Origin of the sequence: Anaerotignum lactatifermentans, assembly GCF_016902535.1 — a bacterium.
Classification (GTDB): Bacteria; Bacillota; Clostridia; order Lachnospirales; family Anaerotignaceae; genus Anaerotignum; species Anaerotignum lactatifermentans_A.
The window spans coordinates 1-57,671 of the sequence record NZ_JACSNY010000001.1 but is presented as its reverse complement, the minus strand read 5'-3'; the positions used below and the strand labels follow the sequence as shown (position 1 = coordinate 57,671).

Genomic DNA, 57,671 nt, shown 5'->3' with positions numbered 1-57,671 from the left:
ATAATACTTGTAATTAGCACTCGACCAAATTGAGTGCTAACAAGAAGAGAATTGTATTAAGGAGGCAGATAAACATGAAACTTGCACCATTAGGAGATAAAGTCGTATTGAAACAGCTGGAAGCGGAAGAGACCACAAAATCCGGTCTGATCCTGACTTCTTCCTCTAAAGAAAAACCCCAGGAAGCCATTGTTGTGGCAGTAGGCCCCGGCGGACTGGTTGGCGACCATAATGTAGAAATGGTATTGAAGGAAGGCGACCGTGTCATTTTCCCCAGATACGGCGCAATGGAAATTAAATTTGAGGGTGAAGAGTATCTGGTAATGCGTCAGAATGATATTCTGGCCATTGTGAAAGATTGATTCTATCATAACTAGGAGGATTGAGAGATATGGCAAAAGAAATTAAATACAGCACCGATGCAAGAAGCGCTATGGCGGCAGGTGTGGATAAACTGGCAAATACCGTAAAAGTAACCCTGGGCCCCAAAGGCCGCAACGTGGTTCTGGACAGAAAATTTACTTCTCCCCTGATTACAAATGACGGTGTAACCATCGCTAAGGATATCGAACTGGAAGACCCTTATGAAAATATGGGCGTACAACTGGTTAAAGAAGTTGCTACCCAGACCAATGATGTAGCCGGTGACGGTACTACAACAGCAACTGTTCTGGCACAGGCCATGATTCAGGAGGGTCTGAAAAATATCGCCGCAGGCGCAAACGCTATTATCCTGAGAAAAGGCATGCAGAAAGCGACAGACGCCGCTGTGGCTGAGATCCAGAAAATGAGCCAGGAAATTACGACAAAGAAACATATCGCTAACGTAGCGTCCATTTCCGCCGGCGATGAAGAAGTAGGCAACATGATTGCTGATGCCATGGAAAAGGTGACAAACGATGGCGTTATTACTGTGGAAGAATCCAAGACCATGAAAACAGAACTGGATCTGGTAGAAGGTATGCAGTTCGATAAAGGCTATCTGTCCGCTTATATGTGTACAGATATGGATAAAATGGTAGCGGTACTGGAAGAACCCTATATTCTGCTGACAGACAAGAAGGTTTCCAGTATTCAGGATATGGTGCCTCTGCTGGAACAGATCATGCAGGTAGGCGGCAAACTGCTGATGATTGCAGAAGATGTGGAAGGTGAAGCTCTGGCGACACTGGTACTGAATAAACTGAGAGGCACATTTACCTGCGTTGCGGTAAAAGCACCTGGTTATGGCGAAAGAAGAAAAGCACAGCTGGCTGATATTGCCGCTTTGACAGGCGCACAGGTGATTTCCGATGAGCTGGGCATTGAAATGAAAGACGCAACTCTGGATATGCTGGGCCGCGCGAAGACCGTAAGAGTAGAAAAAGAACTGACCATCATCGCGGACGGCGCAGGCAGAAAAGAAGATATTGACAGCAGAATCCGCCAGATCCGTATGGCCATCGACGAAACAGAATCCGATTTCGACAGAGAAAAACTGCAGGAAAGACTGGCGAAACTCTGCGGCGGCGTAGCGGTTATTAAAGTAGGCGCTGCAACAGAAACAGAAATGAAAGAAAAGAAAATGCGTATGGAAGACGCTTTGGCGGCTACCAGAGCGGCTGTGGAAGAGGGCATCGTTGCCGGCGGCGGCACAGCACTGCTTCATGCGGTAGAAAAAGTAAAAGCAGCCTGCGCAGACCTGACAGGCGATGAAAAGACTGGTGCGGATATCGTTATTAAGGCACTGGAAGCACCTATGCGCCAGATTGTGGAAAACGCTGGTCTGGAAGGCTCCGTGATCGTAAACAAGGTAAAAGAAATGGCAGAAGGCATCGGTTTCAACGCATTGACAGAAGAATACGTGGAAATGGTAGAAGCAGGCATTCTGGACCCCGCAAAGGTAACAAGAAGTGCTTTGCAGAACGCGACTTCCGTGGCTTCTACATTCCTGACCACAGAGGCAGTGGTTGCGGAACTGCCCGCGAAGGCACCTGCTATGCCTGAGGCTGGCATGGGCGGCGGCATGGGCGGTTACATGTAAGCCGAAAGAAAAAAACAAAATAAAAAGGGCACGAAGCCGTTCCGGAAAACGGAAGGCCTCGTGCCTTTCTTTATGAAACTTTTTTCAGCGAAGGATGGCGGTTTCCATCTGGGACGCGCCGGCGTATTTTGTCAGAAGTTCTTTTGCCTGTTCCAGAAGTGTTTCCAGTTCTTCTCCGCCATTGAAGCAGTAGAACACCAGGAGGATTTCTCTGGTATCCTGTGTAATCATGGCTCGGGTATTGTCGCTGGTGGGATTGCCAAAGGGGCCTTCCTCGTCAAAAAGAGCGGGAAGATATTCGATATTCAGCACATCCTTGCCAATGCCCTGATAAGCGGTGCCTTCCGGCGCACGTTCCCAGGTGATGGGGCCGGTTACATGGGCCAGATCGTAGGTCCCCATGGAATAGCCGGAATGGATGGACAGGTAATTATTGATATCGACCACATTGTTGATGTAGTACAGCCCGCGTTCCTTAGCGATGCGGCGGCACATGGCTTCCGCGGAGCAGCGGTAGCGGTTGGGATCTTTGCCCAGGGCTTTATAGGCCTTTCTTGTATTCTGGATGTAGTCCCGCTTGTTGGCCTGAGACAGCTCTACTTCTGATAGACGGGCGATTTCGTCGTTGAGCAGTGCCAGAAAATCGGCAGGGTCCTCCGTGACAGTGACATCGCACTGCAGAAGGCCCAGTACAGCGTCGGGACAGCGGTTTTTTAATTCCGTTCCTATGGTAATGGGTATCATGATATTGGTCTCCTTTCCCAAGATCTGCGTAGTCTATATAAAAACATGACAGTTTTTTCCTTCTTTGTCAAGAGGCGGGGCGGAGTTTTTTCTTTCGGGAAATCACGTTCCTTTGTTGAAATTTTTTGTAAAAAAAGGTATCATACTAGAGAGAAAGGAGAGAGCAAACATGGACGAAATCACAATGCTTGTTTCTTGTGTAGAATATTACAGCTATTTAAAAAACATTCCCGGACATAAGGTATTTACTTCCTTTGAAAGGACTGGTCTGCTGGATACACTGCTGGAAAGCAGAGCGATGTTTCCGGAAATGGATCTGGGCTTTTACATTGGTATGATCGATGGGCTGACAGCTTTGGAAAGCGATTCCAAGGAGAAGGCCTATGCGGCATATGAGGAACGGACGGCGATGTTGCTGGAGGTTCTGCATAAAATCGCCAAAAAGCATCACATGGACGCGAGAGAAGCCTGCCAGATGTATTATGGAAGCAGTATCGCCGAAAAAGTAGCGGAAGATATGACGGGATATTATAAAAAAGAGCCTGTTGAGATTTTTGAGGCGGTAGAAAAGGAATAAAAAAAGGGAGCAAATGCTCCCTTTTTTTGATCGGCGTGACAGGATTTGAACCTGCGACTTCTACGTCCCGAACGTAGCGCTCTACCAAGCTGAGCCACACGCCGATGCAACAGTAATATTTTGCGCTATTTTTGTGAAAATGTCAAGATAAAATTTATGAAATTCAAAAAAACTTTCGGAAGAATGCCTGTTTTTGATATTTGCGAAAGTTGCGGGAACTGAATTATGGATTTTTTTGCTGGGATGTGATATACTGGAAGGCAAGCAATATGGACGGAGGTGGGCGGATGACGACTTTTGAAATGCTCTATGATGAGTATTACGACAGGGTATACGCTTTTTTATACCGGCTGTGCGCGGACCGCTCGCTGACGGAGGATCTGCTGCAGGAAACATTTCTGCAGGCCTATGTATCCTTCCATCGTTTTCGGGGGGAGTGCGAGGTCTTTACCTGGCTGGCGTCCATCGCCAAGCACGTATATTTCAAATACCTGAAACGCAACCGGCTGCATCTGGATTCTGTGAATCTGGACGTGGTAGTCAGCACCTATTGTATGGAAACAGTAGACCCGGAGGAGATCTACCATCGGGAATATGTGAAAAAAGTGGTGCGGGACATGGTGCGAAAGATCCCGAAAAAATACAGGGATGTGGTGCTTTTGCGGATGTACGCGGAGCTGCCCTTTTCTCAGATCGCCCTGGCGCTGAAGATCAGTGAAAACTCTGCCAAGGTGATTTTTTTCAGAGCTAAGAAAAAAATGATGGAGGTGTTGCGAAATGAGTTTGAACTGTGAGATGACCATGGATCTGATCGCGCTGTATCATGACGGTCTGGCCAGCGCCTCCACAAAAAAGGCTGTGGCGGAGCATCTGAAACACTGCCCCCAGTGCCGGGAGAGCTATGCCCAGTACCGGCGGATCTATCGTATGCCTAAAAGCGGAAGCATGCACAGACCCATCCAGGAGGGGGCCACGGAGCAGGAATACCGCAGGCTGGCGGCCAGAATGCGGCAGAAACGTCTGCTGGCTGCGGCAGGTTTTTTCGCTTACGTATGCGGTTCTCTTTGTTTGACGGCGATTATGCTGTTAAAAAGCAGAAGGGAAACGGAGACATCTTTCTTCGATTTTCAAAAAAATAAATTTTATTTGTAACTTTTTTGCAAAATAAGGGACTAAATAACGTAAGCACAAAAGATTGCATATTGCAGGAGGAAAGAAAAAGATGAGTTTTTCTATATTGGGAACGGGAATGTATGTCCCTCCCAGAATCGTAACCAATGAGGATATGTCCAAAATTGTAGATACAAACGACGAATGGATCATGCAGCGGGTTGGTGTAAAGGAACGCCACATCAGCGAGCATGAGACAGCGGCGGAAATGGGATGCAAGGCAGCGCTGGCGGCGCTGGAAAACAGCGGAGTGAAAAAAGAGGAGATTGACCTGATCCTGGCGGCCAGTGTCAGCGGCGAATCTATTTCTCCTTCCGTATCCTGTATGATCCAGAATCTGCTGGGCGTACACTGCATGACTATGGACATCAACGCGGCTTGTTCCGCATTTGTATTTATGCTGGAAACGGCGGCTGGCTTTTTTGCCAGAGGCAGAGCCAAAAAGATACTGGTCATCGGCGCGGAGCGTCTGAGCCGTATCGTGGACTGGGAAGACCGGGGTACCTGCGTTATTTTTGGTGACGGCGCCGGCGCGGTAGTCCTGGGCGAAGGGGACAACTATCTGGATTCCGTCTTTGATGTAAAGGGCGGAGACAATGTCATTGACATTCCTCAGTTCCAGGGGAAATCTCCCTTCTTCCACAGAGAGGCCAAAAAACCCTATATCCATATGAAAGGGCAGGAGACATTTAAGTTTGCCGTTACAGCTATCTGCCGGGATACAAAGGAGCTTCTGGAAAGAAACGGGCTGACCTTTGATGATATTTCCTATATCGTGCCTCATCAGGCAAATAAAAGGATCATCGACTTCGCCAGTGTGATGCTGAAGATCCCGAAAGAAAAATTTTATGTAAATATCGACCGCTATGGCAACACCTCTTCTGCCAGCATCCCCATCGCACTGGATGAGATGAATCACAAGGGACTGCTGAAAAGAGGAGATCTGCTTCTGCTGCCCGCTTTCGGCGGCGGTCTGGCCAGCGCGGCCTGCATTGTAAGATGGTAATGATGCCACAGGCTTCATATACATCCTCTGCGGCAGGCGGGGGAGAAGGGGGCGGCATATGTGCCCCGCAAAAAGGACACAATTCATAAATGACAAACAGAAAAGGAGAATGTATCATGGTATTTGAAAAAATTGCGGCTTTATTGGCAGAAAAACTGGAATGTGAAGTATCCGAAATCAAACCCGAAACAAAATTCGGCGATCTGGGGATCGACTCTCTGGACGTAATGGAACTGCTCATGAGCCTGGAAGACGAACTGGGCACAGAAATCGAAATGGGCGAAAACAAAGTAGAAACTGTTGCTGATCTGGTAGCAATGATCGAAAGCAAACAGAACTAATTGGAGGGAAAGAAATGATAGTTTCACCGATTTGCTCTATGCTTGGCATAGAATACCCTATTTTTCAGGGAGGTATGGCTTGGATCGCAGACGGAAAGCTGGCTGCGGCTGTTTCCAACGGCGGCGGACTTGGTATCATTTCCGCAATGAACGCCGGCGGGGATTATCTGCGTGAGCAGATCCGCATTGCGAGAGAACTGACAGATAAGCCTTTTGGCGTGAATATTATGCTGATGAGCCCCCATGTGGAGGAAGTGGCGAAAATCGTGGCGGAAGAAAAGGTAGCTGTGGTTACCACCGGCGCGGGTATGCCCACCAAGTACATGGGTATGTGGAAGGAAGCCAATATTACAGTAATTCCTGTGGTGGCTTCTGTTGCCAGCGCAAAAATGATGGAACGCGCTGGTGCATCTGCGGTCATCGCGGAAGGCGGCGAATCCGGCGGGCATATCGGGGAAATGACAACTATGCCTCTGGTACCGCAGGTATGCGACGCGGTAAAGATCCCCGTACTGGCAGCCGGCGGTATTGGTGACGGCCGTGGTATGGCGGCGGCATTCATGCTGGGCGCTATCGGTGTACAGATGGGAACACGTTTCCTGCTGGCAGAAGAATGCGGCGTACACCAGAATTATAAAGACATGATCCTGAAGGCAACGGATATTTCCACCGTTACCACAGGCAGACGTTTTGGCGGCAATACCTGTCGTTGTCTGAAAAATCCTTTCAGCCGTGAATTCCTGAAAGTGGAATACGCACCCGAGACCACAGCAGAAGATGTTGCGGAACTGGGCGTAGGCGCCCTGCGCAAAGCAGCTGTGGAAGGCGATACAAAGACAGGCTGTTTCCTGGCTGGTCAGATCGCCGGTATGGTGAAAAAAGAACAGCCCGCGGCTGAGATCATCAAGGAGATCGCCGAGGAAGCGGAAGCGCTGCTGAAAGGAGCTGCAAAATGGGTAAAATAGCCTTTGTTTTTTCAGGGCAGGGCGCACAGAAGGCCGGAATGGGCAAAGATTTCTATGACACAAAGGAAAGTGTGAAGGAATTGTTTGACCGGGCGGAGGAAATCCGCCCCGGCACTCTGCGCCAGAGCTTTGAAGGCACAGATGAAGAATTGAAGCAGACAGAGAACACACAGCCCTGTCTGTATCTGGCGGATCTGGCGGCGGCGATGGCGCTGCGGGAAGAAGGAATCCAGCCGGATGCTGTGGCAGGATTTTCTCTGGGCGAGGTGCCCGCGCTGGCTTTCGCGGGAGCATATTCCCCGTTGGATGGGTTCCGTCTGGCGTGTGCCAGAGGGGAAGCCATGGGCAAAGCCGCAAAAGAGCATCCCGCTTCCATGGTAGCTGTGATGAAAATGGAAAACAAAGACGTAGAGGAGATTGCCAAGAACTACGCGCATGTTTTCCCTGTAAATTACAACGGCCCCGGCCAGCTGGTGGTTGCGGGGACAAAAGATGAACTGGATCAGTTTGGAAAAGACATTAAGGCGGCAGGCGGAAGATGTCTGCCCGTAGCCGTGGGCGGCGGTTTCCATTCTCCCTTTATGGACGGTGCTTCTGTGGAATTTGCGCAGGCGCTCAATGAGGTTTCTTTGGAAAAACCCGCGATTACGGTATATTCCAATTATACGACAAAAGCCTACACAGAAGATGTGAAGGAATTGATGGAAAAACAGATCAATCATTCCCTGCGGTGGCAGGAGAGTATTGAGAATATGGCGGCGGACGGTTTTGATACGTTTATTGAGGTAGGCGTTGGCACTACCCTGAAAAAACTCATCAGCCGTATCCTTCCGGACAGCAGAACATATGCTGTTTCCAATATGGAGGAGGCACGCCGTGTGGCAGAGGAGGTACGCTGAATGTTAAAAGGAAAAACAGCTGTCGTAACAGGCGGTTCTCGTGGGATCGGCGCTGCCATTTGTAAAAAATTCGCGGAAAACGGCGCTGATGTGGCACTGCTTTTCGCGGGCAACACCCAGAAAGCGGAAGAGACGAAAGCGGCTCTTCTGGCAATGGGCGTGAAGGCGGAGGCTTACCAGTGCAACGTAGCGGACGCGGAACAGGTGGCGGAGGTTTGCAAGCAGATTCTGGCAGACTTCGGCAGCGTGGATATTCTGGTAAACAACGCCGGCATAACCAAGGACAAACTTGTGCCTATGATGAAGGTCCCTGATTTTGACAGCGTAGTGGACACCAATCTGAAAGGCGCTTTCTATATGATTAAACAGTTCTATCCGGTGTTCATGAAGAAAAGAAGCGGCAAGATCATCAATATCAGCTCCGTTTCCGGTCTGATGGGCAATCCCGGTCAGACAAATTATTCCGCATCCAAAGCGGGTCTGGTAGGGCTGACAAAATCCGTTGCCAAGGAACTGGCGGCAAGAAACGTATGCTGTAATGCCATTGCTCCCGGTTTTGTGGCGACAGATATGACAGAAAATCTGTCTGAAGGCAATAAATTAAAGGATTTTATTCCAATGAAAAGATTCGGCACGCCGGAAGATATCGCCAAGCTGGCGCTGTTTTTGGCGAGTGACCAGTCCGATTACATTACGGGTGAAGTAATCCGTATTGACGGCGGTCTGGCCATGTAGGAGGTACAGTATGAAAAGAGTAGTAGTAACAGGACTCGGCGCAGTCACCCCCATCGGCAACAATGTTGCGGATTTCTGGGATGGTCTGGCAAAGGGCAAAAATGGTATCGGTACCATTACCCGTTTTGATGTTTCTGAGTCAAAATACAAACTGGCGGCAGAGGTAAAGGACTTCGATCCTTTGTGCTGCATGGATAAGCTTTCCGCTAAGAAGCTGGACCGTTTCTCCCAGTATGCTTTGGCCTGCGCGGCAGAAGCTATGGAAGACAGTGGTCTGGAAGGCAATATCGACAGCACGGAGCTGGGGGTATATTTCGGCAGCGGCATCGGCGGTTTTGAAACCTTCGGTGATTCCTATAAAATGCTGCTGGAAAAAGGTCCCAGAAGAGTCTCTCCTTTGTTTATCCCGAAAATGATCAGCAATATCGCGGCAGGCAATATTGCCATTAAATATCATGCACAGGGCCCCTGCGTATCTATGACAACAGCATGTGCCACAGGCACCACCAGTATTGGTGAGGCATTCCGTGCCATCCGTCATGGGTATACCACCGCGGCCATCTGCGGCGGCAGTGAGGCGGCCATTACCCATATGGCGGTAGCCGGTTTCGGCGCATGTATGGCGCTGAGCCCTTCCGAAGACCCCAACACAGCGTCTCTGCCTTTCGATAAGCGCAGAAGCGGTTTTGTTATGGGTGAAGGCGCGGCGGCGCTGATTCTGGAGGAATATGAGCACGCAAAGGCAAGAGGCGCAAAGATTTACGCGGAGGTATGCGGCTATGGTTCTACCTGTGACGCACATCACGTAACAGCGCCCGACGAAAATGCTGTTGCCAGCGCAAAGGCCATTCGTGACGCCATGGAAGAACTGCAGGATGTTCCTGTGGAAAAAATTTATATCAATGCCCATGGCACAGGTACAGCGCTGAACGACAAAACAGAAACAAAGGCCATCCGTGATGCTTTGGGCGAAGAAAAGGCCCATAAGGTGCATATCAGCTCCACAAAGTCCATGACAGGACATATGCTGGGTGCGGCCGGCGCGGCGGAAGCCATCGCGGCGATCCTTGCCATGAACAACAGTCTGGTTCCTCCCACCATCAATCTGATGGAGAAGGATGAGGAATGTGACCTGAACTATACCCCCAATGTAGCAGAAGCCGCAGAACTGGAAGCGGTACTGTCTACCTCTCTGGGCTTTGGCGGACACAATGCCTGCATTGCGTTTAAAAAATTTAGAGGATGATGAGCATGGATGTAAATAAAATCGCGGAATTGGCAAATATTATGAAAACCAATGGTTTGACTCTTCTGGACTGGACCGAAGGGGAAAACCGTCTTGTGCTGGAGGCGGCGGCCCACAAAGCTGCTCCACCTCAGCCTGTGCCTGCGGAAGTGCCTGTATTCGCCGCTGTGGCACCTGCGCCTGCGGCTGTGGAAGAACCCGCGGCAGTGGAAGAGCCGGAACAAGCGCTGGATCTGTATGAGCAGAAAACACCGCTGGTAGGCACGGTATATCTGGCACCCCAGACTGGGGCGGCGCCTTATGTTTCCGTAGGGGATCATATCGGCGCAGGCGAGACCATCTGTATTGTGGAATCCATGAAGATGTTCAACCAGATCGCGGCGGACTGCAGCGGTGTGGTAGAGGAGATTTGTGTTTCCAACGGTCAGATCGTGGAATATGGTCAGACATTGTTCCGCATTCGGGAAGACTAAAAGAAAGGCGGAAGAAACCATGAATCAGGAAGAACTGAAAAAAATACTCCCTCATCGGGACAATATGCTTCTGATTGATGAAGCGGAACTGCGGGATGGCGTTGCCTACGGCAAAAAGACCATCCGTCCCGATGAGTTCTTTTTGCAGGGACATTTCCCCGGGAATCCCGTTGTTCCCGGTGTAATCCTCTGCGAGATTTTGGGACAGTCCACCTGCGTTCTGCTGGCAGAAACAGCGGAGCAGGCTACGCCTTATTTTACAGGATTGGACAAAGTGCGTTTTAAAAACAGCGTACATCCCGGCGATGTTCTGGAAACAGAATGCAGCATTATCAAACACAAAGGTCCCTTCTACTGGGCAAGCGGAAAGGGCTATGTAGACGGAAAACTATGCGTCAGCGCAGAATTCTCTTTTGCGCTGATAAAGGAGTAAGCCAATATGTTTTCTAAAATTTTGATTGCAAACAGAGGGGAAGTAGCTGTACGGATCATTCGTGCCTGCCGTGAGATGGGCATTGAGACCGTAGCCGTATATTCCGAAGCGGACGAGAACTCTCTGCCGGTGGCACTGGCGGATGAAAGAATCTGCATTGGGTCCAACGCGGCCACAGACAGCTATCTGAACCAGAGAAATATCATCAGCGCGGCACTGGCCACCAATGCGGAGGCCATCCATCCCGGCTATGGATTTTTGTCTGAAAATCCGGATTTTGCCGCATTGTGCGAGGAAAAGGGCCTGATCTTCATTGGTCCCGACAGCAAAGTGCTGCGGGCTATGGGGGATAAGGACAATTCCCGCCAGCTGATGAAATCCATCGGCGTACCGGTAGTCCCCGGTACAGAGATCCTTCATGATGTGGAGGAGGCCAAGAAGCAGGCGGCAGAGATCGGCTATCCCATTCTGGTGAAGGCCACAGCCGGCGGCGGCGGCAAGGGCATCCGTGTGGTATCTCATGCGGATGAACTGGAAAACGCCTTTATGGCGGCGTCGGAGGAGGCAAAGAACGCCTTCGGCAACGGCGATGTATTTCTGGAAAAATATCTGACCTCCGTTCGTCATGTGGAAATGCAGATACTGGCCGATAATTTCGGCAATATTGTCTGTCTGGGCGAAAGAGACTGCTCCTTGCAGCTGAATAAGCAGAAGGTGCTGGAAGAGACGCCTTGTCCTGTAATGACGGAAGAGGTTCGCAGAAAAATGATGGACGCGGCGGTGAAAGCGGCAAAAGCGGCCCATTATGTCAATGCGGGCACTGTGGAATTTCTGCTGGCGCCCGACGGTAATTTCTATTTTATCGAAATGAATACCCGTTTGCAGGTGGAACATCCTATTACGGAGGAAATCAGTGATGTGGATATCGTAAAATGGCAGATTCGGATTGCCTGCCAGATTCCTCTGGACTTCAAACAGGAGGATATCCATTTGCATGGTCATTCCATTGAATGCCGCATCAACGCCAGAAGCACGGGGCAGGTGGATTTCCTGCATATTCCCGGTGGTTCCAGAGTACACTTTGATACGGCACTGGTACAGGATTGCCTGATCGTGCCTTATTATGATTCCATGATCGGCAAGCTGATTGTATATGCTTCCAATCGCGGCGATGCCATCCGCAAAATGGAAACGGCTCTTTGCGAAATGGTCATCCATGGGATCAATACGAATATTGAGGATCAGCTTCATTTGATCCGCAACAGACAGTTCCAGAGCGGGGAATACGATACCATGGCTCTGCCTGAAATTTTAGCGGAAGGAGATGCGGAGATTGAGTAATATCGTTGGAATGTTCCGAAAATCGAAGAATGTTTTGGAAAGTGGCGGCATTACCCCCGTTGTGGAAGAAAAGATCCGCTGCCCCATCTGTAAATCTATCGACACCAAGCGTTCTGTGGCAAAGAACAAAATGGTATGTCCCGCCTGCGGACACCATTATCGGATCAATGCCAGAACGAGAATCAAAGCGATTTGTGATAAAGACAGTTTTCGTGAAGTAGTAACAGGACTGGATTCCGCAGATCCTTTGCACTTTCCCGGCTATGGCCAGAAGGTGCAGAAGGCAAAACTGGCTTCCGGCCAGCAGGAAGGCGTAGTATGCGGTACCGCTACCATCCGTCACCAGCCTTGTGCTATTTTCGTTATGGACCCGCAGTTTATGATGGGCAGTATGGGTTCCGTAGTAGGGGAAAAGATTACACGTCTTTTTGAATACGCGGCGGAACGGGAACTGCCGGTCATTGGCTTTACGGCTTCCGGCGGCGCCAGAATGCAGGAGGGCATCCTTTCCCTGATGCAGATGGCGAAGACCAGCGGCGCTGTACAGTACCACAGTGACAGAGGCGGTCTGTATGTAACTGTATTGACAGATCCCACCACCGGCGGCGTTACAGCCAGCTTCGCCATGCTGGGAGATATTATCCTCTCTGAGCCCAACGCGGTCATCGGCTTTGCGGGCCGTCGTGTTATTGAGCAGACTACAAAGAAAAAATTGCCTGACGATTTCCAGAAGGCGGAATTTCTGCTGGACTGCGGTTTTGTAGACGCCATTGTGCCCAGAACAGAGCTGCGTGCGGAATTAGAGAAGATCCTGAAACTTCACCAGAGAAAGGGGGATGCGAAATGACGGCTTATGAAAGATTACAGGCGGCAAGAGATCAGAACCGTCCCACATCCCGTGCCTATATTGAGCAGTTGTTTACAGAGAAGCTGGAACTTCACGGTGACAGAAAATTCGCCGATGATGAGGCCATCATTGGCGGCATTGGCTATCTGGGAGAGACGCCGGTAACGTTTATCGGCATCGAGCGGGGCAGAGATCTGCAGGAAAGAATCCGCTGCAATTTTGGCTGTCCTATGCCGGAGGGCTATCGGAAGGCCCTTCGTCTGATGAAACAGGCGGAAAAATTCTCCCGTCCGGTCATCTGTTTTGTGGATACCTCCGGCGCTTTCTGCGGCGAAGAGGCGGAAGAACGTGGTCAGGGGCAGGCGATTGCCGATAATCTGCTGGAAATGATGCGGCTGAAAACACCCATCATTACCATTGTCATCGGAGAAGGCGGCAGCGGCGGCGCGTTGGCTCTGTCGGTTGCCAATAAGCTGTATATGCTGGAAAATTCCGTATTTTCCGTAATTTCTCCCGAGGGCTGTGCCAGCATCCTCTGGGAAGACGCCAAGGAGGCGCCTGCGGCGGCAGAGTGTCTGCATATTACCGCCGAGGATATGAAACACTTCGGTGTGGCGGAAGAGATCCTGAAAGAGGATTTCGACAACTTTGAACAGATGTGCGCCGAGATGAAGGAGACCCTTCTGGCGGATCTGAAAGACCTGACGGCATATTCCGGAGAGGAGCTTTCCAAAATCCGTTATGAAAGATTCCGTAAGCTGGGCGTATATCAGGAAGGCTAATATGATCTGGCTTTGCTTCCCGCAAAAGAAGCAGAGCCTTTTTTGAAAAAATACTTTACAATCGGGGAAAAGAATGGTATACTGTTTCAGGTAACAAAGAAGAAGTTCCGCTTCTCACCTTATGGCAAAGGCTGATAAGGTTAATACAGTGTAATAAAACAGAGGTTGCTCTGTTTTTCTGTGTGTGCGGCGGATTTCTTCCGGCGCATTTTTTGATGCGGCAGTTTGGTGAAACAGGAAACTATTTTTTAAATTTAGGAGGTGCTTGGCTATTACTGACTTAATGATTAACGAACAGATTCGGGACAAGGAAATCCGACTGATTGACGAGAATGGCGAACAGCTTGGAATTATGTCTTCCAGAGACGCCCAGAAGATCGCAGACGAAAAGAAACTGGATCTGGTAAAGATCGCTCCGACAGCGAAACCGCCCGTATGTCGAATCATGGATTACGGTAAGTACAAATTCGATCAGGCGAAAAAGGAAAAAGAAGCGAGAAAGAAACAGAAAACTGTGGACGTTAAGGAACTGCGTTTGTCCCCCAGTATCGATACACATGATGTTCAGGTAAAGGTCAAGAAGGCCAATGAATTTTTGAAAAATGGGGATAAGGTCAAGGTAAGCATCCGTTTTAGAGGTCGTGAAATCGGTCATTCCAAAGCTGGTATGGTGATCCTGGAGAACTTCGCAAAGGAAACCGCGGAATTTGGTGTGGTCGACAAAGAACCGAAAATGGAAGGCAAGAGCCTGGTGATGTTCCTGGCACCGAAGGGCTGAGAAACAGCCTGCGGAAGAAACAATAATTAAGATTTTTAGGAGGATTACAACAATGCCTAAGTTGAAAACAAAAAAAGCAGCAGCAAAAAGATTTAAAATGACTGCAACTGGTCAGCTGAAAAGACAGAAATCTAACACACAGCACATTCTTGGCAAAAAGTCCAGAAAGAGAAAAAGAAATTTGAGACACGCTACAACAGTAGACAAGACTGTACTGAACAGCGTAAAGAAGAGACTGTTACCCTACGCATAATTTCGAGTATATTTTTTAGGAGGACTTTAAGATGGCAAGAGTAAAAGGCGCATTGAACGCTAGAAAAAAACATAAAAAGGTTCTGAAACTGGCTAGAGGCTACCGTGGTGCTAGAAGCAAACAGTACAGAGTAGCAAAACAGTCCGTTATGAAGGCAATGGCATTCGCATTTGCCGGCAGAAAACAGACAAAGAGAGATTACAGAAGTCTGTGGATCACAAGAATCAACGCAGCAGCAAGAATGAACGACATTTCTTACAGCAAACTGATGCACGGCCTGAAACTGGCTGATGTTAACATCAACAGAAAGATGCTGGCAGAACTGGCAGTTTCCGATCCCGCTGCTTTCACAACACTGGTGAACACAGCAAAAGCAAAATTGAGCTGATAACAACACAGCAAAAGAATAAAGACCTTCTTTTACGGAAGGTCTTTTTCTGCGCGGAAAAACAGGGGGGAGTTTTCCAATGGAAGGAATATTGATAAAAGCCTTTGGCTTTTTATTTATGATTTTATTAGGCTATGTCCTGAAACGGATTGGTTTGTTTTCCGCTAAAGATGGAGATGTGATCGCGAAGCTGGTACTGAAGGTGACTCTGCCAATGGCCATCATCAGCAATTTCGCGTCCTTGCAGTTTCAGCCCAGTCATTTGATTCCCATTGCCATGGGTTTTGCCACAAACTTTGTTGTGATCGGTTTGGTGTTGATCCTGACCAGAAAAATGGCACCTGCCAGACGGGGGTTTTTCCTGATTAACGGGGCGGGGTACAATCTGGGGCTTTGTGTATTGCCGTATCTGCAAAGCTTTTTCCCGCCGGAAAGTGTGGGGATTATCTGCATGTTCGATGTCAGCAACGCCATGATGTGCTTTGGCATCACCTTTACAATCGCTATGATCGTGGCAGGCGGGGAACATAAACCAACGAAAAAAGAAATCGCGCATATTTTGTTTTCTTCGGTGCCTTTTGTGACTTATCTGGTCATGATTGTAATGGCGGTACTGAATCTGCATTTCTTTACACCGGTCTATACAGTTGCGGGAATGATCGGCCAGGCAAATCCTTTCTTAGCCATGTTTCTGATTGGCCTGCTTTTTGAGGTGAAATTTGAACGCAGCCAGGTCAGAGATATGGTAGAGGTGATCTGCATCCGGTTTTCCACAGCCATTTTGTTTGCGCTGTTTTTCTACTTCTGTCTGCCGGTGCCCCTGGAATACCGCCGTATTCTGGCGCTGGTCGTCTTTGGCCCCATTCTCAGCGTTGGCCCCGTTTATACGGAACGCTGCGGGTACAGCCGTTCTGTGGCGGCAGTTCTGAATTCCATTATGCTGCCGGTGAGCCTTTTTGTGATTACTGTTTTGCTGGTGGTCATGGGAATATCCTGAATGTTTGACAAGAGGCAAAAGTGCCAAAATGCCTTTCCTGGGAAAACAAAAGTTTTTATAACTAAGTGCATAAATTTAAGTACAATATCATGTGGAATGTGCTGAAATTTAATAGAAAAAAAGCCGCTGATGTCTGAGAAAAGCCCGGAATCAGCGGTTTTTTTCGCCAAAGTAAGCTTTTATGCCTTTTTGCCGGTTCTTGCGTTCCGCTATTTTTCGCTGTAAAATGATACCAGAGAAGCGAGGTGCATTTTATGGTAGGAGAAAAAATAAAGGCGATCCGTATGGAAAAAGGGATCACAGCAAAAGAATTGGCAGAAAAGGCGGATGTTACGCCTGGATATATTTCGCAGATCGAGCGCAATCTCATCAGTCCTTCTTTGGCTGTACTGATGCGGATCGCGGAAGCGGCAGAGGTGCCGCTGGTTTCTTTGTTTTCCGAGGATGAAAAAACGGAAGTGGTGGTTACGACCAAGGAAAAACGGACAAAGATCCGATTCCCGGATACCAATATTGAGTATCAGTTTTTGACGCCTTACAGCAGAAGCAAGGAAGTCTGTACCCAGATGGAAATTATTTATTATAAGATTTCGCCGAAAAGCTGGGGGAGTCCCTGTATCCAGAGTCATGAAGCGGCGGAATCCACCTATGTGCTGAAGGGATCTTTGGAGTATCATATCCGGGATGAGGTATATGCCGTCAACGAAGGAGACTGCATTTATGTACCGCCCAATACGCCCCATCAGCTTTATAATCCCGGTGAGGAGGATGTGGAGGCCATCGGTGTGATCGCGCCAGCCTTTTATTAAAAGAGAAGATATATCTTTGTAAGAAAACAAATATTGCCGGAATTCTCATAAAACAAAGAGGATTCCGGCAGTTTCGTTTGGGTGGAGTTGTTTCCTCAAAGAGGAGCTGTTTGTACCAAAATGGATGATGGTGTTTGTGGAAAACAGTAAAAAACAGGCGGAAGATTTTTAGAGATCTTCTGCCTGTTTTTTTCAATAAAAATTACAGCGCTTCATATTTTTTGATATAGCAGATGCCGACGGCGGTGGGACCGCAGTGGGTACCAATGGTAATGCCCACAGGCCAGATATCTTCCATGACATGGAAGCCTTTGTTCCGAAGCTCCTCGGCGATTTCCTCGGCGGCCGCCTGCCGTTCCTTTTCGGCACGGATGACGCAGATTTCGTAATCGTCTTTTACTTCACCGATTTCTTTTTCCGTCATATCCAAAATGGCGCGCAGAGCTTTTTTGTGGCCCCGGACTTTGCTTTCCGGGAACAGCTCGCCTTCTTTTACGACAATAATGGGCTTGATATTCAGAATGGCGCCGGCCAAAGCGGTGGCTTTGCCGATTCTGCCGCCATGCTGAAGGAAGTCCAGGGAGTCAATGGTAAAATTGATTTTGCTGGTCAGTTTCTGCTGTTCCAATGTAGACACCAGCCGATCCAGATCATAGCCTGTATCCCGCATCCGGCAGGCTTCATAGACCAGAAGCCCCTGGGAACCGGTGGCGCCGATACTGTCTACCACTTCAATGCGGCTGTCGGGATAGGTTTCCTCCAGAATCTGCTTGGCATTATTGGCGCTCTGGAAGGAACCGCTGAATTTTGCCGTCAGGCAGATGCAGAGAATATCCTTGCCTTCTTTTAAATACGGTTCGAATACATCGATGTAGTCCTGAATGGGAGGCAGGGACGTCTGGGGATATGTCTTGCTTTCCTTTACTTTGTCATAAAATTCTTCCGGTGTCAGGTCCAGGAGCTCTTTGTGGTACTCCACACCGTCAAAAGAAGCGGAGTAAGGCACAATACCCAGATCCAGCGTAGACGCCAGACCAACGGGAATGTCGCAGGAACTGTCGGAAATGATCTGATATGGTCTCATAAGGATGACCTCCTTGTTTCATTCTAATGATATCCTGTATATTTTAGAAGAAAAGGCCGGGCTTGTCAACTTGTATCACAAGGAAAAGATGGTTTGTATGCCGGAAGATGTTTGATTTTCTTTGCTGGGAATGGTATACTTTAATGATGCGGCAGAAAGGAGGAGAGGCAATGGGAAAAACACTGGTTATCGCGGAGAAACCGTCCGTAGCACGGGATATTGCGAAAACACTGGGTGCGGGCAAGTCCGGTGACGGATGTCTGCTGGGCGAAAAATATGTAGTTTCCTGGGCGGTAGGCCATTTGGTCACTCTGGCGGAGCCGGAGGCCTATGATCCGGCCTATAAAAAGTGGAGTTTCCAGACCTTGCCGATTCTGCCGGAAGAAATGAAGCTGACGGCCATCGGCAAAACAAGGAGCCAGCTGAAAATCCTTCATCATTGGATGCACAGCAAAGAGATTGATGATATTATCTGTGCCACAGACAGTGGGCGGGAAGGGGAACTGATCTTCCGCTATATTTATGAGATTACGAAATGCACCAAGCCGTTCCGCAGGCTTTGGATCTCCAGCATGACGGAAACGGCCATCCGGGAAGGCTTTGCCCAGTTGAAAGACGGGCGGGAGTATGATTTGCTGTATGCCTCCGCCAGATGCCGCTCCGAAGCGGATTGGCTGGTAGGGATGAACGCCTCCCGTGCTTATACCCTGCGGTATGACGCTCTTTTGAGTATTGGCCGGGTACAGACGCCTACATTGGCACTGATCGTAGAGAAGCAGAAGGAAATCGATGCTTTTCAGGCAAAGGATTATTTTGAGGTACAGGCGGATTTTGGAACATATCGCGGTTTATACATTGACAAAGAGGAAAACACGAAGCTGGAACAGCGGGAGAACGCGCAGACCATTGCCGACAGAGTCAAAGGCAAAGCGGGCATTGTTTTGAGGCTGGAAAAAGAGGAAAAGAAACAGCCGCCGCCGCTGCTGTATGATCTGACGGAGTTACAGCGGGAGTGCAACCGGAAATTTGGATTTTCGGCGAAAAAGACATTGGACATCGCCCAGGCTTTATATGAAAAGCGTAAGCTCATCACATACCCCAGAACGGACAGCCGCTATCTCAGCGAGGATATGAAGCCAAAGGTGCTCCATACGCTGAAACGGCTGGCGGAGCAGGAGGAATTTGCGCCTTACGCCAAAACGCTGGCGGAGGAAGGTGTGACCTTTACCAAAAGGATCATAGACAACAGCAAGGTGACGGATCATCATGCCATCATCCCCACAGACGGGAAAATTCGTACGGATCATTTGTCGGAGGAAGAAGGAAAGGTATTTCGTCTGGTGGCGGGGCGGTTTATGGCTGTATTTTATCCGCCCTATCGCTATGAGACCACAAAGGTCTATACCCAGGCAGGAGAGGACAGATTCCTTTCCAAAGGGATCGTAGTGCTTCAGGAGGGCTGGCAGGCGGTAGAAAAAGCCTTTGCGCCGGAGACGGCGAAGAAAAAGAAAAAAGGCGATGCCGCCGAGGATCAGAAGCTGCCAGCGCTGACGGAAGGCCAGGAGGTTATGACAGAGAAAGCGGAGGTTCTGCAGAAGAAAACGAAGGCGCCGCCGCCCTATACGGAAAGCACGCTGCTGTCGGCTATGGAAAACGCGGGCCGGTTTGTGGAGGACGAAGCTCTGCGGGAGCAGATGAAGGACAGCGGACTGGGCACACCCGCTACCAGAGCGGCCATTATCGAGCGGCTGCTGACAGTGGGCTATATCGTGCGGAAGGGAAAGACGCTGGTGCCTACGGAAAAGGGGATCAACCTTATTGCCGTGGTGCCGGAACAGATGCGTTCCCCTCAGACCACAGGCAAATGGGAGAAGGGTCTTTCCTCTATCGCCAAAGGAAAAATGACCGAGGAACGGTTTATGGAAAGTATCCGGCGTTATGTCCGCTTTCTGGTGGAGGACGCCAGAGAACATAAAAAAGATGTGGAATTCGCGCCGGAGCCCAACCGGGGCGGAAAAGGCAGAAGGCAGGGTCTTGGAAAGTGCCCCGTCTGTCAAAAAGGAAATATACTGGAAAACAGCAGGGCATTTTTCTGTTCTCAATGGAAACGGGGCTGCGGCTATTCTTTGTGGAAGGATAGCCTGAAGCCTTATGGACTGATGTTGGATGAGAAAATGGTAAAAAAACTGCTGAAAGAGCAGAAGATAGAAGGATTGGATGTAGTCCTGCCACAGACGGGAGAGCGAGCTAAGGCGGAACTGGCTTTGGCCGCGGACGGCAGTGGACGGGCAGAACTGCGGAATGTAACAAGAGTGGAAAAGGAGTAAGAAAACATGGAATCAATTTATGGAATGCTGGGGATTTCTCCGGAGGTAGAGGCTTTTGGGGAAAAGATACTGGCTGGATTACAGGACAGATTTACGGCCATTGACGCTGTGGCGGAGTACAATCAGGCAAAGGTCATCGGCGCTATGCAGAAAAACCGTGTCAGTGCGGAATGTTTTGCCGGTTCTACGGGCTATGGCTATAACGATCAGGGCCGAGAGGTATTGGAAAAGGTTTACGCTGACTGCTTCCATACAGAAGCGGCGCTGGTGCGTCCGCAGATCACTTGCGGCACTCATGCGCTGGCTATCGCTCTGTCCGCAAATCTGCTGCCGGGGGACGAGCTTCTTTCTCCCGCCGGAAAGCCTTATGATACATTGGAAGAGGTTATTGGTATTCGGAAATCTCCCTGCTCTCTGGCGGAATACGGCGTTTCTTACAGACAGGTGGATCTTCTGCCTGATGGTGGCTTCGATTTTGAGAATATTAGAAAAGCCATCAATGAAAAAACAAAGCTGGTGACCATCCAGCGTTCCAAGGGCTATCAGATGCGTCCCACCTTTTCTGTATCCCGCATCGGGGAGCTAATCGCTTTTGTAAAGAGCATCAAACCCGATGTGATCTGTATGGTAGATAACTGCTACGGGGAGTTCGTGGAGAAAATAGAGCCTTCCGACGTGGGGGCAGATATGATCGTTGGTTCTCTGATTAAAAATCCCGGCGGCGGTTTGGCCCCTGTGGGCGGCTATATCTGCGGCAGACAGGAGTGCATTGACCGCTGCGCTTATCGTCTGAGCGCCCCCGGTCTGGGGCAGGAAGTTGGGGCCAGCCTGGATGTGATGCGTTCTTTGTATCAGGGCTTTTTCCTTTCTCCTACAGTCTCCGCAGGCGCGCTGAAAGGGGCGATATTCGCGGCGAATGTGTATGAGAAACTGGGGTTTGCTGTAATCCCCAACAGTACTGAAAGCCGGCATGACATCATTCAGGCGGTGGAACTGGGAACACCAGAGCGTCTCATTGCCTTTTGTGAGGGGATTCAGGCGGCAGCGCCTGTAGACAGCTATGTCAGACCGGAGCCTTATGCGATGCCCGGCTATAATTGTGACGTTATTATGGCGGCAGGGGCCTTTGTACAGGGTTCCTCCATTGAGCTGAGTGCCGATGGTCCTCTGCGTCCGCCGTATTCTGTTTATTTCCAGGGCGGACTGACATGGTACCACGCAAAACTGGGAATCCTTATGTCTTTGCAGAGCATGTATGAAAAGGGTCTGGTAGAACTGAAAGAAATGTAACAGCAGATGAGAAAGCTATGGGGGAAGGCGCGTTTTCTGACGATGCCTTCCTTTTTTTGTGCCTTGGTCCAAGATGGAGAAGGCATGTGCGCTTTGGATTGAAATGAAAAACCTCCTATGCGATTATGTTCCGGCGTCCGCCGGGACACAGGAAAAGCATAGGAGGTTTTTATAAAAATAGTTTAGCACATAGTGAAAATAGAACAATTATATGTCAAGGAAAGCCCTTGGCTTCCCTGGCAGTATTTTACAAGGGGAAGAATCAATATGCTCTGCCCCAGTATACCATATGTTTCGCAGGCTTGCCGCAGCATACGCAGACGTCGCTGATCTCTTCCTGTTCGAAGGGGATACATCTGCTGGTAGCGGCTGTTTTTTCCTTGATGGCATCTTCGCAGGCCTGATCGCCGCACCACATAGCCTTGATAAAGCCGGGTGTTTCGTTGATGGTTTTTTCGAATTCTTCCATATTGTGGGCCACATATGTTTTGGAATCCCGGCGTTCTGTTGCTTTTTGCAGCAGGTTTGCCTGAATTTCTTCCAGCAGAGCGGGGATTTTTTCTTCCAGCTCATCCAGAGAAACGACGATCTTTTCGCCGGTGTCACGTCTTGCCAGTACCGCCTGGTTCTTTTCCATATCCTTGGGGCCGATTTCCAGACGCAGAGGCACGCCTTTCATTTCATATTCACTGAATTTCCAGCCGGCGGATTTATCGGAATCATCCAGCTTGATGCGGCAGATAGAGGACAGGCGTGCTTTCAGTTCGTTGGCCTTGTCCAGTACGCCTTCCTTATGCTGGGCGATAGGGATAATCACTACCTGTGTGGGCGCGATCTTCGGAGGCAGAACCAGACCGCTGTTGTCGCCGTGTACCATGATGATGGCACCGATGAGTCTGGTGGTCATGCCCCAGCTGGTCTGATGCACATACTGGAGTTTGTTGTCTTTGTCTGTATACTGGATTTCAAAGGCTTTGGCAAAACCGTCGCCGAAGTTATGGCTGGTGCCGGACTGCAGTGCTTTGCCGTCATGCATCAGGCTTTCAATAGTGAAGGTATGAGCAGCGCCGGCGAAGCGTTCTTTCTCTGTTTTTTCGCCTTTGATGACAGGGATAGCCAGTACATCATGGCAGAAATCAGCGTATACATTCAGCATACGCAGTGTTTCTTCCTGTGCTTCTTCTGCTGTGGCGTGGGCCGTATGGCCTTCCTGCCATAAAAATTCCATGGTGCGCAGGAAAGGACGTGTGGTTTTTTCCCAACGAACAACGGAGCACCACTGATTGTACAGCTTGGGCAGGTCACGGTAGGACTGGATGATGTTTGCATAGTGTTCGCAGAACAGTGTTTCGGAAGTGGGACGTACACAGATGCGTTCCTCCAGCTTCTTGTCGCCGCCGTGGGTAACCCATGCTACTTCCGGCGCGAAGCCTTCTACATGGTCTTTTTCCTTCTGCAGCAGGCTTTCGGGAATGAACATGGGCATATATACGTTTTCATGTCCTGTGGCTTTGAATCTTTCGTCCAGCTGTTTCTGGATCAGTTCCCAGATGGCATAGCCGTAGGGACGGATAATCATGCAGCCCTTCAGGGAAGAGTATTCCGTCAGGTCTGCTTTTTTGACAACGTCCGTATACCACTGGGGGAAATCCTGTTCCATATCGGTAATGGATTCCACAAATTTCTTTTCTTTTGCCATTGGTGTTTCCTCCTTATATAAAAATCTGTTTTTTTCGGATACCGGAGGGACAATTTTCCATAAAAAAAGCCTTCGTCCCATACAAAGGGACCAAGGTATCATTGGCGGTGCCACCCTCCTTGACAGCGAATCACGCTGTCCGCTCGAATCCGTTAACGCCGGAGTACGCCGCATTTTCCCTGCGGGGCTTTCGGGGCAGGTTCCAAAAGGTTTGCCAAGGCTCGCATCAACCGCCTGTTTTCTGGAGACAAAAGGCTTTTGTACTATTCCCGGTCATCGCCGATATCAGCTATTATCATAAACCGAAAGGTCTGCCGGTGTCAAGGGGAATCTAAGAGGAAAAAGCAGTTTTTTCCTAAAAGAGAGGGCATGGCAAGGTGTATATATGGCTGTATGCAGAGGCTGTCCGGTTATGGTTGAAAGGCGTAGGCCGGCGTGATAAAATAGAACAGTAGAAAGCAGAATAAAAACCGGAAAGGACGGAAAGAAATATGAAAAAATTACTGGTTGTAATAGATATGCAGAATGACTTTATCGACGGCGCATTGGGCACAAAAGAAGCGGAGGCCATCGTGGATCGTGTGGTGGAAAAAATCGGGGAATATCCCAAAGATCATATCTATGCTACAAGAGATACCCATGGCGACGATTATCTCCAGACCCAGGAAGGAGAGATCCTGCCGGTGGTACACTGCGTGGAGAGCACGCACGGCTGGCAGATCAATGAGAAAGTAGCAGAAGCACTGGGCGGCGCTGTGATTGTCAACAAAGGTACCTTTGGTTCTCAGGCGCTGGCGGATATGCTGTATCTGGAAGCGGTGGGCCATGAGGAAGTGGAAATTGAGCTTGTTGGCCTGTGTACAGATATCTGTGTTGTATCCAACGCCATCCTCATTAAGACAAGACTGCCGGAGGCGAAAGTCTTTGTGGATGCTTCCTGCTGCGCGGGCGTTACGCCGGAAAGTCACGACGCGGCTTTGAAAACCATGCAGATGTGCCAGTGTATTGTAAAATGAGGTGAGAAAAGATGAAGGATCAACGGCTGGAAAAGCTGGCGGAAGTACTGGTCAGCTACTCAACAGAGGTAAAACCGGGGGATAAGGTAGCCATTTCCGCCGAGGACGCGGCGCTGCCCTTTGTCAAGGCGGTTGCCAGAGCAGCGGTAAAAAAGGGCGCTCTGGTAGAATATTACGTGGATTTGCCGGATGTGGACGCGGAGTTATTGAAAAACGGCACGGCGGAGCAGTATGCCAGACCCAATATCCGTTTTGGCGCCTGCGCTTCTTCCGATGTCTGGATCAGTGCGTGGGGCAGTGAAAATACAAAAACCATGCAGTCTGTGCCGCCGGAAAGATTAAAAGAACGCAGACTGGCTAATAAAGAAAACAGAAAAATCTATTCCAGCAGAATGGGCAGCGGAGAACTTCGCTGGTGCGGTACACAGTTCCCTACCAATGGGGACGCCCAAAACGCCGGTATGAGTCTGGAGGAATATGAGGATTTCGTATACGCGGCAGGATTTTTGAATGAGGACGATCCCGTGGCAAAATGGAAGGAAATGGCCGCATGGCAGGAAAGATGGGTCAGCTGGCTGGACGGGAAAAAGGAACTGCATATCCTTTCGGAGGATACGGATATCCGGGTGAAGGTGGAAGGCAGAAAATGGATCAACTGCTGCGGACAGGAAAACTTCCCTGATGGGGAAATCTTTACTTCTCCCGTAGAGGATGGCGTAGATGGCTATATTACCTTCTCCTATCCTTCTATTTTGAACGGCCATGAGTTTGAGAAAGTCCGTCTGACGGTGGAAAAGGGAAGAATTGTGGAAGCGCGCTGCGCGGACGCAAAGAAAAACGAGACGCTACTTTCTTATGTAGATACGGACGAAGGCTCCCGGTATTTCGGCGAGGTGGCTATTGGCACCAACTATGGCATCCAGCGTCATACGAAAAATATTCTCTTTGATGAAAAGATCGGCGGTTCCATGCATATGGCCATTGGAGAAGCCTTCCCGGAGGCGGGCGGGAAAAATACCTCGGCCATCCACTGGGATATGATCAATGATATGACAAAAGCAGGAAAGATTTATGCCGATGGGATTTTATTTTATGTAAACGGAAAATTCCTGGAAGAAGTGCTCTAAAGGGCAGGATCTTTTAAAAATCTTAAAAAATAAAGAGAAGCCTCTGTTTTGTGAAAAGAACAGGATGCGGCTTCTCTTTTTTTGCGGAAAATGGCGGAAAATCAATATGATATGTGGTTTTGGCGGAATTTATACATCTTTTTTCTCAAAAAATATTGACACCATACTTAATATTTCGTATACTTATTGTAACAGATTTGTAATAAATTCAAAATGTGTGGAGGAGACTTTTTATGTTCATTTCTAAAGCCATCCGCCAGGTTTGCGTGACAGCCGTATGTGCTGTTATGGGAGTATCCACCGTTTTTGCGGCGGATCTTGGTCAGGCAACAGGCACAGATGTAAATGTACGTGCACAGGCCAGCACAGGCGCAGATGTATTAGGCAAGATCGATAAAGGCACTGCTTATTCCGTAGTGGGAAAAAGCGGCGACTGGTTTCAAATTTCATATAACAATCAAAATGGTTATGTTTCCGATGATTATTTCAAGCTGACACAGGCCACTGGTACAGTGACCGCTTCCAGCGTGAATGTTCGTGCAGAAGCAACAACAAATTCCGATGTAATCGGAAGCGTTGATACAGGCGATACGTTACAGGTTGTAGGCCGCAACGACGGTTGGTATCAGGTGGAATATAACGGCGGAGAGGGATATATCAGCAAGGATTATGTCTCTGGCAGCCTGCTTTCCTATCTGACCGTAATCGGAAACGCATCTGGAGAAAGCAGCACACAGACTGCGGGTGACCAGTACGCAATGGTAACGGCATCCAGTGGATTGAAGCTGCGCAAAGAAGCATCTTTGAATTCTATCGTATTGACAGTTCTGCCTTACGGCACAGTATTAGATGTTGACAGAGTTGGGGAAGAATGGGTTCGTGTCATTACAGACGGCGGCCAGAAAGGTTATGTCAGCGCGGAGTATGTTTCCATCCGCAGCGGTGAAAAACCTTCCCGTTCCACATCTTCTTCCGCCAAGGGGCAGGAAATTGTAAATTACGCGAAACAGTTTATCGGTACTCCTTACGTTTGGGGTGGTACAAATCTGAACAGCGGCGTTGACTGTTCCGGCTTTGTATACGCAGTATTGAAGAATTTCGGTATCTCTGTTAACAGAAGCTCCGCATCTATGGTAAATAACGGTGTAGCTGTTGCCAAGTCGGATCTACAGGCAGGGGATCTGGTATTCTTTAACAGCGGCGGGAACAGCGGTATCAGCCATGTGGGCATTTACATGGGCGATGGAAATTATATCCATTCTACCGATGGCGCGGCTTATGGCGTTACAATTACATCCCTGAGCAGCAGTTATAGTGCAAGTACATATGTCACAGCAAGACGAGTGGTACGTTAATCAAAAGAAATGAGAAAAACGGTTTGCGAAAACCGTACAAAAACGGAGCCGGCATCTTTCGAAGAAAGGGTGCCGGCTTTGTTTGTGATCTGGTTACAGAACATTTTGCCTCCAAAGTGATATAGTAACATCAAGAGAAGAAAATGAGCAGAAAAAAAGGAGGCATTCCATATGAAGCATAACGTATATCAGATCACAAAGGATAATTTCCGTAAAGAAGTATTAGATGAGAAGAAACCCGTTTTGCTGGATTTTTGGGCAGGATGGTGCGGCCCCTGCCGGATGCTTTCTCCTGTGGTGGAGGAAGTGGCGGAAGAAAGCAGCGATGTCAAAGTATGCAAGATCAATATTGACGAAGAGCCGGAACTGGCAAGGGAATTCGGCGTTATGAGTATTCCGACGCTGGTATACATGAAAGAGGGCAGAATTGTAGACCACGCCATTGGCCTGCGGCCGAAGAGCGCCATCGTGGAAATGATGAAAAAATAAAAAAGCAGGTGCCTCATAAGAAATGATTGTTTTTCTTATGGCGGCGCCATAAAGCAAAAGAAACCCCCGGAAAGCAGGTTCCTCTTAAGAAAACATAGGTTTTTTAGGAGGAACCTGAGACGGCTGTCTTCATAAGAAGATCATTTCGTTGAAAATAGAATCACCTGGATTCTTTGCAGTGCAAGGATTTTAACGATTTTTGTTTTCTTATGAAGATGCCCTAATCCCCGGGGGTTTTTCAATATGCGGTATCAGATTATCTGCCGATGGAACGTTTGTATTCTTCTACATCTTCGTCTGTGAGAGGACGCAGTTCTTCCGGATCCATCCAGCGCACCCAGATGCGGCCCTGGAGTTTGTCGATCTCCAGAGGAGAGTCAAACTGGTCTTTATCCAAGCCGATGACGGTGTCATTGTCGCCGTTAAACATAATCTCAAAGGGTTTGAAGACACCATCTTCAAATACCAGCATTTGTGTGCTGTAAAAATTCAGATAGCCAGCTTCACTGAGCAGGTATTTTTCCAGTTCTTCCAGAGTAGGGATTGTAACAACGACCCATTCGCCGGTGGTGTCGGAAAAATCATACAGCTGGTAGCCGTGGAAGTCGATTTCCTCTGTACCAACGGTGCCTTTGTCATCATCTGCCAGACCTTTCAGGGTGACAGGGGCGCCGTTTTTGCCGTCTCTGAGAATCTCTGTGCCTTTCAGGAAGCATTTTACAAATTCCTGGATTTCTGTGTCCCGGAATTTATCTCTGACTGCCCAAAAATCACCATTATCATATGAAAGACCGCCGACTTCTTCTAAAAAGTCTCTGATTGTACGAACCATTTTCATTACCTCCGTTAAAAAATTATCATCTTTGCTATTACTATTTAATAGTATATTTTCCATTCTGTCAATAGCTTATCCGTCAGATTGGAGCTGGAAGTAATGACTGGGGACATCTCCGGCGAAAACAAGATCAGCCAGCATGATTTTGCGTTCCATGGGAAAAGTTTCCGAATGAAGAGGATTGACGACCCGGATCTGTGCGGAAATCTTCAGCCAGATCTGAAAATGCATTTGATTGATGCCGGATTCTTCCAAGGCGGTTTCGTAGTCTACCTGTGCCATGCCTGCCGGCTGAAGGGTAAAGGTAAGGCAGGGGCCGGAATTGGCGAAAAACTCCGTACCGGTCAGCGCGCCAAGGGGAACGGGAATCCGTTCCTGCTCCAGTTGGCCGAAGGCGATGGTCAGACGCTGGCTGAGATCGGCGCAGAAGGAATTGATCCGGATGGCATCGGCGGCGATAGCGCCGTTTGTGTCCTCCATTAGAAAGTTTCCCGCGCTTAGACCGCTTTCCGCCAATGTCTCCTGTAAAGACTGGTCCATGATGGAGACAACGGCATTTTGGGCCTGTAAGGCGGAAATCTCTGTGGAGATTCGGGACAGGCCTTTGTCCAAAAAGGAAAAACCGCTGATGGTCAGAAAAAAAATACCGAAAAACAGCAGGAAAGAAGGCAGAACAGATTTTTTTCCGCGTTTTTTCATGTCAGGGCACCTCCTCTTTCATCATATGCGCCTTTTGCCCAAATTACATAAAAAATCAGGTGAGAAATGGGAAAAACTCGCCATTTTATGTAAAATTTAATAAAAAATTAGGAAAAGCATTCAACTTTGCAGGGTTTAATACTTTATCTATCCGGGGAAATCTGTTATAATCAAACCCATAAAGGAGGGTTTACCAATGAATGATTCTCAACGGAGAGGGCGTTCCGCCAGATCATCTTCTGGCAGTCATCGAAGCGGGAATTCCCAGAGAAGCAGATCTGCTTCCCACAGAAACTACGATGCGACACCTCATCCAAACGCTCGAAAGCGAAGAAGAAAACCGAAACGCAGATGGCCGCGTTTCCTGATGGTATTGGCAGTCTTGTTCGTATTTGCCGTAGGTGGCGTCGGTTTGGGGGCAGTGGTAGGGATACTTCAGAGTACAGAGATGCTGAATGTATCTGATGTACTGCCGGAAGCCTATACCTCCATCATTTATGATGACGCGGGCAACGAGGTGGACAAGCTGCATAAAGGGGAAAACCGGGAATATGTTTCTCTGGATGAGATTCCCATTGAAATGCAGCATGCGGCGGTGGCCATTGAGGACGAGCGATTCTATGAGCATGGCGGTATTGATATACGGGGGATTTTCCGTGCCATGATCGAAAACGTCAAAACCATGAGCTTTTCTCAGGGCGCCAGCACTTTGACACAGCAGCTGATCAAAACGGAGGTGCTGGGAGACAGAGAAAAGAGCATTACCCGAAAAATAAAAGAACAGTATTTGGCTGTCAAGCTGGAGAATATGCTGGAAGATCAGCTGGGCTCCAAAGAAGCGGCCAAAAACTATATTTTGGAACTTTACTTAAATTCCATAGCTTTGGGCCATGGCCTGAATGGTGTGGAAGCGGCGGCACAGTATTATTTCGGCAAGCATACCAGCGAGTTATCCTTGGCGGAGTGTGCCTGCATTATTTCCATTACCAATAATCCCAGCCTGTATTCCCCGGATTCCCAGCCGGAAAACAACAAAAAACGAATCCAGCTGGTACTGAACAATATGAAGGAACAGGGCTATATTTCCGAAGCGGAATATGATTCCGCAATGGCGGAGGATGTATACAGCAAGCTGGTATGCACCGATCAGCAGGAAGAAGGCGGCACCGCTAACCATAACTATTTTGTGGAAGCTATGATTAACCAGCTGGCGGTAGATCTTCAGGAGGATTTAGGCTATACGGAGAAACAGGCATACAACCTGATTTACAGCGGCGGTCTGGAGATTTATTCCACCATGAATACAGATATGCAGGAAATTGTGGATGATGTCTTTACAGACGACAGTAATTTTCCTGCCGGAGATGGTACACTGGACGTTACGTATCTGATTTCCGTATTGGATACCACAAATCCCGATGAGGATACCAACCAGTCTCATTACGAGAGAAAAACAACGGTAACCAGCGAGGACGAAGTGGATGCCTTTGTGGAATCTGTAAAAGAAGAACTGCTGGATGATACCCATGAACTGGTACTGGATAACTTGACGGTATCCCGTTCGTTGCAGGCGGCCATGGTTATCATGGACCAGCATAATGGCGAGATCAAGGCATTGGTCGGCGGCCGTGGGCAGAAACCCGGCGACTCCGTATTCAACCGTGCCACACAGGCATACCGTCAGCAGGGTTCCGCTATGAAGCCTCTGGCGTCCTATGCGCCTGCCATTGATACAGGCCTTCTGATGCCCGGCTCCATTATCATTGACGAACCGGTGACCTATGGCAGCTGGTCTCCCAAAAACTGGAATGGTCAATACTTAGGGCCTACAACAGTCAGAGATGGTATTAAAAACTCCATGAACATTTTGGCGGTCAAAACCTTTATGAGGGTAGGCGCTGAAACATCTTTTGAGTATATGCAGAATATGGGCATTAAAAATCTGGTAGAAGAGGATAAAGCGGCTACAACGGCACTGGGCGGTCTGACCAAAGGTGTGACCGTACTGGAAATGACCAATGCGTACACGACTATTGCCAACGGCGGTACCCATTATGAGCCCATTTATTACACAAAGGTACTCAGCCATGACGGCTCTGTATTGATTGACAATACTGATAATCCTGGCGAAAGAGTGCTGAAGGAAACCACGGCATATCTGCTGACAGATATGATGAAAGATGTTATCACCGGCGGTACTGGTACGGCGGCGGCCATCAACGGCATGACCGTAGCGGGTAAGACAGGTACTACCAACGATACCAAGGACCTGACTTTCTATGGATATACTCCGTACTATACGGCAGGTATCTGGATGGGTTACGATTCAGCAAAAGTCATGAATATATCGGGCAGCGCCCACACGACCATCTGGAGAAAGGTAATGAGCCAGATCCATGAGGGATTGGCGAATAAGGACTTTGACCGTCCGGACGGTATTGTGACACAGACATTCTGCGCGGTAACAGGGGATATTCCTTCCGACCTGTGTTCTTCCGACTATTACGGATACAGCACCCGTTCTGATATTGCGGCGGCGGATTTCAAGGGTGCATCGTCTGTATGCTCGGCGCACCAGACCTTCAATGTCTGCCGTGAGTCCGGCAAGCTGGCCAGCGCAAACTGCCCTTCGGAAGATGTGATGCAGGTAGTTCTGGCAGTGGACGGTACCAAGATCCTCAGCAAACCGGGAACTATTCCGGAGGGCAAGATGGATATTGACATCAGTCAGGAATGTACCATGGATCACAGCCAGACCAATGTGTCCACAGATCCGACGAATCCCAGTGATCCTAACGGGAACACAGGGACAGGGGATCTAGGGGAAGAAGATGTGGAGATTCCTCCATTTGAGGACGACCAGATCGAAAACCCCAATTTCGGCATACAATAACATAGAATACGTTGACATCGTCAGCGACAGGAAGAAGGCGTAAAATCTCCTTTTCGGAGGTTTTGCGCCTTCCCTTTCTGGCGGGATGATTTCTTTGAGGTGATAGGATGGAATTAAAAAAGGCGGAAAGATCGGACCTTTCTTTGATCCGAGCGTTGTATGAGGTTTCGTTTCCGCGAGCGGAGCGGAAGCCCTTTTCGCGAATTTTGCGCAATTGCCGCCAGGGACGGATGATCCTGCTGACAATTCAGGAGGAGAGCGGCTTTGCGGGATTTTTCGTACTGGCGGTCTGTCAGGATCTGATGCTGGTAGATTATTTTGCTGTGGCGGCAGGGAAAAGAGACCGTGGTATCGGAAGTCAGGCATTGGGGCTTTTACGGCGGCGCTGCCCCGGTAAAAAGATTTTTCTGGAAATCGAAACAGAGGATGCATCGGCGGAAAACGCGGCGCAGAGAAAAAAGAGAAAATTGTTTTATCTGCGAAACGGTATGAAAGAAACGGGAATTTGCTGGCGGCTGTTCGGAGTGGAAATGGAAATTCTGTCATTCTCGGATTTATCTCGGGAGGAGAGCGCGCGGATGTATGCGTTTCTCTATGGAAGATTCTGGTTTCTTCCCATTCGGCCAGTGTGAACAGGCACATTGTTTTTTGTTTTGTCATAGGATAACAGCAGAAGAAAAAAGCAGGTGAATCTTATGGCTGAATATTATGATGTGAATGGATTGGAGACCAGCGCGGATTTTCTTATGCCGCTGCCTCTGACTCAAAACCAGATCCAGGAGCTGCCCCAGGATAGTCTGACCACGGAAACACCCGATGGTACCACCAGAAGCCTCTATCCGGGGATTCAGCTGCCGGGCAATCTGAATCTGACTGTGATTCCGATTATCCCCGGCATTACACTGTACAGCTACCTTCGGTTTTTCCATGCCTATCCTTACACGGGGGCTGTGGATATTTACGTCAACGGCAGAAAGGTGGTCTCCTCTCTGACCTATCGGAATTTTACGGAATACATGAAGGCCTTTCCCGGTTATTACCGTGTGGCTGTCTTTAAGGCTGGCACAGTGACGAACCCGCTGCTGGTCAACTATATGAACCTGATTGGCTACCGTATTTATACGGCGGCCATTACCGGCCCTTCCGGCAGCCCCGCCCTGGAAATGATTAACGATAACCGGCGGTTCCTGCGTAAGGATACGGCCTATGTCCGCTTTGTGCAGCTGTCTGCCAACGCGCCGCAGATGGACGTATATCTGGATGACAGTTTAGTGCTTTCCGATTTGAATTATAAAGAAGTGAGCCGGTATATGGCAGTGCGGCCCGGTTCTCATAATATCAAGCTGCGGGATTATTTCAGCGGCGCTGTACTCATGGAGGACCCGGATATGACGGTAGAAGGCGGAAAGGCCTATACGGTCTATGTAGTCGGGGACATCAATGACAGAGTGGGGCTGCAGGTAGTGATCCCTCTGGAGGGTGCTTCTTATCTGGTATTTTAGCGGAAACTTTTTCTCCAGACCTGTACGGGAAGAGAAAAGTTTGTTATAATATGCACAATGAGTCGTTTTGAAAATACGAAAGGAAAAGGATGTTGCGAAAATGTTAAAGGATAAAACAGTGCTTTTGGGAGTAACAGGCAGTATTGCCGCCTATAAAATGGCCAACGTTGCCAGTATGCTGGTAAAGCTGGGCTGCGATGTACACGTTTTGATGACGAAAAACGCCACCAATTTTATTACGCCTATTACTTTTGAGACGCTGACAGGAAACAAATGTCTGGTAGATACCTTTGACCGGAATTTCCAGTTCCATGTAGCCCATGTGTCTCTGGCGAAGAAGGCGGATGTGGTTCTGGTTTCTCCCGCTTCTGCGGATGTGATTGGAAAGATGGCCAATGGCATCGCTGACGATATGCTGACAACAACCATTATGGCCTGCACCTGCAAGGTATTGGTGGCACCCGCTATGAATACTAATATGTATCATAATCCCATTGTGCAGGATAATCTGAAAAAGCTGGCGCACTACGGTTATGAGATTATCCAGCCGGAAAAAGGCCTGCTGGCCTGCCGGGATGTGGGAGACGGCAAGATGCCTTCGGAAGAGGTATTGGTAGGCTATATTATGAGGGAGATCGCTTATGAAAAGGATCTGAAAGGACTGAAAGTCATCGTAACGGCCGGCCCTACCCAGGAAAGCATTGACCCTGTGCGCTATATTACAAATCATTCCACAGGCAAAATGGGCTATGAGATCGCCAAAGCGGCGATGCTGCGTGGTGCGGAAGTGACATTAGTCAGCGGCGTGACCACCCAAAAGCCTCCCATGTTTGTGGATTTTGTACCGGTAGTCAGTGCTGTGGATATGTTCGAGGCCATGAAGGAACGGTTTTTAGACAACGATATTATCGTGAAATCCGCTGCTGTGGCGGATTATAAGCCGAAAAATGTAGCGGAGGATAAAGTGAAGAAAAAAGACGGGGATATGACCATTGAACTGGACAGAAACCCGGATATCCTCCAGTATATGGGGACACACCGCAGAGAGGGCCAGTTCTACTGCGGCTTCTCTATGGAAACCCAGAATATGCTGGAAAATTCCAGAGTCAAGCTGGATAAGAAAAATATTGATCTGGTCATTGCCAACAACCTGAAAGTAGCAGGCAGCGGCTTTGGCACGGACACCAATGTGGTTACCATGATCTCTCATGAGGAGGAAGTTCAGTTGGAATTGCTGACCAAAGAAGAGGTGGCCCATCAGGTGCTGGATGAGATCATGAAGCTCAGAGCGAAAAGAGCTTAAGGTTTTGGAGAACGGTTTTTTGTCCATTGGTCGCCGCCTGCGGACAAAAAGCCGTTTTTGTATTTAAAATGTACAAAAAAACGGTCAAATTCGCATTAAGAATTGGGGAAATGCATTGACACAAAGGAAAGGGAATGATATGCTGGTCTCATAGAAGTGCGTTATAGCGTACAAATAGAGGCGACTTCCCTTTGTCTGTGTTTTGCGGAGGAAGAGAAAGGAAAGGAGCGTTTTCATGGATGAGATGAGCCGCTTGATTGCGGAAAACCTGCGGAAGATCAGAAAGGAAAAGAAATGGAGTCTGGATAGTGTTTCGGAAATGACCGGTGTCAGCAAAAGTATGCTGGGACAGATCGAGCGGGGCGAGTCCAGTCCTACCATCGCAACGCTTTGGAAGATTGCCACAGGGCTGCATATTTCTTTTACGGGGCTGCTGGAGCAGTCGGAGGAGGAGGCACAGATCATCCGGAAAACGGAGATTACGCCGTTGATTAGTGATGGCGGTCATTTCCGGCTCTATCCCTTTTTTCCGGCTTTGCAGGACCGCCCCTTTGAAATGCTGGATATCGAACTGGACCCCGGTTCCTGTTCCGTATCGGAGGCACATGAGGAGGGGACGGAGGAATTTATTCTGGTTTATGAAGGCGTTTTTCTACTGGAAACAGACGGAAAGGAGCATCGCGTGGAAGCGGGCAACGGTATCCGCTTTTACGCACATCGGCCGCATGTTTATAAAAACGGAGCGGAAGGACGTACTCGAATTTGTATGCTGATTTACTACAAAAAATAGAGGACAAAAGAAAGGATGAGCAGCATGAGCGCAACACCAAGAGTGGAAAGAATTCGTTTAAACTATGTAAACAGCAAACCTGCTATTTCCTATGAAAGAGCAAGAATCTGGACGGAATCCCACAAGAAAACAGAAGGCCAGCCCGTTGCCATTCGCCGTGCCCAGGCGTTTTATGATACCTGCAACGAGCTGTGTGTCAATATTTTCTCTGATGAACTGATTGTCGGCTGTACCGGCGAGTTCCGCAAATGCGGCATCCTGACACCGGAGTTCTCCTGGACCTGGGTAGACAGAGAAATGGACAATTTCGCTACCAGAGCGCAGGACCCCTATGAAATGACAGACGAACAGCGTGCTTTTGTCAGAAAAGAAATCTTCCCTTACTGGGAACATAAATCTCTGGAAGAGGCTTTCCTGGCGCAGATTTCCGAGGAAACAAAGAGAGTTGCCGTAGATACGGGCTTTGTGGATACAGACTCCAAATGGCGTCAGGCCGTAGGCGAGATCACGGCGGACTACCAGGATGTGCTGTTCAAAAAGGGCTTCGGCGGCATCAAAAAAGAAGCGGAAGCATATCTGGCAGAGTTGGACGCTACCTCTTTGGAAGGCGTGGAAAAAATGGAGTTTTACCGTTCCATTGTTTTGGTTTGTGACGGTATCATCCGGCTGGCCAACCGTTATGCGCAAAAAGCAAGAGAGATGGCGGCGGAAGAAGCCGATGAAACAAGAAAGGCGGAACTGCTGCAGATCGCTGAGATTTGTGACGCTGTACCGGAAAATCCGCCCAAATCCTTCCGTGAGGCGATCCAGTTTATGTGGTTCACACAGCTGGGCGGTATCCTGTCCGAAAACCCTCTGGCATGGAACCCTGGCCGTTTTGACCAATATATGTATCCTTACTATAAAGCAGATGTGGACGCTGGCGTTCTGACAAAGGAGGACGCTTTGGAATTGATTGAGTGCCTGTGGCTGAAACTGTCCGAGTGGGTATGGACTATTTCCGCCAATACCGCGGATTTCTTCGCCGGATACAACCAGTTCCAGAACTTGACCGTGGGCGGCAGAACAAGAGACGGCAAGGATGCCACCAACGAACTGTCCTACCTGTGTTTGCAGGCAACAGAGGATACTCTGGCCCATCAGCCCGGTCTGAGCGTTCGTATCCATCCCGACTGCCCCGATGATTTTATGGCGGCCGTAACCCATCTGGTAAGCAAAGGTACCGGTTTCCCTGCGATCCACAGTGATAATGCCGGTTATCAGATGCTGATTAACGCGGGCTATGAACCGGAGGACGCAAGAGATTGGTCCAACTGCGGCTGTGTTGTACCGCATTTCCGTAAAACAGGGGAGTGGACTTCCGCGGCGAACCTGAACTTCGCGGCTGCTCTGGAATTTGCTACCAATGAAGGCAAGAGCCGTCTCAGCGGCAAGAAGATTGCTCTGGATGAAAAAGATCCCCGTACTTTCTCCAGCTATGAAGAAGTGGAAAATGCGTTCTATAAACAGTTTGCGTACCTGATTAAACAGGCCGTTATCAGCCTGATTACTGCACAGCGGCTCCATGTGGAAATGGTGCCCAGACCCTTTATGTCCGCTTGTATCGAGGACTGCATGAAAAACGGCAAGGATCTGACCAAGGGCGGCGCAAAATACAACATCGGCCCCGTTATCACAGGGATCGGTATTGCCGTTGTGGCAAACTCTCTGGCAGTCATCAAAAAGCTGGTATTTGAGGAAAAATCCGTAACCATGGCGGAGCTGATCGACGCTATCGACCATAACTGGGAAGGCTATGACGAACTGCGGGCAAAGGCACAGGCAGTGCCCAAATATGGCAACGATGATGATTATGTAGACGATATCGCGCGTAAGATCGGCAATTTCTTCTATGAAGAAGTACATCAGTATAAGGATATCCATGACAAGAACTTCCTCTCCGCTTTTATGGGCATCTCCAACTACCTGCCTACAGGCAAGGTACTGGGCGCTACACCCGACGGCAGAAAGGCCACAGAGCCTATTTCCGAGGGCGTATCTCCTTACGTTGGCACAGATACCTCTACACCGCTGGCGGCAATGCGTTCCGCGGCGAAACTGAATCAGGATATCCACAGCGGCGGCACACTGCTGAATCTGCGCCTGAATCAGGATCTGGTGGCAACCAAGAGAGGACAGGCAAATCTGGGCGCGATGATCCAGTCCTATTTCGCACTGGGCGCTTTCCATGTACAGTTTAATACTGTTTCTACGGAAACTCTGCGTAAGGCACAGGCCCATCCCGAGGACTACAAGGATCTGCTGGTGCGTGTAGCTGGTTACAGCACACAGTTTGTCAACCTGTCCAAATCTATGCAGGATTCCATTATCGCGAGAAATGCCCACGAGACATTCTGATGGAATTAGAATTTTAAAATAGCAGCTTGATATTTTGCCTCCCCGCGAGAGGATAAGGACGCGACGGCCTTTTCCTGTGGGGAGGCTTTAAAGCATATGGGAGAGGAAGAAGGATTATGAAGGGTACAATATTACAGCTGCAGCCTTTCTCTGTCAATGATGGGGAAGGAATCCGCACAACGGTGTTTCTGGCGGGCTGCCCTCTGCGCTGCAAATGGTGTTCTAACCCGGAGGGCTTTGACCATAAGCCCAAAACGGCATTTTATGAAAAATTATGTATTGGCTGCGGCCTTTGTACTACGGTCTGCCATCTTCACGGCGGCATTAACCTTAATGAACCGTCTCAGAGAGCGATGTGTGATGGCTGCGGCGCTTGCGCCGATATCTGCCCCAAGCAGGCCAAAAAGCGGATGGTGGTGGAAACGGAAGCCGATGAAATCGTGGAAAGCGTGAAAAAGCACCGCCTTTTTTACGCTCGTTCCGGCGGTGGCATTACCTTTTCCGGTGGAGAAGCTACCATGCAGGCGGATTTTCTGGATGAGCTTTCAGAAAAACTCTATGACATGGGGTTCCATCTGGCCATTGAGACCAGCGGATATTTTGACTTTGAGCGGGTAAAGCCGATTCTGGCCCGAATGGATCAGATTTTTATGGATCTGAAGCATATGGATGACGAGATCCACCGGGAGTATACGGGCGTATCCAATCAGAAGATATTGGAGAATATGAAGCGGCTGGGAGAATTCGACGCGGAGGTTGTGATCCGGATTCCTGTGATCCGTCCTGTCAACGCCACAGAGGAGAATATCCGAAAAAGCGGGGAGTTTGTTCACACATATCTCCCAAAAGCGAAGATGGAACTGCTGCCCTATCATAAATTCGGTTTTGGAAAATACGAGGCTCTGGGCATGACATTGCCCAGTGAGGAGTTCTCCGCGCCTTCGGAGGAGGAGATGGAGAACTTTCGAAATATCCTGGAAAAAACTGGCGTAGAAACCATTTCGTACCGTTAAAATTCATATTTTGTATTTCTTTGAAAACGAAAATGGTATATTCTCAAATACATACGATTTCTTAATAAAAAAAGCGGTTTTTATGTCTTGACACTTCCTGAGATTCCCTGTAATATGCAGAAGTACCATGAAAAACAGCAATTTACAAATGGACAGGGAAAGGAAAGAAAGAGATGAAAAAATTACTTTGCGCGCTTTTCGTATCCGTTTTTCTGACAACGGCTCTGGCTGGCTGCAGCTCTGATCCCGTTTCTCAGCAGGATACGTCCCAACACAGCGTAATCACTTTGGAGGACGGTACATTAGTCAATGAGTCCTTCAATCAGGAGACGATGACGACACTGGACGGGACTTCTTTTTTGATGGAAAATGTAAACACCTATTATACTTCTCCGGAAATGGGCTTCGGGGTGGCGTTTACTGAGCCTGTGAAAACAGCGCTTTCCAATAACCATTTTGAAATGTTCCCCGTTTCTCCTTATGCCTTATACGGGTTTTATCTGCCCGATGCCGCTACCAACGCGGTGATGGAGGCGGAAATGGACGAGGCCGATCAGATCTTTTTGGAGCAGGCATTCTGTTTTGCCGGTATTTTCCGCCTTCCTGCGGGGGATGAACAGGCGGCGGAGGAATTTGCTTATTTCGAGGAGTTCTTTGCGGATACACAGAAGCTTTGCACCGCTTTTGACGCGGACTATTATTTCGGCAGCAACACTTCCTATTCCAACGACGGTATGACAGAGGAAGAAAAAGCGGAAGTGGATGCCCTTGTGGCGGATCGGGAAAATCTGATGAAAAAGACATTCATTTTCCCTCCCACAGAGGTGCAGGGCAGCAGTTTCGAAGGGGATTTCTCCCAGTTTGAGACACAGACTTTGTCCGGGGAAACAGTGACACAGGATATTTTTGCCGATTATGATCTGACGATGGTAAAGATCTGGACCACATGGTGCAACAACTGCATCAGTGAGATGGAAGAAATGCCGGATCTGAAGGAAGTGCTTCCAGAGGGCGTAAATATCATCTCCATCTGCTTGGATGGCGCGGATGATCTGGAGCTGACACAGGAGATTGTAGATTATATGGGCATCACTTATCCTACACTGCTGGCTTCTGAAAGTCTGAACAACTGCGCACTGCGCTATATCGCGAATGTACCGACCACACTGTTTGTGGACGGTGAAGGAAAGGTTATTGGGGAGCCTGTCATTGGAGTTCCCGCCAAATCCGGCGAAGTGGTACAGGCGTATCTGGATGAGATCGACAGAAGACTGGCATTGAAACAGTGAAAATAACTGCTGGGATGTGACAGTATGGATCAAAGAAAAATCGGGGGATATGTGAAATATCCCCTTTTTCTGATTTCAATTATATGTATTATCATTGGCATGGCGCGGGAGGAGCACCTTACGGTGCTGAAAAAAGCGGTCAATATTTGTCTGGAATGTATTGGGGTGGGATGATATGAGAAAAAGTGAGAAAAAACGTACCCTGATCCAGATTTTGGCTGCCGTGGTCTGCAACGGATATGCCGCGGGCTTTTTGCAGGGGAAGATCTATCAGGGAGATCAGAAATTCCTCTGTGTCCCCGGACTGAACTGTTATTCCTGCCCGGGGGCGCTGGGGGCCTGCCCCATAGGCGCTTTGCAGGCAGTGCTGGGAGACCGGCGGTACAAATTCAGCTACTATATTTTCGGGATACTGCTGTTCTTCAGCGTAGTGCTGGGACGGCTGGTCTGCGGTTTCCTTTGTCCCTTTGGGCTGATACAGGACCTGCTGCATAAGATCCCGGTTCCAAAGTGGGAGCTGCCCCAGAAGATAGATCGGCCTTTGCGCTGGCTGAAATATGTGATTTTTGCGGTGATGGTAGTGATACTGCCTTTAACGCTGACCAATGCCTTTGGCATCGCGCCGCCGTATTTTTGTGAATGGATCTGCCCAGTGGGAACGCTGGAAGGGGGAATTCCGTTGGTTGCTCAGTCAGAATCCCTTCGTCAGATGATAGGAGGTCTGTTCTACTGGAAAATGTGTTTGCTGGGACTGGTTGTTTTGGGGTCTATGGTGATCTATCGGCCGTTCTGTAAATATCTCTGTCCCTTGGGGGCTTTTTATGGCCTTTTTCAAAGAGTGGGATTTTTCCAGATGGAAGTGGACAGGGCAAAATGTGACGGCTGCGGTCTGTGCGAAAAGATCTGCCCCATGCAGGTGGATGTAAGAAAAAATATCAACGGCGCGGAGTGTATTCGATGCGGCAGATGCAAAGATGTCTGTCATACTTCCGCGATTTCTTCCGGTTTCCGGTTTGGTCCGGGACAGGAAAGAAAAACGGAACCAGAATCATAGAGCACGGAAAACAAAAACTGCTGGAACCCTATGCAAGGACTCCAGCAGTTTTATTTTTTTGAAATTATGTTCTCATAGAAACCAGTTGATAGGGGGCATCTTCATAAGAAAACAAATATTGCCGGAATCCTTGTAATAAATAGGATTCCGGCAATTCAATTTTATCGCAATTGTTTTCTTAAAGGAAGGCTGTTTTGCGATTCTGCTGTTTTATTGCATCCTGCTGTTATGCCAGCGCGGCAATGACTGCGTCAGCAAATTCCTCTGTGGAGGCCGTGCCGCCCATATCCTGCGTCAGTGTCTTGCCTTCGGAAATGACCTTTGTTACGGCCTGCTCAATGCTTGCGGCGGCCTTTGTTTCGCCCAGATGAGCCAGCATCATGGATGCGGAGAGGATGGCCGCTGTGGGATTGATTTTATGCTGTCCGGCGATATCCGGAGCGGAGCCGTGGATGGGCTCAAAGATGGCGCCGCTGACGCCGATATTGGCGCTGGGAGTCAGGCCCAGACCGCCCACCAGACCGGCGCACAGGTCGGAAACGATGTCGCCGTAAAGGTTGGGGCATACCAGTACGTCATAGTCTTCGGGATGCATTACCAGACGCATACACATAGCGTCTACGATGCTGTCGTTAAATTCGATCTGAGGATATTCCTTGGCGATCTGTCTGGCAATGTCCAGGAACATACCGTCGGTGCATTTCATGATATTTGCTTTATGTACGGCAGTAACTTTCTTTCTGCCTTCTCTGACAGCGAAATCGAAAGCATAACGGATGATGCGCTCACAGCCTTTGCGGGTGATGAGCTTGATGCTTTCCGCTGCGTCCTCGCCTACCATATGCTCGATGCCGGCGTAAAGGTCCTCTGTGTTTTCACGAACTACCACCAGGTCAATGTTTTCGAATCTGGTGATAACGCCGGGGTATGTTTTGGCGGGGCGTACATTGGCATACAGGTCAAAAATCTTACGCATCGCCACATTTACACTGCGGAATCCTGTGCCCACAGGTGTGGTAACGGGGCCCTTTAGGGCAACGCCGTTTCTGCGGATAGACTCGATGGTCTCGTCGGGCAGGGGAGTGCCGTATTTTTCAATCATGGCAGCGCCGGCTTCCGCCTGTTCCCATTCGATGGCAACACCTGTTGCTTCTACCACTCTTTTTGCGGCGGCGATAACTTCAGGGCCGCTGCCGTCACCGGGGATCAAAGTTACTTTATAAGACATGGATGGTTCCTCCTTAAATTTCATCAGTTGGATTCTTTCGTATAGTTCAGCAGACCGCCTGCCAGCAGAATGTCTCTCTGGCGTTCGGAAATATTCAGACGGGTAGGGATTTCCTCGCCGGTCTTTACGCAGGTTACATTGACGATCTGGCCCTGTGCCGCGCCTTTGATCTGGTCTGCCGCGTATTTGATAACGAATTCATCGCCTACTTTAATATTGTCATAATCCCATTCGTTGACAAATACCAGCGGCAGGATGCCGTTGTTGATAAGGTTTGCCATATGGATTCTCGCGAAGGATTTTGCCAGAACCGCTTTTACACCCAGCTGCAAAGGCGCCAGTGCCGCGTGTTCCCGGCTGCTGCCCTGACCATAGTTCTGGCCGGCGATGATGAAGCCGCCGCCTGCTTTTTTGGCTCTGGCGGGGAATTCCGGATCACAGGGCGTCAGGCAGTAATCCGCCAGATAAGGCACGTTGGAGCGGAAGGGCAGGAGCTTCGCGTTGGAAGGCATGATATGGTCAGTAGTGATGTTGTCTTCCACTTTAATGAGGGCGCCGCCTTTGATCTCCTTGGGGACCTTTGTGTTTTTGGGGAAGGGCTGAATGTTGGGCCCTCTGACAACCTTTACACATTCGCCTTCCGGTGCGGGAGGGATAATCAGATTATCGTTTACCAGGAAATGCTCCGGCATGGAAACCAGAGGTGCTTCTCCCAGGGTATGAGGGTCTGTCAGTTTGCCGCTCAAAGCGCTGGCAACGGCGGTTTCCGGGCTGACGATATATACCTGTGCGGATTTTGTGCCGCTTCTGCCTTCAAAGTTCCGGTTGACGGTACGCAGGGAAACAGCGTTGGTCGCGGGGGCCTGTCCCATACCGATGCAGGGACCGCAGCCACATTCCAGAATACGCGCGCCGGCGGAAATGATGTCTGCCAGTGCGCCGTTGGCTGCCAGCATATTCATAACCTGTTTGGAGCCGGGAGCGATAACAAGGCTGACATTAGGATCTACGGTTTTGCCTTTCAAGAGAGCCGCAACGGTCATCATGTCTGTATAGGAAGAGTTGGTGCAGCTGCCGATGGCAACCTGATCTACGGCCAGATCTTTGATTTCGCTGACTTTTTTGATATTGTCGGGGCTATGAGGACAAGCCACCAGAGGTTCGATTTCATCCAGAGCGATAACGACTTCTTCGTCATAAATAGCGTCGTCGTCTGCTTTCAGTTCAATCCAGTCCTCTTCACGTCCCTGGGCTTTCAGGAAGGCTCTTGTGACTTCGTCACTGGGGAATACGGAGGTGGTTGCGCCCAGCTCCGCGCCCATGTTTGTGATGGTAGCTCTCTGGGGAACGCTGAGTGTTTTTACGCCCTCACCGGCATATTCCATGACCTTGCCTACGCCGCCCTTTACGGAGAGTCTGCGAAGGACTTCCAGAATAACGTCTTTGGCTGTTACCCAGGGGCTCAGTTTACCAGTCAGCACTACGCGGCAGACACGGGGCATTGCCAGATAGTAAGCGCCGCCGCCCATGGCAACAGCTACATCCAGACCGCCTGCGCCGATGGCCAGCATGCCGATGCCGCCGCCAGTCGGGGTATGGCTGTCAGAGCCCAGAAGGGTCTTGCCGGGTTTGCCGAAACGTTCCAGATGTACCTGATGGCAGATACCGTTGCCGGGCTTGGAGAAATAAATACCATGCTTTTTGGCTACGGTCTGGATATATTTGTGATCGTCAGCGTTTTCGAAGCCGGTCTGCAGTGTGTTGTGGTCGATATAAGCCACGGATTTCTCTGTTTTGACACGAGGGATACCGATGGCTTCAAACTGAAGGTATGCCATGGTGCCGGTAGAGTCCTGTGTCAGTGTCTGGTCGATTTTGATGGCGATTTCCTTGCCGGGGATCATTTCGCCGCTGACCAGATGGGATTTGATGAGTTTTTCCGTAATATTCATAGTGAAAGCCTCCTAATATTTCTTTATCTTCTCTTATTCAGGCAGTTTTGCCGCCAGATGGGGTGTCAGTTCCTTCATGGCCTCGATCAGCTCTTCCTTACTGATGTAAGAAACACGGCCGTTATCATACTGCTTGTCTACCCATTCCTTTAAAATCGCCGCTTCCGGCGCGTTCTTGCTGATCTTTTCGTCGCCTTCCAGCTTTAATTCGTGGTTCAGCCAGTAAGCGATGCCCGCCAGACCAGAGTTTTTGTTGACCTCTACGCCGAGAGGACGGTTAAGGATCTTTGCGGTATTGAAGATATTGTAGATCTCTTCGTCCTTGGCGATGCCGTCCGCGTGGATACCGGCACGGGTTACGTTGAAATCAGCGCCTACAAAAGGCGTATGGGCCGGGATCTTATAATCCAGCTCTTTTTCGTAATATTCCGCGATCTCTGTGATGACCGTAGGGTCCATGCCGTCCAGAGTGCCGCGCATCTGGGCGTATTCCATGACCATGGCCTCCAAAGGGGTGTTGCCGGTGCGCTCGCCGATGCCCAGCAGGGAGCAGTTGACGGAGGAAGCGCCGTAAAGCCATGCGGTGGTGGCGTTTACAACGGCCTTATAGAAGTCGTTATGTCCATGCCATTCGATCAGTTCACTGGGGAACTGGCCAAAGTGGTTGATACCGTAAATGATACCGGGTACGCTGCGGGGCAGGGTAGCGCCGGGATAAGGCACGCCGTAGCCCATGGTGTCGCAGAAGCGGATTTTGACGGGAATCTGATACTGTTCCATCAAATGGCGCAGTTCCTGAGCGAAAGGAACGACGAAGCCATAAAAGTCCGCTCTGGTAACGTCCTCAAAGTGGCAGCGGGGACGGATACCCATATCCAGTGCCGCTTTAACGATTTCCAGATAGCCGTCCATGGCCTGTTTTCTTGTTTTATGGAGTTTATGGAAGATATGATAGTCAGAGCAGCTGACCAGAATGCCACATTCCTTCAGTCCCATATCCTTTACCAGCTGGAAGTCCTCTTTGGTAGCGCGAATCCAGCCGGTGATCTCCGGAAATTCAAAGCCCATTTCCTGGCAGGCACGGATAGCTTTGCGGTCGGTTTCGCTGTAAAGGAAAAATTCGCACTGGCGGATCTTGCCCTTGGGGCCGCCCAGACGATGGAGCATTTCATAAAGCTTGGTGATCTGCTCAACGGTGTAAGGAGCTCTGGACTGCTGGCCGTCACGGAAGGTAGTATCTGTGATCCAGATTTCGTCGGGACAGTTCATGGGAACCAGACGATAGTTGAAGGTTACTTTGGGGACCTCGTCGTAGCTGAAGTTGTCACGATACAGATTCGGTTCCTCCACATCCTGCAGACTGTACTGGTAACTCAGCAGTTCCAGCAGATTTTTCTGTTTGTTGTATGTAATCATTTTGCGATCACCCTTTCTATGTTTGAATTTATTGGGCGGACATTTGTTTTTATATCGTCCGAGTGGAAGATGATATATTTCTTTTTTATTAAATATATCAATGAATTTTGAATCTGTCAACGGAAACAATTATGATTTTTCATAATAGAAAATGGGAAAAATGTAAATAAATATGGTTTTTTATAATAAAAAGATGGAAAATCAATTAAAAAATTGAATAGATTAAATTTTTTGTCATACAAATATATGAAAAAAATTTATACATTGACTGCATAAAACAGAACGTTGGCCGGCCTGTGGACAGAAATATTTGCAAGGAAAATACGAAAATGTTAGAATAAAAGCATCTCAGAAAGGGAAGGGCGGAATGCTATGAGAAAAAAACAGATCCAAACCATTTACCGGGATTTGCAGGCTCTTTTGACCGAGCGGGATTTCCTGAAAGATATAAAAATCAGAAAAAAGACGGTGCAGGCCGTCATGGACAGAGAAACATGGACAGCGGGTATTGATAAGATCCTTTCACAGGAGGAGGTCTGCTGTGAAACTGTGCTGGAACTGTGCCGGCATGCTATGGAAGAGATTTCCGGCGCTAGTCCGGAGGAAGGGTGGCTGACTTATATTTATCAGTATCTGATCCAGAAGATCTATCCTCATCGGGATGATCTTGGGCTGCGGGAGGACCATGGGGCAGCGGTATATTTTTATCTGGCATGTCTGCGGTATTTCCTGAAGGCGGAGGCAGAACGGCTGCCTTATTCCAGAATCAGAAATTTTGATTTTGCCAGCCGGGAGGAGAGGGAAGGCAGTCCCTATCTCCAGGAGTATGAGAGCTTTTTAAAGGCGTTCGAAAAGGAATATTTATATGAACTGATGCGCATTGGCAGGGAGATTATGCCTTTTGATATGCTGGCCCATGTAGCCGGAGTCCATCATATTTCCATGCATATTGCCAGACAGCTGGTACGGGCGGGAATTCCTGTGGATCTTCTGCTGGTTTCCGGTGCGGCGGCAGGCCATGATATCGGTAAATATGGATGCCGGGAGAATGAGGTCAGACGGATTCCGTATCTTCATTACTATTATACGGATGTCTGGTTCAAACATCACGAGCTGTCTTCCATGGGCCATATTGCCGCCAACCATTCTACCTGGGATCTGGAACTGGACAATCTGCCTGTGGAATCCCTGATTTTGATTTACGCCGATTTTCGGGTAAAGAGCAGAGGCTATGAAAACGGCAAGGAGATTATGGGCTTTTACAGCCTGGAGGAATCCTTCCGTGTGATTTTGAATAAGCTGGATAACGTGGATACGGCAAAAGAAAACAGATACCGTCATGTATATTCCAGATTGGAGGACTTTGAGAATTATATGATTTCCCTCGGTGTCAACGTGGATTTGACCAGATGTTCTCTGACCCCGGTGACGCACAAAAATCACGCGCTGCTGAATGTGGATGAGACGGTGGATGTGTTCAAGCATACAGCCATTGACCACAATATCCGCCTGATGCATAAACTGAGCCGGGAACTGTCCTTTGGCGATATTCTGGAAGCGGCCAGAAGCACCAGAGACTGGAAGGATTCCAGAGCCTATCTGAATATTTTCGCGGAATACTATACATATATGAACCAGCGGCAGAAGCAGATGTCAGCGGCGTTTTTGTATGAGCTGATGTTCCATCGGGAGGGGGATATCCGTCGTCAGGCGGCGGACCTTCTGGGGGAGATTATTGCTCACTATGATATTACCTATGGAAAGGAACTGCCGGTGGATGTCAACCTGGTGCTGGATGATACCAATAGTTACGAAATGTGGGAAAAATATCTGGAAATGATTATCATTCCCGACCATAAGATGATCGACCGCCATAGAAGATGGATGGGCTACGGCCTGAAACGTGTGGTGATCTCTCTGATGGAGAACTGCCGCAGGGAAAACCGTAAAAATTATATCCAGCCTGTTACGCAATATTACCGCAGGACCCATTGGAATGATGAGACCGCCTTCATTCTGCTGGATACCATCGCGTCTTTGCCCATGGAGCTTCTTTCGGAGGAAGAGTTGAAGGTTTATCTGGATTTTATGGCGTATTACGCTGTTTCGGATTCTCTGGAGATCCGTTCCGCTGTATTGCTGAACTTAAAGGATATGGTTTCTGTATTCTGCCGTTCCGAGGCCATGGTGGAACAGATTCGTCAGATTGTGGAAGCGGTTCCGATCAACGGCGACGTGAGTCTGGAATATCTGCTGTACACCATACGGGAGAAATACAAGCTCAAATGCGAACTTCGAGGTGTTTCCAGCCGTCATATTTTCGAGGACAGCCGTGTGGTTTCGGATATTTTCCTGGACAATCTGAAAGCGGCAACGCCATGGAAGATCAAAATTGTCAATATCAGTCTGTTGTATGACCGTATTTTGCAGGGGAAGGAAATGCCGAAACTGCATGTAGCTACGCATCTTTCCAATCTGCTGAAGGTCAGCGAGCAGGTCTCCGTCCGCCATTATGCAGGGGAGACGCTGGTAAAGCTGGCGCCGATGCTTTCCTGGGACCAGCGCAACGAGGTAGCCATCGAGCTGACCAAAGGTCTGGAAATTGGGGAGTTTGAGTTTTCTAAATACATCCCCCGTTATCTGGGTGAATTTGTTATGTTCCTGCATCCCAAGGAACTGGATGAGTTCCTCAATGACCTGCAGCGGCTCCAAAGCAGTACCAACGAACGGGTAGCCAGTGTAGCACTGGATACTGTAGGCGTTATGATGCAATACTATTCCGCTTACCGAAAACGCTTCCCGGAGAATATCCGCGTCTACGAGGACAGAAAAAAACGGATTCTGGGCATGATCTTAAAAGGCTTTGCCAATTATCAGGAAAACGTGAAACGGGAAGCCTTCTGGGTGGTTGGTCATGAACTGTTTGGCCAGGATCTGCTGACGATGCGGGAGAAAAAGGAAATGTTTGCCTTTATGGGCAAAAAAATGCTTATGCTGATTGAAAAGGAGGAAGGTTCCGAACTGACCTTCTTCAACCATACAGCGGGATGGAATTTTGTATACCGTTTTATCAGTGATTATCTTTTCGCGCAGAAAGCCTTTTCCTTCCAGGAACCCCAGAAGATCGCGTTTTTCCCCGGCACTTTTGACCCCTTCACACTGGGGCATAAAGAGATTGCCAGAGAGATCCGGGATCTGGGCTTTACGGTTTATCTTGCGCTGGATGAGTTTTCCTGGTCCAAAAAGGCACAGCCCCATATGGTGCGCCGGCGCATCCTGCATATGTCTGTGGCCGATGAGGAGAACATTTATCTGTTCCCTTCGGACCAACCGGTAAATATTGCTAACCCCCAGGATTTGAAAAAACTGCGGGAGCTGTTCCCCGGCAAAGAGGTTAACATGGTAGTAGGCAGTGACGTGGTGCGAAATGCCTCTTCCTATAAAATGGAGCCGGAAGAAAATTCTATCATGACCTTCCCTCATGTCATTTTCCGCCGGACAACGGGAACGGGAGAAGGAGAGCAGGATGATGTTTCCTATGATATGATACAGAATACCGTGGTAGAGCTGAAGCTGCCTATGCATTTTGAGGATATCAGCTCCACCCGTATCCGTGAAAATATTGACCACAACCGGGATATTTCCAACCTGATTGATACGGTGGCGCAGAACTATATTTACGAAAACGGTCTGTATCTGCGGGAGCCTCAGTACAAACGGCTGCTGCAGACCAGATCTGTGGAGATACGCAACTTTGAGAATGGGCGAGAAGCCTTGCAGATTCTGCATCAAAGCGGCGGAGAGCCGGAAAAAACAGAAGCCCTTTCCACGGCGCTTATGGAAGAGGGCAGTCTGGCGACGATTGTCTTTGACCAGGAAGGCAGAGGTTTGATTGATGGTGTCATGGTATATCGTTATCTGCCTACGACAGATCTGTACCGGGAGTTTGACGATATTCAGATTGCTGGCTATATCCGGGAGGAAACTTCCGGCAAGATCGTTCTGGTGACGGCCTGCTATACACATCCCCATTCCAAGATCGCCGATCTCCAGCAGATCCTTTTGACGGAATCTCTGGCTAACTGCCTTAGCCAGGATTTTACCTACGCTATTTTCAGTCCACGGACGGGAACAGCGCTGCCGAAGTACCGGGATATTCTGGAGCGGCAGGGATTTGTGCCTTTGCCGGTACAGACGCCAAAACGGGAGATTTACGTTGTGGATATGAAAAATCCCATTACCTTTTACAATAACGTGCAGACGGCGATTAAGGAACCCTTTAATACCAACCCCAGAGTGCTCCAGGTGCTGGATGAGGCTCATCATCGGTTCCAGCGGGCTTTGACGAAGCTCTATCCGGGGGAACTGGTCATCTCCTTTAACGCCGGCATTATGTATAATCGCTTGATTGAGCTGATTACGAAGGCCAACGATGTACCTAAAGAAGTATTGCCGGTACGTACACTGGGCAAAAAGATGTGCGTGCCTTTTGGGAAAATATTGAAAGGGATCGCAATTCCCAATACAGTCACGAAGATGCTGCATACGGAAAAGATTTTCGCTTCGGATATTCATGCGTTTAAGATTGCGGAGTTTCCGGAATACCTGCCGCTGCAAAGCCAGGTAAAGACCATCAAATCCTTCCGGCGGCCGGTGATTCTGGTAGACGACTATCTCCATAAGGGCTACCGTATCCGGGAGCTGGACCCTCTGTTTAAGCAGGAACAGGTGGAGATCGACCGTCTGGTCATCGGCATTGTTTCCGGCCGGGGCAAAGATCTGATGCAGATTCAGGGCCGCAAGGTAGACAGCGCATATTTTATTCCATCCCTGCGGGTTTGGTTCGTAGAAACCAGTATGTATCCCTTTATCGGCGGCGATGGTGTGGAACAGCAGCATCCTAAGAAAAGCGGTCTGAATGGCATCAATCTGATCCTGCCCTATGTGATGCCGGGATTCATGCCGGGGGCATCTAAGGAAAGCGTGTATGATCTTTCCATGGTTTGCCTCCAGAATGCCAAAGAGATCCTTTCCGTGCTGGAGGAAGAGTATCAGGCTTTATTTGAGCGGAGTCTGACATTGGGACGGCTCAGCGAGGTCATCATCTCTCCCCGTATGCCCGACAGAGGGGACTGTATGGTTTACGACAGCCATTTGGCGGCGTCTGTATATGTGGAAAATGATATCGAGCAGCTGGTACGATTGCAGCATCTCGTAAAATAAGGAGGAAAAGAGCATGGAAGTTTTGAAAATAGATGGCAAAACCGTTTATTTGGGAAAACGGAATCCATCGGGAAACAAGGGCCTTTGCAGAATTACCCATCCAGCCATGCTGGCGGGAGAAGAGTCTCTGGAATGGCTGGATGAGCATTTTCTGGAAAAACAGGAACAGACCATGGAGGCTTCTTTTGTAAAGGAAATCCAGACCGCTATGGCAGAGGGAGAGGTATATTTCGCCAATCTGTCTTACGGCACCCAGGAAGAATGGACTCAACGGCTGAAAAGCCTCAAAAAGGAAAAGAAACGGCTGCATCTTCTGGCTTTGGGTGATGTAGGCAGTACGGTTCTGATGGCCTTGAAGCTGATGGGCGGAGATTGTCTGGAAGCCATTGGTATTTACGACATGAATCCCGCAGTTTGTGACAGATGGGAAAGAGAATTGAATCAGGCGGCCTTCCCTTGGGATTATGACCGCCTTCCCCCCGTGGAGATCCTGACGGAGGAAGCTCTTTTTGACTGCGATATGTTCGTTTTCTGCGCTTCTAAGGGTATCCCGCCGGTGGGACAGGAACAGGTGGATGTGCGGATGGTGCAGTTTGAGGCCAATCGCTCCATTGTTTCTATGTTTGCAAAGAAAGCGAGAAAGGCAGGATTTCAGGGGATTTTCGCTGTGGTCTCCGATCCGGTGGACCCCCTTTGCAGAGCGGCGTTTCTGGCTTCCAATGAGGGAGAAGAAGGGCAGATGGATTATAAGGGCCTGCGTCCGGAACAGATTCAGGGCTATGGTCTGGGGGTCATGAACGCCAGAGCGGCGTATTATGCCAAAAAGGATTCTCGTTTTGCCTCCTTCCTGACAGAGGGCAGAGCCTTTGGACCTCATGGGGAGGACCTGGTGATTGCCAACAGCATTTCTCATTATGATGATACTTTGTCCAAAGAATTGGCAAAGCTGGCGGTGGAAGCCAATCTGCGGATGCGGGAACTTGGTTTTAAGCCTTATGTGGCGCCGGCTATTTCCTCCGCGGCCATTTCTTTGCTGTTGACTCTGCGGGGAGAATGGCATTACAGCTCTAATTTCCTGGCAGGCGTCTATATGGGATGCAAAAATAAAACGGAACGTACAGCGCAGATGGAAGTTCTGCCTCTGCCGGAGGCGCTGCTTGCCAGAATACGAAAAGCCTATGACGGATTGGAGGCGATCCGATGAAAACGCCTTTGATTATGGTATATCCCCGGTGTGAGGACCGGGAAAAAACAAGACGTCTGGAAATGGTACTGGATCAGATCATGGAGCGGTATGATGTGACTGTGATCTCAAAACTGGAGGATTTCCATTCTTTGCAGGGGAAAAAGATCCTTTTTGCCATTTCTCTGGGGATTTCCGGTATCAATCTGGAGTATTTCCGTTTCCTGAAGAAAATGCGGACAGAGACAGATCTGCTGGAAGGCTGTACGGGCGCTATCCTCATTGACGGTGCCAGTGAGCTGTATACAAAATCTGTGGCCAGAGAACTGATGTTTACGGCCAATCTCTGCGGCTGTGCTTTTCCCGGCAGGGGAATGGTGGAAGGCACCGGCTCTTTGCAGAACTTCAATATTCAGGCTATGAATCTGGAGTTGGATAATATGGGGGCCTATATTGCGGCGGCTCTGCGGATGGTGGACCAGCTGGCGGCTTTTGCGCCCAATCCAAAAGAGAAAAGCAATCTGCTGGTGCTCCATGCCAGCAATCATAAGACTTCTAATACGGCTATGCTCTGGAATATGGTGAAAGAATATCTGCCTCAGGAAAAAATAGGGATCAAGGAGATCTCTCTGCGAAACGGCACGATTCAGGACTGTTCCGGCTGTCCCTATAAAATGTGCATGCATTTCAGTGAGAAAATGAACTGTTTCTATGGCGGTGTGATCGCGGAGCAGGTGTATCCCTCTATATTGGAGTGTGACGCTGTGCTGCTGCTCTGCCCCAATTATAACGATGCTCTCAGCGCCAATCTGACTGCGTTTATCAATCGTTTGACGGCCCTGTTCCGAAAAAATCAGTTTTATGAGAAACAGCTGTACGCCATTGTGGTTTCCGGATACAGCGGCGGGAATATTGTTGCGGAGCAGGCCATCAGCGCCATGAGCATGAATAAGACTTTCCGCCTGCCTTCCCGGTTCGCCATGCTGGAAACGGCCAATGATCCCGCCAGTATTTTGAAGGTGGAGGGGATTGAGGAACGGGCGAAGGACTTTGCCCGGAATATGACCTGCCATCTGGTGGGAGAGGAAGCGAAGGAGCGGTTGATGTGATGGATGGAATGAAAAAGGCGGCAAAACAAATCGAAGACCTGACAAAAAACGGCAGTGAGACAGATCTGGCGGCGTTGTCCAGAGAAATGGGCGTAAGCCAGCAGGAAACAGAAAAGATGATTCTGGAAATGGAAGAAAAGGGATGGGTCAGCCTGTATGAGATTGACCTTTGCTGCAGCGCGGAGTATGTGATTCAGGGGCTGACAGAAGAGGGCAGGCAGGCGCTGCTGGAGCAAAAGGCCTGATTTGGGAGAAAAGAGCGGTTTTCTCTTGTCAATCCCTGTGACCTATGCTAATATGATACAGAGAACCTGTTGTGGTTTTTTCTTTATTTTAGAGGGAAAACAGAAAGAGAATAGATTTGGAGGAACACGGATGGATCGTGAAATGATTGTGATTTTGGACTTTGGCGGTCAGTACAATCAGCTGATTGCCAGACGCGTCAGAGAGCATCACGTTTATTGTGAAATTATGCCATGGAATAAACCCATTGCGGAGATTAAGGCAAAGAATCCCAAGGGGATTATTTTTACCGGCGGCCCCAACAGCGTATATGATGAGAAGTCTCCTCATTGTGATCCGGAGATTTTCCAGCTGGGCATTCCTGTACTGGGCATCTGCTATGGCTGTCAGCTGATGGCTTATACTTTGGGCGGCAAGGTTGGCAACGCTAATGAAAGAAGCGAATACGGCAAAACAGAAGTAACCTTTGATACCAACAGCAAGCTGCTGAAGGGAATCTCCGAAAAAGAGATCTGCTGGATGAGCCATACAGACTTTGTAACAGAAATGCCGGAAGGTTTCCGCGTTATCGGTACAACAGCGACTTGCCCTGCGGCGGCCATTGAATGTCCGGAAAAGGGTTTTTATGGTGTGCAGTTCCATCCTGAGGTAAACCATACCCCTAAGGGTACAAATATGATCCATAACTTCCTGTATGAGATCTGTGGATGCCGTGGTGACTGGACCATGACAAACTACATTGAAGACCAGATCCAGAGAATCCGGGAACAGGTAGGCGACGGCAAAGCCCTTTGCGCTTTGTCCGGCGGTGTGGATTCCAGCGTAGTAGCGGCCCTTGTTTCCAAGGCTATTGGCAAACAGCTGACCTGTGTTTTCGTAGATCATGGCCTGATGCGCAAAAATGAGGGCGATGAAGTAGAAGCGGCTTTCGCTAATATGTTTGATTCCCATTTTGTCAGAGCTAACGCGCAGGAAAGATTCCTGAGCAAATTAAAGGGCGTGACAGATCCGGAAACAAAGAGAAAGACCATCGGCGAGGAATTTATCCGTGTGTTTGAGGATGAAGCGAAGAAGATCGGCAAAGTGGACTTTTTGGTGCAGGGCACCATTTATCCTGACGTAATCGAAAGCGGTCTGGGAGATTCCGCTGTGATTAAGAGTCATCATAACGTAGGCGGTCTGCCTTCCGTTGTTGATTTTGAGGAATTGATCGAGCCTCTGCGCCTTCTGTTCAAGGATGAAGTGCGTCAGATGGGTCTGGAACTGGGTCTGCCGGAGCATCTGGTATGGCGTCAGCCATTCCCCGGCCCTGGTCTGGGAATCCGTGTCATCGGAGAGGTAACAGAAGATAAGCTGGAGATTCTGAGAGAAGCGGATGCCATCTTCCGTGAAGAGATCGCGAAAGCGGGTCTGGATCGCAGCATCAACCAGTATTTTGCGGTTATTACAGATGTGCGTTCTGTTGGTGTTATGGGGGACTTTAGAACCTATGACTATACCATTGCCCTGAGAGGTGTGACGACAACTGACTTTATGACTGCGGACTGGGCAAGAATTCCTTACGATGTACTGGATCGTGTCTCCGTAAGAATTGTAAATGAAGTAAAACATGTAAATCGTATTGTGTATGATATTACAAGTAAGCCGCCCGCAACGATTGAATGGGAATGATTTCAGAGACCCGAAAAAACGTGATATGACTGGGTTTTTGAGGGGTTAAGACCCTCCGAGGCAATGATTTGGCAACACTTTTTCATTATTCATAAAAAGAGAGCTAACGGATTTTGATTCGTCAGTTAGCTCTCTTTTTTTAGTTTAAGTTTTCTTCTTCAATATCCTTTATTGTTTTGTGCTCAGATGTTTTCCATTCTATTCGCCCATTTGCATTCCTCCCCATTACGACAGCGGCTGCAAGAGAAGGACTGGTGAAAATGTAGTCATTTACAAAATGGAATGTTGAATCAATGATGCCTTTTTCGATTAGTTCACTTCGAAAACGAGTTAAACTGTCAGTCATGCTTGGAACGGTTGAGGTGGCGATTGCAGAACCTTTTAGAACGGCAAATCCATCCGCGACAAGAACTCCCTTTGCATTAGCTCCACGCGCTGATTGAATATAAAATAGGATTTGATCGTCTTTTTTCTTTATAGAACTATCCTCAATGGTGTCAAAAATCTTATATCCAAGGGTGTTTACCAGTAATTTTGTATTGCTTATAAATTCCAACAACATCGCTTCATCATATTCAGAAATAGATGAGCAAGTTGGCACTGTGTTGTTGATTACTTCGGATCTTCCCGCCGCTTTCGCAAGTCCAAAGAATTTATTTTCTAAAAATTTGGCATGTGCTTTATTTAGTATATTATCCTTGCTGACCACAACAATACAATCGCTCCAATATAAAGTATCTTTCAGGTGCTGTTTTAGCCGTGTCAGCATTTTTTCAGCTTCCCCAACATACAAGGTATCCACATTATTCTCATTTTTTCCTAAAAGAAAATAAACCCCTGTGTTTTCGGCATCAGACCGTTCCGAAAAAGCGCCTAATTCATTTCGGGATATTTTATAAATTCGACCATTCCAGTTGGATAGTTCGCACATAATTCGACCATTTGGATTACCTTCAAAAATATACATTTGAATTGTTTTACTAAAAGCCAAAAAAGTTACCCCCTATTCGTATTATTGATTTCTTATCTAAACACATCACTTTATTTTTGCGATATTGCTTTTACAATATTCTGGCTCACATCATACTAATGAGAGAAAAAAGTGGATTTGTTTGTCAAATGTCGTGCATAAATTCAGATTTTTGGTTGAACTTTAAAGTAAGCGTATCGGAAATGCTTAAGCAAGTCAAGAAAATTCTAAACAAATTCTGTACGATTCGATTGCCATATACAATTATGCTGAATATAGTGACGGCACAGGCGTAAATTGTATATACAGGGAGGAATGATTGGTAGTATTCAGGAAAAACATAGGCATATCTTTTTGGTCAACCAATAAAAACTTTGGCTATGCCGAGAAAACAAAAGAGCTTCAGCTTCAGGCAAAAACCTCCTATGCGATAATGAACTTGAGTCCGCCAAGACACAAGAAAGCATAGGAGGTTTTTATATGAACAGTTTAGCACATACAAGTTGGGAATGTAAATATCATATAGTTTTTGCGCTAAAGTTCAGACATCAAGTGATATATTAGGAAACTCAAAGTAGAAATAGGGAAGATACTGAGAGATCTATGTGATAGAAAGGGAATGGAAATTATAGCGGCAGAATGTTATGTGGACCATATCCATATGCTGATCCGGATACCACCCAAATATAACATATCTGAGATAGTAGGATGTTTGAAGGGGACAAGTTCGCTGATAATATTTGATCGGCACGCAAATATGAAATATAAATATGGGAACAGAAGATTTTGGTGCAGAGGGTACTATGTAGATACAGTTGGAAAAAATACAAAGAAGATAATATATCAATAATCAGCTGAAAGAAGATTGGACAGCAGATCAAATTAGACTGAGCGAGTACGTTGACCCGTTTACGGATGAAAAGCAAAAGAAAAAATAAAAAGGCCGCCAAAGGCGGCGGTTGAAGAATATTCATAAAGGCTACTTAACTTTGTGTCTACAGAACCTTGCTATATCCTCAGGTTTGATTTAAAAATAATATCTTATTTTTGGAGGTCGGCCCACAAACTGCAAGTAAGACGGTTTTGTTATTTTTAGGATATAAAAATTTTTTAAAATTTGTTGCCGGCGCAACATATTTATTTAGAAAAAAGTATTATTCTAATTTTAAAGGAATTGGCAATGAGAAGAAATGACAAAGACTTAAGGTCAGAAAATTACTTAATTACGTAATGGATAAAGCATCTTTTTCTGCAATCAATATGGTATGACCATATGAAAGTGCTCATGGAATATTTCGTTTTATTGTGAGGAAGAGAATCATTTCTATTCTTATTCCGCCATATAAAGTGAAATTCTGGAAACCATATTGCATCAAACCAAATGATGCATCAGTACTTTGAGCTGATGTGGATCAGTACCTGACAAATTTACTTTAGAGTATTAACCTGTTGTTTTTGAGAAAGAAGAGAAATTTTGGTTTGTCTTTTATGAGCAAGAGATTTGATAAACAGAATTTTGGGCTGCAATTAACAGTGGAAGAACAGAAGTGATTTGCGTGAACATCATGGAGTAGACAGAAAAAATAAGATGTTAGTTATTGGACTATAGTCAATAAAAAAGACACGATTTTTGAATATATTTTCTGGGAACGGCTAGATTCCTTGCCGATCCCAGAATGTTGCTTCCATTTCATCTGGTGTCAGATA

At 48.5% G+C, this 57,671-nt stretch carries 52 protein-coding genes, 1 tRNA gene, 1 pseudogene and 2 other annotated features; of the genes and pseudogenes, 44 read left to right on the top strand and 10 right to left on the bottom strand.

Features of this window, described 5'->3' with window-relative positions; genetic code table 11:
- Nucleotides 1–74 precede the first annotated feature (74 nt).
- Together H9X84_RS00270 and groL are read left to right on the top strand one after the other, a co-directional pair.
- Nucleotides 75–362: a co-chaperone GroES gene (locus tag H9X84_RS00270; protein ID WP_205132315.1), complete on the top strand. Its 288-nt coding sequence runs from the start codon at nucleotides 75–77 to the stop codon at nucleotides 360–362.
- A gap of 29 nt (nucleotides 363–391) precedes the next feature.
- Entirely contained in the window at nucleotides 392–2,023 is a 1,632-nt protein-coding gene (gene groL, locus H9X84_RS00265; protein WP_205132314.1) for a chaperonin GroEL, read from the top strand.
- A gap of 84 nt (nucleotides 2,024–2,107) precedes the next feature.
- Here groL and H9X84_RS00260 read toward each other — a convergent pair whose 3' ends face one another.
- Nucleotides 2,108–2,767: a B3/4 domain-containing protein gene (locus tag H9X84_RS00260; RefSeq protein ID WP_205132313.1), complete on the bottom strand. Its 660-nt coding sequence runs from the start codon at nucleotides 2,765–2,767 to the stop codon at nucleotides 2,108–2,110.
- A gap of 169 nt (nucleotides 2,768–2,936) precedes the next feature.
- Between H9X84_RS00260 and H9X84_RS00255 the strand changes: the two genes are divergently transcribed.
- Complete coding sequence (locus H9X84_RS00255) at nucleotides 2,937–3,344, top strand: hypothetical protein (protein WP_205132312.1); 408 nt, start codon at nucleotides 2,937–2,939, stop codon at nucleotides 3,342–3,344.
- A 30-nt stretch (nucleotides 3,345–3,374) separates the two neighbouring features.
- Here H9X84_RS00255 and H9X84_RS00250 read toward each other — a convergent pair.
- Nucleotides 3,375–3,448 (bottom strand) — tRNA-Pro (locus H9X84_RS00250).
- Nucleotides 3,449–3,631: 183 nt separating this feature from the next.
- On the opposite strand from H9X84_RS00250, the gene H9X84_RS00245 reads away from it, so the two are divergent.
- The 18 genes from H9X84_RS00245 (at nucleotide 3,632) to H9X84_RS00160 (ending at nucleotide 16,807) form a co-directional block, all read left to right on the top strand.
- Complete coding sequence (locus H9X84_RS00245) at nucleotides 3,632–4,138, top strand: RNA polymerase sigma factor (protein ID WP_205132311.1); 507 nt, start codon at nucleotides 3,632–3,634, stop codon at nucleotides 4,136–4,138.
- Nucleotides 4,122–4,496, top strand: coding sequence for an anti-sigma factor family protein (locus tag H9X84_RS00240; protein WP_205132310.1), 375 nt, complete (start codon nucleotides 4,122–4,124; stop codon nucleotides 4,494–4,496). Before H9X84_RS00245 ends, H9X84_RS00240 begins: the two co-directional genes overlap by 17 nt.
- A 70-nt stretch (nucleotides 4,497–4,566) precedes the next feature.
- Nucleotides 4,567–5,520, top strand: a complete 954-nt coding sequence (locus H9X84_RS00235) for a beta-ketoacyl-ACP synthase III (protein WP_205132309.1) — start codon at nucleotides 4,567–4,569, stop codon at nucleotides 5,518–5,520.
- 116 nt (nucleotides 5,521–5,636) lie between these two features.
- Nucleotides 5,637–5,861 (top strand): acyl carrier protein, encoded by a 225-nt coding sequence (locus H9X84_RS00230; protein ID WP_205132308.1) that lies wholly within the window; start codon nucleotides 5,637–5,639, stop codon nucleotides 5,859–5,861.
- 17 nt (nucleotides 5,862–5,878) lie between these two features.
- Complete coding sequence (locus H9X84_RS00225) at nucleotides 5,879–6,826, top strand: nitronate monooxygenase (RefSeq protein ID WP_420314284.1); 948 nt, start codon at nucleotides 5,879–5,881, stop codon at nucleotides 6,824–6,826.
- Nucleotides 6,814–7,725: an ACP S-malonyltransferase gene (gene fabD, locus H9X84_RS00220; RefSeq protein ID WP_205132306.1), complete on the top strand. Its 912-nt coding sequence runs from the start codon at nucleotides 6,814–6,816 to the stop codon at nucleotides 7,723–7,725. Before H9X84_RS00225 ends, fabD begins: the two co-directional genes overlap by 13 nt.
- The gene (gene fabG / locus H9X84_RS00215; RefSeq protein WP_205132305.1) at nucleotides 7,726–8,460 is read left to right on the top strand and encodes a 3-oxoacyl-[acyl-carrier-protein] reductase; all 735 of its coding nucleotides are present in this window, start codon (nucleotides 7,726–7,728) and stop codon (nucleotides 8,458–8,460) included.
- A gap of 10 nt (nucleotides 8,461–8,470) precedes the next feature.
- Nucleotides 8,471–9,706, top strand: coding sequence for a beta-ketoacyl-ACP synthase II (fabF, locus tag H9X84_RS00210; protein ID WP_205132304.1), 1,236 nt, complete (start codon nucleotides 8,471–8,473; stop codon nucleotides 9,704–9,706).
- A 5-nt stretch (nucleotides 9,707–9,711) separates the two neighbouring features.
- Nucleotides 9,712–10,179 carry an acetyl-CoA carboxylase biotin carboxyl carrier protein gene (gene accB / locus H9X84_RS00205; protein WP_205132303.1) on the top strand — a complete coding sequence of 156 codons (468 nt, stop codon included), beginning with the start codon at nucleotides 9,712–9,714 and terminating at the stop codon, nucleotides 10,177–10,179.
- A 19-nt stretch (nucleotides 10,180–10,198) separates the two neighbouring features.
- Nucleotides 10,199–10,612, top strand: coding sequence for a 3-hydroxyacyl-ACP dehydratase FabZ family protein (locus tag H9X84_RS00200; protein WP_205132302.1), 414 nt, complete (start codon nucleotides 10,199–10,201; stop codon nucleotides 10,610–10,612).
- A gap of 6 nt (nucleotides 10,613–10,618) precedes the next feature.
- The gene (locus H9X84_RS00195) at nucleotides 10,619–11,953 is read left to right on the top strand and encodes an acetyl-CoA carboxylase biotin carboxylase subunit (protein ID WP_205132301.1); all 1,335 of its coding nucleotides are present in this window, start codon (nucleotides 10,619–10,621) and stop codon (nucleotides 11,951–11,953) included.
- Nucleotides 11,946–12,800 carry an acetyl-CoA carboxylase, carboxyltransferase subunit beta gene (gene accD / locus H9X84_RS00190; RefSeq protein WP_243423474.1) on the top strand — a complete coding sequence of 285 codons (855 nt, stop codon included), beginning with the start codon at nucleotides 11,946–11,948 and terminating at the stop codon, nucleotides 12,798–12,800. The genes H9X84_RS00195 and accD overlap by 8 nt, the downstream gene beginning before the upstream one ends.
- On the top strand, nucleotides 12,797–13,582 hold the full coding sequence (locus H9X84_RS00185; RefSeq protein WP_205132300.1) for an acetyl-CoA carboxylase carboxyltransferase subunit alpha: 786 nt from the start codon (nucleotides 12,797–12,799) through the stop codon (nucleotides 13,580–13,582). The genes accD and H9X84_RS00185 overlap by 4 nt, the downstream gene beginning before the upstream one ends.
- Nucleotides 13,583–13,672: 90 nt before the next feature.
- Nucleotides 13,673–13,803: a sequence feature (ribosomal protein L20 leader region), on the top strand.
- A gap of 62 nt (nucleotides 13,804–13,865) precedes the next feature.
- Nucleotides 13,866–14,360, top strand: a complete 495-nt coding sequence (infC, locus tag H9X84_RS00180; RefSeq protein ID WP_205132540.1) for a translation initiation factor IF-3 — start codon at nucleotides 13,866–13,868, stop codon at nucleotides 14,358–14,360.
- A gap of 52 nt (nucleotides 14,361–14,412) precedes the next feature.
- Nucleotides 14,413–14,613, top strand: a complete 201-nt coding sequence (gene rpmI, locus H9X84_RS00175; protein WP_205132299.1) for a 50S ribosomal protein L35 — start codon at nucleotides 14,413–14,415, stop codon at nucleotides 14,611–14,613.
- A 31-nt stretch (nucleotides 14,614–14,644) separates the two neighbouring features.
- Nucleotides 14,645–15,001, top strand: coding sequence for a 50S ribosomal protein L20 (gene rplT / locus H9X84_RS00170; protein WP_205132298.1), 357 nt, complete (start codon nucleotides 14,645–14,647; stop codon nucleotides 14,999–15,001).
- A 79-nt stretch (nucleotides 15,002–15,080) separates the two neighbouring features.
- A complete protein-coding gene (locus tag H9X84_RS00165) occupies nucleotides 15,081–15,998 on the top strand; it encodes an AEC family transporter (RefSeq protein ID WP_205132297.1) in 918 nt (305 codons plus the stop codon).
- A gap of 254 nt (nucleotides 15,999–16,252) precedes the next feature.
- Nucleotides 16,253–16,807, top strand: a complete 555-nt coding sequence (locus H9X84_RS00160) for a helix-turn-helix domain-containing protein (protein WP_205132296.1) — start codon at nucleotides 16,253–16,255, stop codon at nucleotides 16,805–16,807.
- Between the two features lie 202 nt (nucleotides 16,808–17,009).
- Here the strand turns inward: H9X84_RS00160 and H9X84_RS00155 are convergent, their stop codons facing one another.
- Nucleotides 17,010–17,891 carry a DegV family protein gene (locus tag H9X84_RS00155; RefSeq protein ID WP_205132295.1) on the bottom strand — a complete coding sequence of 294 codons (882 nt, stop codon included), beginning with the start codon at nucleotides 17,889–17,891 and terminating at the stop codon, nucleotides 17,010–17,012.
- Nucleotides 17,892–18,061: 170 nt separating this feature from the next.
- Here H9X84_RS00155 and H9X84_RS00150 point away from each other — a divergent pair, with 170 nt between their 5' ends.
- Nucleotides 18,062–20,218: a DNA topoisomerase III gene (locus H9X84_RS00150; protein ID WP_205132294.1), complete on the top strand. Its 2,157-nt coding sequence runs from the start codon at nucleotides 18,062–18,064 to the stop codon at nucleotides 20,216–20,218.
- A gap of 6 nt (nucleotides 20,219–20,224) precedes the next feature.
- Entirely contained in the window at nucleotides 20,225–21,508 is a 1,284-nt protein-coding gene (locus H9X84_RS00145; RefSeq protein WP_205132293.1) for an aminotransferase class I/II-fold pyridoxal phosphate-dependent enzyme, read from the top strand.
- A gap of 262 nt (nucleotides 21,509–21,770) precedes the next feature.
- On the opposite strand, the gene proS is transcribed toward H9X84_RS00145, so the two are convergent.
- Complete coding sequence (gene proS / locus H9X84_RS00140) at nucleotides 21,771–23,207, bottom strand: proline--tRNA ligase (protein WP_205132292.1); 1,437 nt, start codon at nucleotides 23,205–23,207, stop codon at nucleotides 21,771–21,773.
- Between the two features lie 82 nt (nucleotides 23,208–23,289).
- Nucleotides 23,290–23,493, bottom strand: a binding site (T-box leader).
- A gap of 205 nt (nucleotides 23,494–23,698) precedes the next feature.
- Here proS and H9X84_RS00135 point away from each other — a divergent pair.
- The 4 genes from H9X84_RS00135 to trxA all read left to right on the top strand — a co-directional run bounded on the left by H9X84_RS00135 (nucleotide 23,699) and on the right by trxA (nucleotide 27,194).
- Nucleotides 23,699–24,223 carry a cysteine hydrolase family protein gene (locus H9X84_RS00135; RefSeq protein ID WP_205132291.1) on the top strand — a complete coding sequence of 175 codons (525 nt, stop codon included), beginning with the start codon at nucleotides 23,699–23,701 and terminating at the stop codon, nucleotides 24,221–24,223.
- An 11-nt stretch (nucleotides 24,224–24,234) separates the two neighbouring features.
- On the top strand, nucleotides 24,235–25,350 hold the full coding sequence (locus H9X84_RS00130; protein ID WP_205132290.1) for an aminopeptidase: 1,116 nt from the start codon (nucleotides 24,235–24,237) through the stop codon (nucleotides 25,348–25,350).
- A gap of 233 nt (nucleotides 25,351–25,583) precedes the next feature.
- Nucleotides 25,584–26,705: an SH3 domain-containing protein gene (locus H9X84_RS00125; protein WP_205132289.1), complete on the top strand. Its 1,122-nt coding sequence runs from the start codon at nucleotides 25,584–25,586 to the stop codon at nucleotides 26,703–26,705.
- Between the two features lie 171 nt (nucleotides 26,706–26,876).
- Complete coding sequence (gene trxA / locus H9X84_RS00120; protein ID WP_205132288.1) at nucleotides 26,877–27,194, top strand: thioredoxin; 318 nt, start codon at nucleotides 26,877–26,879, stop codon at nucleotides 27,192–27,194.
- A 256-nt stretch (nucleotides 27,195–27,450) separates the two neighbouring features.
- Here the strand turns inward: trxA and H9X84_RS00115 are convergent, their stop codons facing one another.
- Nucleotides 27,451–28,026 carry a hypothetical protein gene (locus tag H9X84_RS00115; RefSeq protein WP_205132287.1) on the bottom strand — a complete coding sequence of 192 codons (576 nt, stop codon included), beginning with the start codon at nucleotides 28,024–28,026 and terminating at the stop codon, nucleotides 27,451–27,453.
- 75 nt (nucleotides 28,027–28,101) lie between these two features.
- Complete coding sequence (locus H9X84_RS00110; RefSeq protein ID WP_205132286.1) at nucleotides 28,102–28,728, bottom strand: sporulation protein YunB; 627 nt, start codon at nucleotides 28,726–28,728, stop codon at nucleotides 28,102–28,104.
- Nucleotides 28,729–28,928: 200 nt separating this feature from the next.
- Here H9X84_RS00110 and H9X84_RS00105 point away from each other — a divergent pair, with 200 nt between their 5' ends.
- From H9X84_RS00105 to H9X84_RS00055, 11 genes are all read left to right on the top strand, one after another.
- Nucleotides 28,929–29,096, top strand: a complete 168-nt coding sequence (locus tag H9X84_RS00105; protein WP_205132285.1) for a hypothetical protein — start codon at nucleotides 28,929–28,931, stop codon at nucleotides 29,094–29,096.
- 53 nt (nucleotides 29,097–29,149) lie between these two features.
- The gene (locus tag H9X84_RS00100) at nucleotides 29,150–31,621 is read left to right on the top strand and encodes a PBP1A family penicillin-binding protein (RefSeq protein WP_330612219.1); all 2,472 of its coding nucleotides are present in this window, start codon (nucleotides 29,150–29,152) and stop codon (nucleotides 31,619–31,621) included.
- A gap of 230 nt (nucleotides 31,622–31,851) precedes the next feature.
- Nucleotides 31,852–32,253 carry a hypothetical protein gene (locus H9X84_RS00095; protein ID WP_205132283.1) on the top strand — a complete coding sequence of 134 codons (402 nt, stop codon included), beginning with the start codon at nucleotides 31,852–31,854 and terminating at the stop codon, nucleotides 32,251–32,253.
- A gap of 63 nt (nucleotides 32,254–32,316) precedes the next feature.
- On the top strand, nucleotides 32,317–33,123 hold the full coding sequence (locus H9X84_RS00090; RefSeq protein ID WP_205132282.1) for a DUF4397 domain-containing protein: 807 nt from the start codon (nucleotides 32,317–32,319) through the stop codon (nucleotides 33,121–33,123).
- A gap of 100 nt (nucleotides 33,124–33,223) precedes the next feature.
- Nucleotides 33,224–34,426, top strand: a complete 1,203-nt coding sequence (gene coaBC, locus H9X84_RS00085) for a bifunctional phosphopantothenoylcysteine decarboxylase/phosphopantothenate--cysteine ligase CoaBC (RefSeq protein ID WP_205132281.1) — start codon at nucleotides 33,224–33,226, stop codon at nucleotides 34,424–34,426.
- Nucleotides 34,427–34,661: 235 nt separating this feature from the next.
- Nucleotides 34,662–35,216 carry a helix-turn-helix domain-containing protein gene (locus tag H9X84_RS00080; RefSeq protein ID WP_205132280.1) on the top strand — a complete coding sequence of 185 codons (555 nt, stop codon included), beginning with the start codon at nucleotides 34,662–34,664 and terminating at the stop codon, nucleotides 35,214–35,216.
- 24 nt (nucleotides 35,217–35,240) lie between these two features.
- Entirely contained in the window at nucleotides 35,241–37,613 is a 2,373-nt protein-coding gene (locus H9X84_RS00075; RefSeq protein WP_205132279.1) for a glycyl radical protein, read from the top strand.
- Between the two features lie 116 nt (nucleotides 37,614–37,729).
- The gene (locus tag H9X84_RS00070; protein ID WP_205132278.1) at nucleotides 37,730–38,626 is read left to right on the top strand and encodes a glycyl-radical enzyme activating protein; all 897 of its coding nucleotides are present in this window, start codon (nucleotides 37,730–37,732) and stop codon (nucleotides 38,624–38,626) included.
- A 173-nt stretch (nucleotides 38,627–38,799) separates the two neighbouring features.
- Nucleotides 38,800–39,915: a TlpA family protein disulfide reductase gene (locus H9X84_RS00065; RefSeq protein ID WP_205132277.1), complete on the top strand. Its 1,116-nt coding sequence runs from the start codon at nucleotides 38,800–38,802 to the stop codon at nucleotides 39,913–39,915.
- 24 nt (nucleotides 39,916–39,939) lie between these two features.
- The gene (locus H9X84_RS00060; RefSeq protein ID WP_205132276.1) at nucleotides 39,940–40,089 is read left to right on the top strand and encodes a CD1871A family CXXC motif-containing protein; all 150 of its coding nucleotides are present in this window, start codon (nucleotides 39,940–39,942) and stop codon (nucleotides 40,087–40,089) included.
- Nucleotide 40,090: 1 nt separating this feature from the next.
- Nucleotides 40,091–40,969, top strand: coding sequence for a 4Fe-4S binding protein (locus tag H9X84_RS00055; RefSeq protein ID WP_205132275.1), 879 nt, complete (start codon nucleotides 40,091–40,093; stop codon nucleotides 40,967–40,969).
- Between the two features lie 226 nt (nucleotides 40,970–41,195).
- Here H9X84_RS00055 and H9X84_RS00050 read toward each other — a convergent pair whose 3' ends face one another.
- Genes H9X84_RS00050 through H9X84_RS00040 form a run of 3 tightly spaced genes read right to left on the bottom strand, consistent with a single transcriptional unit; the run spans nucleotide 41,196 to nucleotide 45,565 of the window.
- Nucleotides 41,196–42,197 carry an isocitrate/isopropylmalate dehydrogenase family protein gene (locus tag H9X84_RS00050; RefSeq protein WP_205132274.1) on the bottom strand — a complete coding sequence of 334 codons (1,002 nt, stop codon included), beginning with the start codon at nucleotides 42,195–42,197 and terminating at the stop codon, nucleotides 41,196–41,198.
- A 23-nt stretch (nucleotides 42,198–42,220) separates the two neighbouring features.
- Nucleotides 42,221–44,149: an aconitate hydratase gene (locus tag H9X84_RS00045; RefSeq protein ID WP_205132273.1), complete on the bottom strand. Its 1,929-nt coding sequence runs from the start codon at nucleotides 44,147–44,149 to the stop codon at nucleotides 42,221–42,223.
- A gap of 33 nt (nucleotides 44,150–44,182) precedes the next feature.
- Complete coding sequence (locus H9X84_RS00040) at nucleotides 44,183–45,565, bottom strand: 2-isopropylmalate synthase (protein ID WP_205132272.1); 1,383 nt, start codon at nucleotides 45,563–45,565, stop codon at nucleotides 44,183–44,185.
- A 372-nt stretch (nucleotides 45,566–45,937) separates the two neighbouring features.
- On the opposite strand from H9X84_RS00040, the gene H9X84_RS00035 reads away from it, so the two are divergent.
- The 5 genes from H9X84_RS00035 (at nucleotide 45,938) to guaA (ending at nucleotide 54,994) form a co-directional block, all read left to right on the top strand.
- Complete coding sequence (locus H9X84_RS00035) at nucleotides 45,938–50,788, top strand: nicotinate-nicotinamide nucleotide adenylyltransferase (protein ID WP_205132271.1); 4,851 nt, start codon at nucleotides 45,938–45,940, stop codon at nucleotides 50,786–50,788.
- Nucleotides 50,789–50,801: 13 nt separating this feature from the next.
- Nucleotides 50,802–51,992, top strand: coding sequence for a lactate dehydrogenase (locus H9X84_RS00030; RefSeq protein ID WP_205132270.1), 1,191 nt, complete (start codon nucleotides 50,802–50,804; stop codon nucleotides 51,990–51,992).
- On the top strand, nucleotides 51,989–53,080 hold the full coding sequence (locus H9X84_RS00025) for a flavodoxin family protein (protein WP_205132269.1): 1,092 nt from the start codon (nucleotides 51,989–51,991) through the stop codon (nucleotides 53,078–53,080). Before H9X84_RS00030 ends, H9X84_RS00025 begins: the two co-directional genes overlap by 4 nt.
- Complete coding sequence (locus H9X84_RS00020; RefSeq protein WP_205142725.1) at nucleotides 53,080–53,325, top strand: hypothetical protein; 246 nt, start codon at nucleotides 53,080–53,082, stop codon at nucleotides 53,323–53,325. The genes H9X84_RS00025 and H9X84_RS00020 overlap by 1 nt, the downstream gene beginning before the upstream one ends.
- A gap of 130 nt (nucleotides 53,326–53,455) precedes the next feature.
- Nucleotides 53,456–54,994 carry a glutamine-hydrolyzing GMP synthase gene (gene guaA / locus H9X84_RS00015; protein WP_205132267.1) on the top strand — a complete coding sequence of 513 codons (1,539 nt, stop codon included), beginning with the start codon at nucleotides 53,456–53,458 and terminating at the stop codon, nucleotides 54,992–54,994.
- A 139-nt stretch (nucleotides 54,995–55,133) separates the two neighbouring features.
- Here the strand turns inward: guaA and H9X84_RS00010 are convergent, their stop codons facing one another.
- A complete protein-coding gene (locus H9X84_RS00010; protein WP_205132266.1) occupies nucleotides 55,134–55,985 on the bottom strand; it encodes a GIY-YIG nuclease family protein in 852 nt (283 codons plus the stop codon).
- Nucleotides 55,986–56,444: 459 nt separating this feature from the next.
- Between H9X84_RS00010 and tnpA the strand changes: the two are divergent.
- Nucleotides 56,445–56,902, top strand: a pseudogene (tnpA, locus tag H9X84_RS00005) (IS200/IS605 family transposase).
- Nucleotides 56,903–57,671 lie beyond the last annotated feature (769 nt).

Bases quoted from the DNA above. Each gene is read 5' to 3' on its own strand.
- H9X84_RS00270 (WP_205132315.1), top strand. From the start codon at position 75: ATGAAACTTGCACCATTAGGAGATAAAGTCGTATTGAAACAGCTGGAA.
- groL (WP_205132314.1), top strand. From the start codon at position 392: ATGGCAAAAGAAATTAAATACAGCACCGATGCAAGAAGCGCTATGGCG.
- H9X84_RS00260 (WP_205132313.1), bottom strand. From the start codon at position 2,767: ATGATACCCATTACCATAGGAACGGAATTAAAAAACCGCTGTCCCGAC.
- H9X84_RS00255 (WP_205132312.1), top strand. From the start codon at position 2,937: ATGGACGAAATCACAATGCTTGTTTCTTGTGTAGAATATTACAGCTAT.
- H9X84_RS00245 (WP_205132311.1), top strand. From the start codon at position 3,632: ATGACGACTTTTGAAATGCTCTATGATGAGTATTACGACAGGGTATAC.
- H9X84_RS00240 (WP_205132310.1), top strand. From the start codon at position 4,122: ATGAGTTTGAACTGTGAGATGACCATGGATCTGATCGCGCTGTATCAT.
- H9X84_RS00235 (WP_205132309.1), top strand. From the start codon at position 4,567: ATGAGTTTTTCTATATTGGGAACGGGAATGTATGTCCCTCCCAGAATC.
- H9X84_RS00230 (WP_205132308.1), top strand. From the start codon at position 5,637: ATGGTATTTGAAAAAATTGCGGCTTTATTGGCAGAAAAACTGGAATGT.
- fabD (WP_205132306.1), top strand. From the start codon at position 6,814: ATGGGTAAAATAGCCTTTGTTTTTTCAGGGCAGGGCGCACAGAAGGCC.
- fabG (WP_205132305.1), top strand. From the start codon at position 7,726: ATGTTAAAAGGAAAAACAGCTGTCGTAACAGGCGGTTCTCGTGGGATC.
- fabF (WP_205132304.1), top strand. From the start codon at position 8,471: ATGAAAAGAGTAGTAGTAACAGGACTCGGCGCAGTCACCCCCATCGGC.
- accB (WP_205132303.1), top strand. From the start codon at position 9,712: ATGGATGTAAATAAAATCGCGGAATTGGCAAATATTATGAAAACCAAT.
- H9X84_RS00200 (WP_205132302.1), top strand. From the start codon at position 10,199: ATGAATCAGGAAGAACTGAAAAAAATACTCCCTCATCGGGACAATATG.
- H9X84_RS00195 (WP_205132301.1), top strand. From the start codon at position 10,619: ATGTTTTCTAAAATTTTGATTGCAAACAGAGGGGAAGTAGCTGTACGG.
- H9X84_RS00185 (WP_205132300.1), top strand. From the start codon at position 12,797: ATGACGGCTTATGAAAGATTACAGGCGGCAAGAGATCAGAACCGTCCC.
- infC (WP_205132540.1), top strand. From the start codon at position 13,866: ATGATTAACGAACAGATTCGGGACAAGGAAATCCGACTGATTGACGAG.
- rpmI (WP_205132299.1), top strand. From the start codon at position 14,413: ATGCCTAAGTTGAAAACAAAAAAAGCAGCAGCAAAAAGATTTAAAATG.
- rplT (WP_205132298.1), top strand. From the start codon at position 14,645: ATGGCAAGAGTAAAAGGCGCATTGAACGCTAGAAAAAAACATAAAAAG.
- H9X84_RS00165 (WP_205132297.1), top strand. From the start codon at position 15,081: ATGGAAGGAATATTGATAAAAGCCTTTGGCTTTTTATTTATGATTTTA.
- H9X84_RS00160 (WP_205132296.1), top strand. From the start codon at position 16,253: ATGGTAGGAGAAAAAATAAAGGCGATCCGTATGGAAAAAGGGATCACA.
- H9X84_RS00155 (WP_205132295.1), bottom strand. From the start codon at position 17,891: ATGAGACCATATCAGATCATTTCCGACAGTTCCTGCGACATTCCCGTT.
- H9X84_RS00150 (WP_205132294.1), top strand. From the start codon at position 18,062: ATGGGAAAAACACTGGTTATCGCGGAGAAACCGTCCGTAGCACGGGAT.
- H9X84_RS00145 (WP_205132293.1), top strand. From the start codon at position 20,225: ATGGAATCAATTTATGGAATGCTGGGGATTTCTCCGGAGGTAGAGGCT.
- proS (WP_205132292.1), bottom strand. From the start codon at position 23,207: ATGGCAAAAGAAAAGAAATTTGTGGAATCCATTACCGATATGGAACAG.
- H9X84_RS00135 (WP_205132291.1), top strand. From the start codon at position 23,699: ATGAAAAAATTACTGGTTGTAATAGATATGCAGAATGACTTTATCGAC.
- H9X84_RS00130 (WP_205132290.1), top strand. From the start codon at position 24,235: ATGAAGGATCAACGGCTGGAAAAGCTGGCGGAAGTACTGGTCAGCTAC.
- H9X84_RS00125 (WP_205132289.1), top strand. From the start codon at position 25,584: ATGTTCATTTCTAAAGCCATCCGCCAGGTTTGCGTGACAGCCGTATGT.
- trxA (WP_205132288.1), top strand. From the start codon at position 26,877: ATGAAGCATAACGTATATCAGATCACAAAGGATAATTTCCGTAAAGAA.
- H9X84_RS00115 (WP_205132287.1), bottom strand. From the start codon at position 28,026: ATGGTTCGTACAATCAGAGACTTTTTAGAAGAAGTCGGCGGTCTTTCA.
- H9X84_RS00110 (WP_205132286.1), bottom strand. From the start codon at position 28,728: ATGAAAAAACGCGGAAAAAAATCTGTTCTGCCTTCTTTCCTGCTGTTT.
- H9X84_RS00105 (WP_205132285.1), top strand. From the start codon at position 28,929: ATGATTCTCAACGGAGAGGGCGTTCCGCCAGATCATCTTCTGGCAGTC.
- H9X84_RS00095 (WP_205132283.1), top strand. From the start codon at position 31,852: ATGATCCTGCTGACAATTCAGGAGGAGAGCGGCTTTGCGGGATTTTTC.
- H9X84_RS00090 (WP_205132282.1), top strand. From the start codon at position 32,317: ATGGCTGAATATTATGATGTGAATGGATTGGAGACCAGCGCGGATTTT.
- coaBC (WP_205132281.1), top strand. From the start codon at position 33,224: ATGTTAAAGGATAAAACAGTGCTTTTGGGAGTAACAGGCAGTATTGCC.
- H9X84_RS00080 (WP_205132280.1), top strand. From the start codon at position 34,662: ATGGATGAGATGAGCCGCTTGATTGCGGAAAACCTGCGGAAGATCAGA.
- H9X84_RS00075 (WP_205132279.1), top strand. From the start codon at position 35,241: ATGAGCGCAACACCAAGAGTGGAAAGAATTCGTTTAAACTATGTAAAC.
- H9X84_RS00070 (WP_205132278.1), top strand. From the start codon at position 37,730: ATGAAGGGTACAATATTACAGCTGCAGCCTTTCTCTGTCAATGATGGG.
- H9X84_RS00065 (WP_205132277.1), top strand. From the start codon at position 38,800: ATGAAAAAATTACTTTGCGCGCTTTTCGTATCCGTTTTTCTGACAACG.
- H9X84_RS00060 (WP_205132276.1), top strand. From the start codon at position 39,940: ATGGATCAAAGAAAAATCGGGGGATATGTGAAATATCCCCTTTTTCTG.
- H9X84_RS00055 (WP_205132275.1), top strand. From the start codon at position 40,091: ATGAGAAAAAGTGAGAAAAAACGTACCCTGATCCAGATTTTGGCTGCC.
- H9X84_RS00050 (WP_205132274.1), bottom strand. From the start codon at position 42,197: ATGTCTTATAAAGTAACTTTGATCCCCGGTGACGGCAGCGGCCCTGAA.
- H9X84_RS00045 (WP_205132273.1), bottom strand. From the start codon at position 44,149: ATGAATATTACGGAAAAACTCATCAAATCCCATCTGGTCAGCGGCGAA.
- H9X84_RS00040 (WP_205132272.1), bottom strand. From the start codon at position 45,565: ATGATTACATACAACAAACAGAAAAATCTGCTGGAACTGCTGAGTTAC.
- H9X84_RS00035 (WP_205132271.1), top strand. From the start codon at position 45,938: ATGAGAAAAAAACAGATCCAAACCATTTACCGGGATTTGCAGGCTCTT.
- H9X84_RS00030 (WP_205132270.1), top strand. From the start codon at position 50,802: ATGGAAGTTTTGAAAATAGATGGCAAAACCGTTTATTTGGGAAAACGG.
- H9X84_RS00025 (WP_205132269.1), top strand. From the start codon at position 51,989: ATGAAAACGCCTTTGATTATGGTATATCCCCGGTGTGAGGACCGGGAA.
- H9X84_RS00020 (WP_205142725.1), top strand. From the start codon at position 53,080: ATGGATGGAATGAAAAAGGCGGCAAAACAAATCGAAGACCTGACAAAA.
- guaA (WP_205132267.1), top strand. From the start codon at position 53,456: ATGGATCGTGAAATGATTGTGATTTTGGACTTTGGCGGTCAGTACAAT.